General features: G+C 63.1%; 48 protein-coding genes and 1 pseudogene (1 of these 49 only partly in view). 24 read left to right on the plus strand and 25 right to left on the minus strand.

The annotated features are described in order from the left end of the window. Both HMPREF2806_RS13535 and HMPREF2806_RS03170 read left to right on the plus strand, forming a co-directional pair. Positions 1-517 (plus strand): annotated as a pseudogene (locus HMPREF2806_RS13535) (hypothetical protein); the annotation flags it as partial. A gap of 208 nt (positions 518-725) precedes the next feature. Then, on the plus strand, positions 726-1,586 hold the full coding sequence (locus tag HMPREF2806_RS03170) for a class F sortase (RefSeq protein ID WP_070516140.1): 861 nt from the start codon (positions 726-728) through the stop codon (positions 1,584-1,586). Positions 1,587-1,633: 47 nt separating this feature from the next. Here the strand turns inward: HMPREF2806_RS03170 and HMPREF2806_RS03175 are convergent, their stop codons facing one another. Together HMPREF2806_RS03175 and HMPREF2806_RS03180 are read right to left on the minus strand one after the other, a co-directional pair. Then, positions 1,634-2,461 (minus strand): PRD domain-containing protein, encoded by an 828-nt coding sequence (locus tag HMPREF2806_RS03175; protein ID WP_070516144.1) that lies wholly within the window; start codon positions 2,459-2,461, stop codon positions 1,634-1,636. Between the two features lie 115 nt (positions 2,462-2,576). Beyond that, entirely contained in the window at positions 2,577-4,682 is a 2,106-nt protein-coding gene (locus HMPREF2806_RS03180; RefSeq protein WP_070516146.1) for a glucose PTS transporter subunit IIA, read from the minus strand. A gap of 352 nt (positions 4,683-5,034) precedes the next feature. On the opposite strand from HMPREF2806_RS03180, the gene pta reads away from it, so the two are divergent. Then, positions 5,035-6,399 carry a phosphate acetyltransferase gene (gene pta / locus HMPREF2806_RS03185; RefSeq protein ID WP_070516148.1) on the plus strand — a complete coding sequence of 455 codons (1,365 nt, stop codon included), beginning with the start codon at positions 5,035-5,037 and terminating at the stop codon, positions 6,397-6,399. After that, positions 6,400-7,620, plus strand: coding sequence for an acetate kinase (locus HMPREF2806_RS03190; RefSeq protein WP_070516150.1), 1,221 nt, complete (start codon positions 6,400-6,402; stop codon positions 7,618-7,620). A gap of 40 nt (positions 7,621-7,660) precedes the next feature. Here the strand turns inward: HMPREF2806_RS03190 and HMPREF2806_RS03195 are convergent, their stop codons facing one another. Genes HMPREF2806_RS03195 through HMPREF2806_RS03205 form a run of 3 tightly spaced genes read right to left on the minus strand, consistent with a single transcriptional unit; the run spans position 7,661 to position 12,833 of the window. After that, positions 7,661-10,306, minus strand: coding sequence for a serine/threonine protein kinase (locus HMPREF2806_RS03195; RefSeq protein ID WP_070516152.1), 2,646 nt, complete (start codon positions 10,304-10,306; stop codon positions 7,661-7,663). Further along, on the minus strand, positions 10,306-11,397 hold the full coding sequence (locus HMPREF2806_RS03200; RefSeq protein WP_049154679.1) for a glutamate ABC transporter substrate-binding protein: 1,092 nt from the start codon (positions 11,395-11,397) through the stop codon (positions 10,306-10,308). Before HMPREF2806_RS03200 ends, HMPREF2806_RS03195 begins: the two co-directional genes overlap by 1 nt. Beyond that, positions 11,397-12,833 carry a hypothetical protein gene (locus tag HMPREF2806_RS03205; protein WP_070516154.1) on the minus strand — a complete coding sequence of 479 codons (1,437 nt, stop codon included), beginning with the start codon at positions 12,831-12,833 and terminating at the stop codon, positions 11,397-11,399. The genes HMPREF2806_RS03200 and HMPREF2806_RS03205 overlap by 1 nt, the downstream gene beginning before the upstream one ends. 84 nt (positions 12,834-12,917) lie before the next feature. Here HMPREF2806_RS03205 and HMPREF2806_RS03210 point away from each other — a divergent pair, with 84 nt between their 5' ends. From HMPREF2806_RS03210 to HMPREF2806_RS03235, 6 genes are read left to right on the plus strand one after another with little or no spacing between them, the layout of a single operon-like run. Continuing rightward, positions 12,918-13,406 (plus strand): NUDIX domain-containing protein, encoded by a 489-nt coding sequence (locus HMPREF2806_RS03210; RefSeq protein WP_070516156.1) that lies wholly within the window; start codon positions 12,918-12,920, stop codon positions 13,404-13,406. A 51-nt stretch (positions 13,407-13,457) separates the two neighbouring features. Next, the gene (locus tag HMPREF2806_RS03215; protein ID WP_070516158.1) at positions 13,458-14,396 is read left to right on the plus strand and encodes an ABC transporter ATP-binding protein; all 939 of its coding nucleotides are present in this window, start codon (positions 13,458-13,460) and stop codon (positions 14,394-14,396) included. Continuing rightward, positions 14,396-15,160 (plus strand): ABC transporter permease, encoded by a 765-nt coding sequence (locus HMPREF2806_RS03220; RefSeq protein ID WP_070516160.1) that lies wholly within the window; start codon positions 14,396-14,398, stop codon positions 15,158-15,160. Before HMPREF2806_RS03215 ends, HMPREF2806_RS03220 begins: the two co-directional genes overlap by 1 nt. Further along, the gene (locus HMPREF2806_RS03225) at positions 15,157-16,332 is read left to right on the plus strand and encodes a multidrug effflux MFS transporter (RefSeq protein WP_070516163.1); all 1,176 of its coding nucleotides are present in this window, start codon (positions 15,157-15,159) and stop codon (positions 16,330-16,332) included. The genes HMPREF2806_RS03220 and HMPREF2806_RS03225 overlap by 4 nt, the downstream gene beginning before the upstream one ends. Positions 16,333-16,384: 52 nt before the next feature. Continuing rightward, the gene (locus tag HMPREF2806_RS03230) at positions 16,385-17,734 is read left to right on the plus strand and encodes an AAA family ATPase (protein ID WP_070511209.1); all 1,350 of its coding nucleotides are present in this window, start codon (positions 16,385-16,387) and stop codon (positions 17,732-17,734) included. Beyond that, a complete protein-coding gene (locus tag HMPREF2806_RS03235; protein ID WP_070511170.1) occupies positions 17,734-18,198 on the plus strand; it encodes a hypothetical protein in 465 nt (154 codons plus the stop codon). The genes HMPREF2806_RS03230 and HMPREF2806_RS03235 overlap by 1 nt, the downstream gene beginning before the upstream one ends. Positions 18,199-18,245: 47 nt before the next feature. Here HMPREF2806_RS03235 and HMPREF2806_RS03240 read toward each other — a convergent pair whose 3' ends face one another. The 4 genes from HMPREF2806_RS03240 to HMPREF2806_RS03255 are packed head-to-tail and all read right to left on the minus strand — an operon-like array spanning position 18,246 to position 22,143. Beyond that, complete coding sequence (locus HMPREF2806_RS03240; protein ID WP_070516166.1) at positions 18,246-19,709, minus strand: phospholipase D-like domain-containing protein; 1,464 nt, start codon at positions 19,707-19,709, stop codon at positions 18,246-18,248. Positions 19,710-19,715: 6 nt separating this feature from the next. Continuing rightward, complete coding sequence (locus tag HMPREF2806_RS03245) at positions 19,716-20,525, minus strand: exodeoxyribonuclease III (RefSeq protein ID WP_070511166.1); 810 nt, start codon at positions 20,523-20,525, stop codon at positions 19,716-19,718. Positions 20,526-20,530: 5 nt separating this feature from the next. Continuing rightward, positions 20,531-21,529 carry an N-acetylglutamate synthase, CG3035 family gene (locus HMPREF2806_RS03250; RefSeq protein WP_070516168.1) on the minus strand — a complete coding sequence of 333 codons (999 nt, stop codon included), beginning with the start codon at positions 21,527-21,529 and terminating at the stop codon, positions 20,531-20,533. Beyond that, positions 21,529-22,143, minus strand: coding sequence for a peptide deformylase (locus HMPREF2806_RS03255; protein WP_070516170.1), 615 nt, complete (start codon positions 22,141-22,143; stop codon positions 21,529-21,531). The genes HMPREF2806_RS03250 and HMPREF2806_RS03255 overlap by 1 nt, the downstream gene beginning before the upstream one ends. Before the next feature lie 16 nt (positions 22,144-22,159). On the opposite strand from HMPREF2806_RS03255, the gene HMPREF2806_RS03260 reads away from it, so the two are divergent. The 3 genes from HMPREF2806_RS03260 to HMPREF2806_RS03270 are packed head-to-tail and all read left to right on the plus strand — an operon-like array spanning position 22,160 to position 24,390. Then, complete coding sequence (locus HMPREF2806_RS03260; protein ID WP_070511158.1) at positions 22,160-22,414, plus strand: DUF3263 domain-containing protein; 255 nt, start codon at positions 22,160-22,162, stop codon at positions 22,412-22,414. A gap of 26 nt (positions 22,415-22,440) precedes the next feature. Next, the gene (locus HMPREF2806_RS03265) at positions 22,441-23,211 is read left to right on the plus strand and encodes a LytR C-terminal domain-containing protein (RefSeq protein ID WP_118779488.1); all 771 of its coding nucleotides are present in this window, start codon (positions 22,441-22,443) and stop codon (positions 23,209-23,211) included. A 48-nt stretch (positions 23,212-23,259) separates the two neighbouring features. After that, positions 23,260-24,390 carry a glutamate--cysteine ligase gene (locus HMPREF2806_RS03270; protein WP_070516173.1) on the plus strand — a complete coding sequence of 377 codons (1,131 nt, stop codon included), beginning with the start codon at positions 23,260-23,262 and terminating at the stop codon, positions 24,388-24,390. A gap of 67 nt (positions 24,391-24,457) precedes the next feature. Here the strand turns inward: HMPREF2806_RS03270 and HMPREF2806_RS03275 are convergent, their stop codons facing one another. The 8 genes from HMPREF2806_RS03275 to HMPREF2806_RS03310 all read right to left on the minus strand — a co-directional run bounded on the left by HMPREF2806_RS03275 (position 24,458) and on the right by HMPREF2806_RS03310 (position 33,744). After that, complete coding sequence (locus HMPREF2806_RS03275) at positions 24,458-25,681, minus strand: glycosyltransferase 87 family protein (protein ID WP_070516175.1); 1,224 nt, start codon at positions 25,679-25,681, stop codon at positions 24,458-24,460. Between the two features lie 88 nt (positions 25,682-25,769). Further along, positions 25,770-26,150, minus strand: a complete 381-nt coding sequence (locus HMPREF2806_RS03280; RefSeq protein WP_070516178.1) for a monovalent cation/H(+) antiporter subunit G — start codon at positions 26,148-26,150, stop codon at positions 25,770-25,772. Further along, positions 26,147-26,419 (minus strand): monovalent cation/H+ antiporter complex subunit F, encoded by a 273-nt coding sequence (locus HMPREF2806_RS03285; protein ID WP_046647179.1) that lies wholly within the window; start codon positions 26,417-26,419, stop codon positions 26,147-26,149. The genes HMPREF2806_RS03280 and HMPREF2806_RS03285 overlap by 4 nt, the downstream gene beginning before the upstream one ends. Then, entirely contained in the window at positions 26,419-26,937 is a 519-nt protein-coding gene (locus HMPREF2806_RS03290) for a Na+/H+ antiporter subunit E (protein WP_070516180.1), read from the minus strand. The genes HMPREF2806_RS03285 and HMPREF2806_RS03290 overlap by 1 nt, the downstream gene beginning before the upstream one ends. Beyond that, positions 26,934-28,730, minus strand: a complete 1,797-nt coding sequence (locus HMPREF2806_RS03295) for a Na+/H+ antiporter subunit D (RefSeq protein WP_070516182.1) — start codon at positions 28,728-28,730, stop codon at positions 26,934-26,936. The genes HMPREF2806_RS03290 and HMPREF2806_RS03295 overlap by 4 nt, the downstream gene beginning before the upstream one ends. Then, a complete protein-coding gene (locus tag HMPREF2806_RS03300; protein ID WP_046647182.1) occupies positions 28,723-29,223 on the minus strand; it encodes a Na(+)/H(+) antiporter subunit C in 501 nt (166 codons plus the stop codon). The genes HMPREF2806_RS03295 and HMPREF2806_RS03300 overlap by 8 nt, the downstream gene beginning before the upstream one ends. Continuing rightward, entirely contained in the window at positions 29,223-32,138 is a 2,916-nt protein-coding gene (locus HMPREF2806_RS03305; protein ID WP_070516184.1) for a Na+/H+ antiporter subunit A, read from the minus strand. The genes HMPREF2806_RS03300 and HMPREF2806_RS03305 overlap by 1 nt, the downstream gene beginning before the upstream one ends. Before the next feature lie 238 nt (positions 32,139-32,376). Next, entirely contained in the window at positions 32,377-33,744 is a 1,368-nt protein-coding gene (locus tag HMPREF2806_RS03310) for a dipeptidase (protein ID WP_070516186.1), read from the minus strand. Positions 33,745-33,853: 109 nt separating this feature from the next. On the opposite strand from HMPREF2806_RS03310, the gene HMPREF2806_RS03315 reads away from it, so the two are divergent. From HMPREF2806_RS03315 to ppk2, 4 genes are all read left to right on the plus strand, one after another. Continuing rightward, positions 33,854-35,827, plus strand: coding sequence for an OPT family oligopeptide transporter (locus HMPREF2806_RS03315; RefSeq protein ID WP_070516188.1), 1,974 nt, complete (start codon positions 33,854-33,856; stop codon positions 35,825-35,827). Between the two features lie 279 nt (positions 35,828-36,106). After that, complete coding sequence (gene groL / locus HMPREF2806_RS03320; protein WP_046647185.1) at positions 36,107-37,753, plus strand: chaperonin GroEL; 1,647 nt, start codon at positions 36,107-36,109, stop codon at positions 37,751-37,753. A 495-nt stretch (positions 37,754-38,248) separates the two neighbouring features. Beyond that, complete coding sequence (locus HMPREF2806_RS03325; RefSeq protein WP_046647186.1) at positions 38,249-38,428, plus strand: PorH family porin; 180 nt, start codon at positions 38,249-38,251, stop codon at positions 38,426-38,428. A 524-nt stretch (positions 38,429-38,952) separates the two neighbouring features. Continuing rightward, on the plus strand, positions 38,953-39,852 hold the full coding sequence (ppk2, locus tag HMPREF2806_RS03330; protein ID WP_049154699.1) for a polyphosphate kinase 2: 900 nt from the start codon (positions 38,953-38,955) through the stop codon (positions 39,850-39,852). Between the two features lie 59 nt (positions 39,853-39,911). Here the strand turns inward: ppk2 and HMPREF2806_RS03335 are convergent, their stop codons facing one another. The 4 genes from HMPREF2806_RS03335 to HMPREF2806_RS03350 all read right to left on the minus strand — a co-directional run bounded on the left by HMPREF2806_RS03335 (position 39,912) and on the right by HMPREF2806_RS03350 (position 45,182). Beyond that, positions 39,912-43,877 carry a Pls/PosA family non-ribosomal peptide synthetase gene (locus HMPREF2806_RS03335; protein WP_070516190.1) on the minus strand — a complete coding sequence of 1,322 codons (3,966 nt, stop codon included), beginning with the start codon at positions 43,875-43,877 and terminating at the stop codon, positions 39,912-39,914. Next, entirely contained in the window at positions 43,878-44,354 is a 477-nt protein-coding gene (locus HMPREF2806_RS03340) for a MarR family winged helix-turn-helix transcriptional regulator (RefSeq protein ID WP_070516193.1), read from the minus strand. It lies immediately after the preceding gene. A 60-nt stretch (positions 44,355-44,414) separates the two neighbouring features. Then, a complete protein-coding gene (locus HMPREF2806_RS03345) occupies positions 44,415-44,744 on the minus strand; it encodes a type II toxin-antitoxin system HicB family antitoxin (protein WP_070516195.1) in 330 nt (109 codons plus the stop codon). Positions 44,745-44,879: 135 nt separating this feature from the next. Beyond that, entirely contained in the window at positions 44,880-45,182 is a 303-nt protein-coding gene (locus HMPREF2806_RS03350; RefSeq protein WP_010188796.1) for a rhodanese-like domain-containing protein, read from the minus strand. Between the two features lie 102 nt (positions 45,183-45,284). On the opposite strand from HMPREF2806_RS03350, the gene pabB reads away from it, so the two are divergent. Continuing rightward, positions 45,285-47,921 (plus strand): aminodeoxychorismate synthase component I, encoded by a 2,637-nt coding sequence (gene pabB / locus HMPREF2806_RS03355; protein ID WP_070516197.1) that lies wholly within the window; start codon positions 45,285-45,287, stop codon positions 47,919-47,921. A 57-nt stretch (positions 47,922-47,978) separates the two neighbouring features. On the opposite strand, the gene HMPREF2806_RS03360 is transcribed toward pabB, so the two are convergent. Together HMPREF2806_RS03360 and HMPREF2806_RS03365 are read right to left on the minus strand one after the other, a co-directional pair. After that, positions 47,979-48,635: a LuxR C-terminal-related transcriptional regulator gene (locus HMPREF2806_RS03360; protein WP_012715319.1), complete on the minus strand. Its 657-nt coding sequence runs from the start codon at positions 48,633-48,635 to the stop codon at positions 47,979-47,981. A gap of 3 nt (positions 48,636-48,638) precedes the next feature. Then, positions 48,639-49,343, minus strand: coding sequence for a sensor histidine kinase (locus HMPREF2806_RS03365; RefSeq protein ID WP_070516199.1), 705 nt, complete (start codon positions 49,341-49,343; stop codon positions 48,639-48,641). Between the two features lie 98 nt (positions 49,344-49,441). On the opposite strand from HMPREF2806_RS03365, the gene HMPREF2806_RS03370 reads away from it, so the two are divergent. The 3 genes from HMPREF2806_RS03370 to HMPREF2806_RS03380 are packed head-to-tail and all read left to right on the plus strand — an operon-like array spanning position 49,442 to position 52,451. After that, a complete protein-coding gene (locus tag HMPREF2806_RS03370; RefSeq protein ID WP_049154705.1) occupies positions 49,442-50,128 on the plus strand; it encodes an ABC transporter ATP-binding protein in 687 nt (228 codons plus the stop codon). Further along, the gene (locus HMPREF2806_RS03375) at positions 50,125-51,525 is read left to right on the plus strand and encodes an FtsX-like permease family protein (RefSeq protein ID WP_070516202.1); all 1,401 of its coding nucleotides are present in this window, start codon (positions 50,125-50,127) and stop codon (positions 51,523-51,525) included. Before HMPREF2806_RS03370 ends, HMPREF2806_RS03375 begins: the two co-directional genes overlap by 4 nt. Then, on the plus strand, positions 51,522-52,451 hold the full coding sequence (locus tag HMPREF2806_RS03380; protein WP_070516204.1) for a S41 family peptidase: 930 nt from the start codon (positions 51,522-51,524) through the stop codon (positions 52,449-52,451). The genes HMPREF2806_RS03375 and HMPREF2806_RS03380 overlap by 4 nt, the downstream gene beginning before the upstream one ends. A 78-nt stretch (positions 52,452-52,529) precedes the next feature. Here the strand turns inward: HMPREF2806_RS03380 and HMPREF2806_RS03385 are convergent, their stop codons facing one another. Further along, entirely contained in the window at positions 52,530-53,087 is a 558-nt protein-coding gene (locus HMPREF2806_RS03385; protein WP_232745242.1) for an endonuclease domain-containing protein, read from the minus strand. Positions 53,088-53,571: 484 nt separating this feature from the next. Then, the gene (locus tag HMPREF2806_RS03390) at positions 53,572-54,045 is read right to left on the minus strand and encodes an inorganic diphosphatase (protein ID WP_010188812.1); all 474 of its coding nucleotides are present in this window, start codon (positions 54,043-54,045) and stop codon (positions 53,572-53,574) included. Positions 54,046-54,114: 69 nt separating this feature from the next. On the opposite strand from HMPREF2806_RS03390, the gene dacB reads away from it, so the two are divergent. The 3 genes in view from dacB to hpt are tightly spaced (each overlapping or abutting the next) and all read left to right on the plus strand, a layout consistent with a single transcriptional unit that may run on beyond the window. Further along, on the plus strand, positions 54,115-55,401 hold the full coding sequence (gene dacB, locus HMPREF2806_RS03395; RefSeq protein ID WP_070511124.1) for a D-alanyl-D-alanine carboxypeptidase/D-alanyl-D-alanine endopeptidase: 1,287 nt from the start codon (positions 54,115-54,117) through the stop codon (positions 55,399-55,401). Then, positions 55,391-56,344: a tRNA lysidine(34) synthetase TilS gene (gene tilS / locus HMPREF2806_RS03400; protein ID WP_083306495.1), complete on the plus strand. Its 954-nt coding sequence runs from the start codon at positions 55,391-55,393 to the stop codon at positions 56,342-56,344. The genes dacB and tilS overlap by 11 nt, the downstream gene beginning before the upstream one ends. After that, on the plus strand, positions 56,334-56,877 hold the 5' portion of the coding sequence (gene hpt, locus HMPREF2806_RS03405) for a hypoxanthine phosphoribosyltransferase (RefSeq protein ID WP_049154711.1). Its footprint extends 44 nt past the window's final position; only the first 544 of its 588 coding nucleotides appear in the window; its start codon is at positions 56,334-56,336; its stop codon lies beyond the right edge, outside the window. Before tilS ends, hpt begins: the two co-directional genes overlap by 11 nt.

The raw sequence follows: 56,877 nt of genomic DNA on the forward strand, positions 1-56,877 counted from the left end.
GCCGACCAAGCCGACTGAGCCGACCAAGCCGACCAAGCCGACCGAGCCGACCGAGCCGACCAAGCCGACCAAGCCGACCAAGCCGACCAAGCCGACGAAGCCGACGGAACCGACTGAGACTCCGGATGACGGTGACGGTAAGGACAAGGACGACAACGATGGCAGCTCGAAGAAGTCTGACCTCCCGTGGTGGCTCCTGCTCATCCCGGGTCTGGGCCTCATCAAGCTCATCATCGATGGTGGCAACGGCGGTGACGGTGGACATGATGGTGGCCACGATGGCGACCACAACACTGAGGTCACCGAGGATGGCGACCGTGGCAACAACCACGGTGAGCCGACCGAGGAGACCGGTGACAACACCGGCCGCGATGACCGCGAGGTCACCGTTCTGGACGCAACTCCGCCGGAGGACTCTGGTCAGCCGCTGCCGTCCAACGCAGAGCGCGTGGAGATCAAGCACGTACCTTCCGGTGCGACGAAGCTTGACCCAGGCATGAAGGACTTCATCAAGTAGTCCAGACCGCAACACCATCCCAGCCCTCACGGGTTGGGGTTGGTAGGGGCAGAGAACAATGAGGACAATCCCCTCCAGGGCGTAAACGCTGGAGGGGATTCGTCGTCTGATTTTTAGTCTATTGTTTAGAACGAATAACTAGAGCCAATATTTTTATAAGCTAAATCTCAGAAGCTAGAACGTAGAAGCTAGGAGCGAGGAATAGAAAATGACTGATGATGGTGAAAAGAACGGTATCCCGGAGTATCCCGGTGAGTCCTCTGCACCCGAACACCGCGCCAGCGAAGCGCAGCCGGTAGGCGATGAGAAGAAGAGCAACAAGAAGCTGCTCATCGGTATTGCAGCGCTCATCGCGATTATCTTGGTTGTCGTACAGCTAGTGCTCTATGCGGGCCGCGGTGAGGACGATTCCGCGGAGACGAATGCGGCTGAGGAACAGACGTCAACCTCGCAGAGCGTTGAAGCTGAAGCGCCGACAACGAACAATGATCCCTTCGTGGATGACTCTGGCGAGCAGGAACACGAGTTAGAACCGGCGCCGGGTGAGTTTCGGGGCTTTGGCGCGATGTCCTTGGGCATTAACGATGAGTTCGCGGCCGTGGACCCGATTCAGGTCACTGATACCGGCATGCTGATTCCCCCGCACGATGTACAGCGCTTGGGCTGGTACTCCGCGTCGGCAGTGCCGGGCGAGGCTGGTCCGGTGGGCTCCAGTGTTATTACCGGCCACATCAACTACCAAGGTCAGGGCACGGGCTTCGCGGAGAAGTTCACCACCATGGAGTTGGGCCAGGAATTCACCGTCTTCATCGATGGTGAGGGGCGCCGATTCCGCGTGACCGAGGCACCGTACCGCCTGCAGAAAGGGGCGGGTTTCCCGGACGTGGTCAATGACACGCAGGGAGACAACCGCTTGGTCCTCATTACCTGTGGCGGCAAGTTCGTCGGTGGTCAGCTCGGCTACGAAGACAACATCATCACCGTGGCGGAGCCGGTGGCACCGGTGGAGGGTGCTGAGGCACCGGTAGATGGTGGCGTCGAGGCGCCTGCTGAGGCACCGGCGGCTTAAGCTGTCGCAGCGGCCTAAGCAGGTGTACTGCTTACGCCGCAGACTGTTTAGGCGGAGGCCTCCTGCAGGCGGGCGATGTGCAGCGTTAGGTAGGAGACCTCATCGGGGGTAAGAGTGCTGTCGAGGCGCAGCTCAATAAGGTTGGCCACCATCTGGGCGGTCTCGACGGCATCGGGGTAGCGCGCGGAGATGGCGGTGGCTACTTGGCGGTCGTCAGAGTCGAGCTGCTGGTGCTCCGCCATGCGTACAAACAGGTAGCGCAGGTGCGTGATGAAGCGGGCGACGGAGATGTCCTCGCTGTTGAGTTCCGTGCCGTTGTGGGAGCCGATGACTGCCAGGATCTGTTGAATCAACCCCGTCATGCGGTAGGTGCCGGAAAGGTCTCCTACCGCGAAGCCGGCGTTGACCAGGTGCAGGGTAATGGCCACGGCTTCGTCGGCAGCCAGTGGTGTGTGTAGGCCACTGTTGATGGCGGTGAGTAACTTCTGCGCGAGGCTAAAGTCCTCGGCGTAGAGGTGGCGGACCTCAGCCTCGAGGGGATAAGACACCGTGTTGCCACGGCTGACAGCGCCGTGGATGTGGTCCGCAATCGCCACGACCAGCGTGAGCTTGCTGCGTAGAGCCTCAGACATGTCCACGGAGTGCATGGCGTCGATGATCAGTTGCACGTACTCGCCGGGGATGCCGGCGATCATGGCGGCTAGGTGATCCGGGTCGCGGCCAGAGTCGGGAACGAAGACCTTCACTACCTTGGTCGGGTCAACCTCAGTGCCAGGCTTTGCCTGGAAGCCGATGCCGCGGCCGGTGACGATGACGTCCTCCGCGCCGCGCCGTGCGAGCACGACGTTGTTATTGAACACTCGCAACAGTTGCACAAGGCACCTTTCTGGTTGAGGTTAAAACGACTAAAGCCGGCCACGATGGTGGATACATCGAGCCAGCTTAGTCAGGGTGTGTTAAACGGGGGCTAAAGGTTCCCTAGCGGGTGCTTTAGCGGGTCGTGGTGATGACCGTATCGCCGGCGGAGGCGTGGTTGAGGCCAGCCGGGGTGACGGTGGACAGCGCCTTGGTGTTGGTTACGGCCAGGACGATGGTGGTGTCGTAGCCAGCTTCCTTGACCTTGTCGAAGTCAACGGTGGCCAGCAGCTCACCCTGCTTGACGGTGTCGCCCTTCTTGACGGCCGGAGCGAAACCTTCGCCCTTCATCTTCACGGTGTTGATGCCGATGTGGACGAGGACCTCCACGCCGTCTTCGGTCTTGATGCCGTAGGCGTGGCCGGACTTCATGGCGCTGACGATCGTGCCGCTTACCGGGGAGTAGACGTCGTTGCCCCCAGGGACGATGCCGACGCCATCGCCGAGCGTTCCAGCGGAGAAGACCGGGTCATCGATTTCTGCCATCGGGACGACCTTGCCGGCGGCCGGCGAGGCGATGTCGGTGGTGGTGCCAGCAGCAGGCTCAGCGGCCTGGGCCGGTGCGTCTGCCTTGGTGGCGGTTGCGGTGGCAGCGCCAGCGCCGGCGCCGGCAGTAGCGGTGCCTGCGGATGCGGGGGCGTCGGCAAGCGTGGCGTTGTTGGCGTTGTCGAGCTCGGCCTTCTCGGCGGCCTCGCGGGCGGCCTTGGCCTCAGCGCGCTCCTCCGGGGTGCGGTAGTCGGTGAAAAGGATGAGCAGGAATGCCACGAAGAATGCCACTGCGATGGAAATGGCGTACTTGGCCATCGGGGTGAAGACCGGGATGGTCAGCAGTGAGGTGAAGACGAAGGCATTCGTCGTAATACCGTTGGAGCCCAGGGTCAGCAGGGCGACGGTCAGGCCACCGGCGAAGCAGCCCACCAGCATGCGCGGGTAGATGCGCTTGTAGCGCAGGTGGATACCGTAAAGGGAAGGCTCGGAAATACCGCCCAGCAGGCCAGCCAGAAGTGCAGAGCCGGAGGTCTGGCGCATTACGGTGTCGCGGTCACGGATGGACAGGGCCAGCACACCGGCGGTAGCGCCGAAGCAGGCAAAGTTCCATGCGCCCATCGGGCCCTGGATGAAGTCGTAGCCCAAGGTCTGGATGTTGACCAGCATGAGGGCGTTGAGCGGCCAGTGCAGACCCAGCGGGACCAGGAACGGGTAGAGCATCGGGATGGCCAGAGCGAAGACGAACGGAGCGTTGTCATTGAGCCAGGACAGGCCAGCGCCAATGCCGTTACCGGCCCATACGCCGAAGGGTCCAATGATGAAGGCCGTTAGCGGGATGAGGAAAATCAGGGTCAGGAAGGGGACGAAGACCATGTGGACCGCGGATGGGATGAGCTTCTGGAAACCCTTGTAGAAGAGCGCTGCGACGGCGGCCATGATGAGCGGGACGAAGACATTTCCGCCGTAGTCCTGCAGCTGCATTGGCAGGCCGAAGATATCGATGGAGCACTGCTCAGCAGACAGCGTCTCGTTGGTCACGCATTGGACGGCTGGGTTGTCGGCGAGGCCGGTGAACTCCGGGGTGAACATCGCGAGCATGACCGCAGCGGGGACCCAGGGGTCGATGCGCAGCTTCTTGCCGGCGTTATAGGCCACCATGACGGGCAGGAAGAAGAAGACGGAACGCCACATGGCGTCGACGAAAAGCCAGGATGCGGGCTTATCCTCAGCGCGGAAGTCGACGATGCCTAGCGCATCCAGCACTGCGGCGAAGGCAATAACTAGGGAGGCGCCCAGCAGCACGCCCAGGATGGGGCGGAAGGAATCCGAGAGGTACTCGAAGAAGGTATCCATCCACGGCAGCTTGCCCTTGGCCTTGGAACGGGCAGCAGCCTTGACATCGTCGTTGGAGCGGCCGGTAGACGCGCCGGCGTTCTTCATCTGGGGGAGAGCGTTGATCTCGTCATAGACCGTGGCCACGTCGCCGCCGATGACGACCTGGTAGTTGCGGCCGCCTTGGGGCACAGCGCCCATGACCTTGGGGATAGATTCGAGTGCTTCCTTATCGGCTTTGGAGGCATCAGCCAGCTCGAAGCGCAGGCGCGTGGCACAGTGCGTGAAAGAGGTGATGTTCTCCGCTCCGCCGATGCCATCCAAGATGGCTTCGGCTGCCGAGCGAGTCTCTGTCGACATGAGAATCCTTTCGAGAGTAGGCAGGCACTGTGGCTAAAAACCACAAAAGACCTAGGCCTCAATGGTTCATAGCGAACCATCCCCACACGGCTAAGAGCGGGGAGCCTAGGTCTTGCCCGAAGTAACAATCCTGGTTAGGACCCTACTCCGAAGTGGTCACGAGGGGCAAGTTTCTGTGGGATACCGCACTCTATGGCGGTGTGGGGAGTTGTTGGCCTGCAACGTTGGGATATGAAGCCTCGCTTTGGCGGCGCGAAGGGGTGCGTTCCCGTACTGTGAAAGTGTCGTAGTGTCACTGTGTGCCCAGTTTGTGAGCCCGGGTACACGCTTTCTAAGCAGAGAAAGGTTTCTCATGACCGCCAAGTCCTCACGGAATTCCGCCTTTATTAGCGTCATCGGGCGCGGCTTCGACGGTTTGGACGTTGCTGCTGTGGCTCAGGAACTGGGGGCCACCTTCGCCCAGGTCGATGACCTGGGTACCACGCTCAGCGAGGTCCTGGAAAATGCCCCCGCGGGCAACCTGGTCCTTCAGGGCACAGGCGTTATGGATTTTGATGCCAAGGCCGCGGCCGCCCTGGGCCTGCCCTTTGTCCTGATTTCTAACGCGCCCGCCCGCGCGGAGGAGTTGGCGCTGGGCCACGCGCGCTCTGTGGGCGCTACGGTGGTCGGCGCGTTGACCGATGTTTCCTCGGTTCCCGGTGCGATTTCTTCCCTGGAGGAGATCGAGCCCTATATGTCCGCTGAGCTCTTCCAGAAGCAGCTGCTGGACCAGGCCCGCGAGGTCGGAGCGCACATTGTTTTGCCGGAGGGCGAGGATGACCGCATCCTTCAGGCTGCGGGTGAGCTCATCAAGGGCAAGGTGGCGAAGCTGACGATTCTGGGTGACGGGAACGTCGAGAAGCGCGCCCAGGAGCTCGGGATCGACCTGTCTGGTGTGGAAATCATCAACCACCTGGAATCCCCACTGGTGGAGGAGTTCGCCGCGGACTTCGCTGAGCTGCGCAAGAAGAAGGGCGTGACGCTGGAGCAGGCGCGCGAGATCATGCAGGACGTGTCCTACTTCGCCACGATGATGGTGCACAAGGGCTTGGCTGATGGCATGGTCTCCGGCGCGGCGCACACCACGGCGCACACCATTAAGCCTTCCTTCCAGATCATTAAGACCAAGCCGGAGGCTTCCGTGGTTTCCTCCATCTTCCTCATGGTGATGCCGGGCCGCTTGTGGGCCTTCGGCGACTGCGCGGTGAACCCGAACCCGACACCGGAGCAGCTCGGCGAGATCGCTATTGTCTCCGCGCAGACCGCCAAGCAGTTTGGCCTGGACCCGCGCGTGGCGTTGCTGTCCTATTCCACGGGTACTTCGGGCGCTGGCCCGGACGTGGAGAAGGTGGCGCAGGCCGTTGAGGTAGCTCGCGGTATCGATTCTTCCGTGGCGGTGGATGGTCCGCTGCAGTTCGACGCTGCCTGTGACCCAGGCGTGGCCGCCAAGAAGGCGCCTGACTCTGATGTTGCGGGTAAGGCTACGGTCTTTGTCTTCCCGGACTTGGAGGCCGGCAACATTGGCTACAAGACGGCGCAGCGCACCGGTGGTGCATTGGCGGTGGGCCCGATTCTGCAGGGCCTGAACAAGCCGGTCAATGATCTCTCGCGTGGCGCGACCGTTCCGGACATCATCAACACGGTGGCTATCACCGCGATCCAGGCAGGGGTGAAATAGATGGCGTATGTACTCGTTCTCAACTCGGGTTCCTCCTCGGTTAAGTTCCAGCTGGTGGACCCGGAAAGCTCGGCCACCGATACCCCGCTGGTTTCCGGTTTGGTGGAGCAGGTCGGTGAGCCGCAGGGTGCTGTGACCGTCAAGACGGGCGGTGAGGAATACAAGGAAGAGCTGGAGATTCCTACCCACTCCTTCGGCCTTGACCGCGCCTTCGGCATCATGCACGAGCACGGCGTGGGCCCGACGGATGTGGAGGTCATCGCCGTGGGCCACCGCGTGGTGCACGGTGGACGCCTGTTCAGCGAGCCGCAGCTCATCGTGGACCAGATCGAGTCCATGATCGAGGACCTCATCCCGCTCGCGCCGCTGCACAACCCGGCGAACCTGGACGGCATCCGCGTGGCGCGCAAGCTCCTGCCGGAGATCCCGCACGTGGCGGTCTTCGATACGGCCTTCTTCAACCACATGCCGCCGGCGGCCGCACTGTACGCCATCAACAACGATGTGGCCTCGCAGTATGACATCCGCCGTTACGGTTTCCACGGAACCTCCCACGAGTTTGTCTCGCAGCAGGTGCCGAAGCTGCTGGACATGGACCCGGGGCACGTTCATCAGATCACGCTGCACTTGGGCAACGGTGCTTCGGCGGCGGCGATTCGCAACGGCCGCCCGATTGATACCTCGATGGGCCTGACCCCGCTGGCTGGTCTGGCTATGGGCACGCGCTCGGGCGATATTGACCCTGGTATCATCTTCCACCTCTCGCGTGAGGCAGGTATGTCCATCGATGAGATTGATGACTTGCTGAACAAGCGCTCCGGTGTGAAGGGCATTGCGGGTGTCAACGACTTCCGCGTGCTGCGCGAGCGCATCAACAACGAGGACCAGGACGCCTGGCTGGCCTACAACATCTACATTCACCAGCTGCGCCGCTTCATTGGTGCCTACATGATTGCGCTGGGCCGCGTGGATGCGATCACGTTTACCGCCGGCGTGGGTGAGAACGATACTGAGGTCCGCCAGGATTCGCTGTACAACCTGGACATGTACGGCATTGACTTCGATAAGGAAGCCAACCTCGTGCGCTCGAAGGAGCCGCGCATGATTTCGACCGCGGATTCCCAGGTCAAGGTCTTCGTGGTGCCGACCAACGAGGAGCTGGCCATCGCGCAGAAGTCCGCGGAGGTGGCCGCCATGGCTCGGGAGGCGGGGCTGTACTAAGCCGGGCGTCGGCTATGCCGCCGGCCGGTAGCGCTGGCGGCTAGAACATCGTGACTGGGCGGACCTTGTTGGCCAAGTCCACCAGCGCGTAGCGGTGGCGGGCGAAGGGGGCCTGGCGGGCCAGTGCCCGAAGGGTGTCCGCCAGGCCGTAGCGCAGGCCGCGCTGGGTGAAGGGGAACTCGAAGAGATCGTTGGGGGAGGCCGCCGCGTCGAGGTCTGATTCGCGCAGGAAGGTCAGCCCGGCGGAGATGACCGCGATCTTGATCTGCAAGAAGCGCGGCTCGTTCTGCGGAATCTCCTCCAGGCGGCGGGCAGCACGCCGGATGCGGGACTCGGAGAGATCGTGGACGATGAGCTGCAGAACCGTGGTCAAGCGGGCCATGCGGTGGTGGCGCGAGGCGTTGGGGACCTTATCCAAGGTGGCTACGGCGAGCTCAACTTGGTGCTCGGCGCGCAGCTGGCGGGCCAAGCCGAAGGCGGAGGAGACAGTCGTCGGATTCGTCGCCCACACGATGCCGTAGAGGCGCAGCGAATTGAAACGCAAGTGGGCGGGGTCATCGGTGACATGGTCCCAGATGCCGGGCTGATCCTCAAAAGCGTCATTGGGCAGATCCGCGAGCGAGGTGGTGAGGTTGGCGCAGGCGCGGGCAACGGAGGCGTCGATCAGCGCGGCCTCCGAAAAACCTAGCTGCTGCAGGATGAGCTCATTGACCGCGCCGATGGCCAGCTTGGGGGCGGCCTCACCAGGCAGCACGTCGAGGACGTGGGCGAAGTGGGCTTGGGCCTCGCGGTACTTATCCAAAAGCAGCTCGGTCACGCCCGAGTACCAGTGGAAACGCCAGTCCCTCCCCAGGCGGTCTTCGATTGAATTCAGCCACTCGCGGGCCTGGCCGATGTAGCCCAAGTCAATCATGGCGCGCACTACGCCGAGTGGAATCTCCGCGGATTCCTCATACTCCGGGGCCTGCATGGCCTGGCGCAGGGTTTCCAGCGCTTCTTGTGGCTCGGTATAGGAGGAACCTTGCAGCAGTGGGGCGCCGATGTCGGAGCGGACGATCAGCGGGATGGGCAGCGCGGAAACTACCTCGGGGGCGGTGATGCGGACGGTGCGGTCGATGCCGTCGATGAGCTGGTCCGTGCGGAAGACCAGGTGCTTCGTGCCGAAGGTCGTACGCTGCGGGGAGAAGACTGAGTGCTGGGCCGGGTGCTGGATGCCATCGCGGAGCGCGATGACTTCCCGCAGCACGCCGAAGAGCTGATCGCGCAGCTCGGAAACGGAGGCGAAGCGCTGCTGTGGGTCCGGATCCGTGGCGCGCAGCAGCAGGCGGTAGAAGGAGAGGTAGCGGCGCAGCAGCGGCTCCTCCGTGGGGGAGGGCAGGCCGGGCTTGTAGACGCCATCCTCCACCGGTAGCTTCAGCGTCAGGCATGCCAGGGTGCGGCCGATGGTGTAAATATCGCTGGCCACCGAAGGGCCCTGCGTGGCAATTTCCGGGGCCTGAAAACCCTGCGTGCCGTAGATGTGGCCGAAGGCGCCGATGCCGGAGACCGCGCCCAGATCGATGAGCTTGACCTGGTCCTCGGTGACGATGATGTTGGAGGGCTTCAAGTCGTTGTAGACCACGCCGCGGGCGTGCAAGTAGTCCAGGGCGGGCAGGATTTCGAGGATATAGGCAATCGCCGTGTCGACCGGGAAGCGGTCCGTGGCCTGGTCGTTGCGGCGCTGCTTCAGTGAGGGGCCGCCGACGTACTCCATGACGATGAAGCCACCGGGCACGCGGGGGTCATCGATGAAGTTGAAAATCTTCACGATATTCGGGTGCGTGATGTCCGCGAGGAACTCGCGCTCCGCCTCCGCAGTCGCCGTCTCCTCGGCGGAGTTGGTGGATTGCATGCCTTTGAGCACCACGATGCGCCCGGAGACGAAGTGGTCGTTAGCCAGGTAAATCCAGCCCAGCCCGCCATGCGCGAGCACGCCCAAGATCTCGTACTGGCCGGCCACCATGTCACCCGGCTTGAGCTGCGGTGGGGCGGCGCGGGGCGCATCCTTGGGATCGATGAGCGCGTCGCGCGGGTTTCCTGGGACAACGAAGGGCAAGGTGGCCATGCCATCGGCCACTTCCCGATCGGTGCGCTTGGTGCTGCGGCGCTGGCGGAAGGTATCGAGCGCGCGGCGCCGCGAGGCCTGTGATGGATCCTCGGACTTGCGGCGATCACGCAGCTGTCCCAGCTCCTCGATGAGCGCGGCGATATTGTCCGAGTCGACGTATTCGCCATCGTCGGGTTGGCCCGTCGCCGTGCCGCTCGTGCCCATGCGGTTCGCGGGGGAGAGGCGGTTGCCGGTGGTGGCATCGTAGTCATCGTCATCGTCATCCGCGAAGGGATCAAAAGGCACGGCGGCGGTGCGGTCGGAGGCCTCGGCGTCGGCGGCACCGGCAGTTACTGTTCCCGCGCTGTGCGAATCTGTAGGGGAAACGCTGAGGTGGTGGTCCTCCGAATAGTCGTCATCGTCATCCGCGAAGGGATCAAAGCGCACGGCTTGGGTGGCGTCGTTGGTGGCGTCGTTAGAGACGTCGTTGGTGGCGTCGTTGGAGGCGGGGCGGTCAGCGGTAGTGGCGGCGTCGTTAGTGTCCTCGTGCTCTTCGGGCGTGAGGTGATCGAGCTCATCCTCGGTGAAGCGGTGCGACATTATTGTCCCTCCTTCTTCTCGCCGGGCTGGTCCTTGGCTGCCGAACTCGGCTGTGATTCCTCGGCAGGCGGAGTCTCGTTGAGGTACTTCGGTTCCGGGAGCACCGGCTGCTCCATGTAATTCCCCAGCCAGGTATTAAAGAGCTCCTGCCAGGTGCCGTCGCGGCGGATGCGCTCCAGCGTGGAGTTGATCTGCCGGATCAGCGGGCGCGAGTCATAGGAGGCATCGGGTTTGCGCACGGCCACGCCATAGCTCTGGCTTTCCAAGGGTTCGCCGACGATCTCGGTGTATCTATCCTGCGCCAGCATGCCGGACAGCAGCGCATCATCCACGACGATGCCATCCGTCTGGCCCAGTTGCAGAGCCATGAGGCAATCGCCCCAGGCACGGGTCTCCAGAATGTCGGAGGAGGGCGAGTGCTTGCGTATCGCGTCCACCATGGTGGATCCTTTCGCCGCGCACAACGTTAGCCCGGCGGCCTCCGCGATGGAGTGGATGCCTGAGTTCTTCAGCACCAGCAACCGCGCATCCGTCTGCATATACGGAATGGAGAAGGCGACTTCGCGCTGGCGCTCGGGGCTAATCGTCATGGTGCGGATGACCATGTCCACCGTGCGATCATTCAGTGCACGCGCGCGGTCGGAGGCCTCCACGAAGCGGAAGTCCACCTTGTTGGGATCCCCGAAGATATCGCGGGCGATTTCGCGGGCGATATCGACCTCGAATCCGCGGACCTCGCCGCTGGCGGTATCGCGGTAGCTGAGCAGGTTATTAGAGCGGTCCACACCCACGATGAGCCGGCCGCGCGCCAGGATGTTGGGCACGCGCTCCTCCGGCTTCTTATCGTCCGGGCGGTAGGAGCCGTAAACGTCCGCGGTGCTTTGCTTGGACACCTCTCCCGTGCCGGCGGGTTCGATGATGGCGTCCTCCGGCAGCGGCGGCCCCGGGGTGGAGTTGAGATCCGCGCTGGAGGGCAGGATCGGATCCGGCGTGCTGGGCGGCTCTGGCTCGCAGGCGCTGAGTGCCACGGCGGCGCTGAGCAGCAGCACGGCCGCAGTGGCGTGCTGGCGGTGGTCGGTTCGGCGGCGCATCACAGGTACTCCTGCAGGCGGGGGCGAATACCCAGCCACACGGCGATAATCGCGCCGAACGTGGCTAGGAGGACGCCGGTGGACACCATGGTCATGGCGTTGAGTCCCTGAACCAGGTAGGTGCGCATGGCGTCGCGGGCTTGGTCGATGAGCGCGGCCAGGGAGTTATCCACGGCATTGAAGGCGCTAGCGGCGGTCGGGTCACCATCCGGATCGATGGCGGTGGCTTGGTAGAGCGCGGCATCGTAGTGGCCCATGGAGAGATCCTCCATGAAAGCATCGTGCGTGGTTTCCCAATCCTCCAAGGCCTCCTTGGCACGAGGAATCAAGGAAGGATCGGAGGAGGGGAAGTCATCGTCGTCAAGCGCCTGCTCATAGTCCCGCAGGGCCCGGTCCACCGAGTACACCGTGGAGTTAAAGTGCACGGACATGTCCTGTTGGGAGGAGCGCAGGACCAGCGCCAGGGTCTCCGAGGTGCGCATCTGCTGGGCCTCAATGCGCGAGGCAGTCAGCGAGTCCCAGGGGCGCGACACCGTCTCGAAGCCTTGGTGGCCGGAGGCCCACGTGGCGAAGTTGGAGCCAGCGGCCCACACCAGCGCCAGGAACAACAGCCCCGTGGCCACCACGAAACCGCGGTTGAAGCGGCGGCGAGTCAGCCGCCACAGCCACCACTGCGCCAAGCCGAGGAAAAAGATCGCCGCGATCAGGCCCGAAAGCGGCACCCACTGCGGGCGGGTTAGGCGCTGTTGTTGCTGGGTCACCTTCGCCGAGGTCAGGGTGAACAGCTCCGCGGCGGCGGGGAGAATCTGGGTGCGCATGAGCGCCGAGGCATTGGACATGTAGGAGTTCGCCACGGCGTGGCCCGCACGGTGATTGACGCGGGCCTTTTCCACCAGGGCGGTGTAGACCGGCAGCTTGCGCTGGATAAACGTGACGAGCTCGCGCACGCGTTCATCTTCGGCGGAGGTGCCGACGATGGCCTGCGTGGCGGCGACGGAGGCGGCGTCGATGGCCTCGTTATAGCGGTCGCGGTTATCCTCCGGCTCCACGCCTGCCTGGACGAAGCCGGTGGTGGCGACGGTATCGGCCAAAGACAGGTTGGTGTAGAGGTGGTGCGCCGCGTTGGACATCGGCTCGGTGGAGGCCAGCAGTGTGTCCAGATCATCGTGGCGCGCGGCCGAGGAAGAGGACATGGAAAAGCCGGCTGCTGCGAGCGCTACGGTGAGAATTAAGGTAACCGTAAACAACTTGCCGGGAGTGGTGATGGCGAAGCTATAGAGGCGCCGGATGACGCGCGCGGGGCCGGCGAAGGAGCTCATCGCCAGCTGCGTGGGGCGGCTAAAAACCGGCGCGGAGGGCTCGGTGACGTCATCGAGCCAATGATCGCCCCATGATTCGGGGGAGTGCTCGCGCAGTTCGGTGGCCGGGCCGGTCATTCCCTTAGGATAGCGCTCTCGTGCGCCTCGCGCGATGATTTCGGGGGCGTTGGCGCGGGGAGTTTGTCGCGTATCGTGTAAGGCATGTGTGCACGCGTTAACCCAGAACTTTCCGGTGATGGCTGGTCGAAGGGCCCGGGCGGGGTGCCGGTGTGGGGCAAGTTTGGAGCAGCTGGTCTCTTCCTCGTGGCGGGGGATGAGGTACTGCTCCAGCATCGCGCGACGTGGACGAATAACGGCGGGACCTGGGGAATCCCGGGCGGGGCGCGGGATAAGCCGGAGTCGCCGGAGCAGGCCGCGCTGCGGGAGACGGAGGAGGAAACTGGAATCTCGCCGGCAGACGTCGAGGTGCTGGATGCCGTCGTCACTGCCGGGCCTTTTTCGGAAGGCTGGACCTATACCACGGTGTTGGCCCGGACGGTTTCGGGGCAGCGCTTGGCCACGACTGCCAACGAGGAATCCGCCGAGCTGCGCTGGGTGCCGTTTGGCCAGGTAGAAGAGCTGGAATTGTTGAAGCCCTTCCGGGAGGCGCTACCGGGGCTGCTGGGACGCTGGGAGGAACTCACCAGCTGATATAGAAGCTGATACAGGCGGCGGGCAGGAACCTGTGGCACTCTGTAGAGCATGATTGAAGTAGCCGGACTGACCAAACAGTACAAGTCTGTCCGCGCCGTCGATGACCTCACCTTTCAAGTAGAGCCGGGCCAAGTGACCGGCTTTCTGGGGCCCAACGGCGCTGGAAAATCAACGACGATGCGCATGATCCTGGGCTTGGACAAGCCCACCGCTGGCACCGCTTTGGTGCACGGCAAGCCCTACCGCGAGCTGAAGAACCCACTGCGGGAGGTGGGCGCGCTTCTCGACGCCAAAGCGGTCCACGCCAACCGTACCGCCGCCAACCACCTGTTGTGGATGGCGCAGGCCAACGGTATTCCTACCTCCCGCGTCGATGAGGTTCTGGGCCTAGTGGGGCTGGCTGATGTTGCTGGCAAGAAGGCCGGCGGCTTCTCCCTCGGTATGGGCCAGCGCCTCGGCCTGGCTGCCGCACTGCTGGGGGATCCGGGCGTGCTGATCCTGGACGAGCCGGTCAATGGCCTCGATCCGGAAGGTATTCGCTGGGTGCGCTCGCTCGTGCGGGCGCTGGCGGCAGAAGGCCGCACAGTGCTCATCTCCTCCCACCTGCTGGCGGAGATGGCGCAGACGGCGGACCACCTGGTGGTCATTGGCCGCGGCAGGCTCTTGGCCAATCAGCGCACCTATGACTTTGTGAAGGAAAACTCCAGCGCTTCGGTTGTGGTGCGTTCGGAGCACCTGCGCGAGTTCGGCTCGGCGCTCAAGGAGGCTGGAGTGACCTTCCGCGAGTCGGTCGATGAAGAGCAGCGCCCGACGCTGGTGATCCCTCACCAGACCACAGACTACGTGGGCAAGCTGGCCTATTCCACGGGAGTGCCGCTGACGGAATTGACCCTCCACCGCGCCTCACTGGAGGAGGCTTATGTGGCCATGACGGATCGCGCGGTGCAGTACCAAGCGGAGGCACCGCAGAAAGGGGCCCAGCTCTAATGTTTTTCAACACTGTTCACGCGGAGTGGACGAAGCTGCGCACGACTAAGTCCTTCTGGTGGACCACGGCGCTCATCTTCCTCATCGTGACCGGCTGGACGCTGCTGAACTCGCTCAACGCGGGGGAGGCGGTGCTGGGCATTAGCCCGCTGCAGCCGATGAGCCTGGCCTCCGTCCTCCTGCTCATGGGCGTGCCGATCATGATGATCCAGGGCGCGATGATGGTGACCACGGAGTACCGCTACAAGACGCAATCCCTCACCTTCTTGGCCAACCCGAATCGCTGGAGCGTGGCCTGCGCCAAACTGGTGGTGTACGGCGTGATTGCGGCTGTCATCGCCTTCTTGGGATTGGTGTACATCTTCGTGTTGGCGGATCTCACGGCAAACGAATCCGCGGCGGAGGCCTTCCAGCCTTTCTCCAGCGACGACGGCAAGCACATGCTGTGGGCCTTCCCCATCGCGGCCTTTGGCGCGGTGCTCTTCGTGCAGGGTCTGGGTCTGCTGCTGCGGCAAACCGCAGGCACGGTGGCGATTTCCCTCATCTTGTACATGGGTCTGGAAAACTTGGTGCGCCTGCTCCCGGTGGTGGGAGACAAGGTCATCCACTTCATGCCGTTTACTGCTTTCCAGAACTGGGCGTTGGACTACGTGGATGAGAACGCCCCGTGGAGCTCGATTGGCTTTGAGGCCCTCGTCTTCTTCGGCTGGGCTGGTGTGCTGTGGATCCTGGGCGTTATCGTGCTGGAGCAGCGCGACGCGTGATCCCTTTTCCGCTTCTGGCGACGTTGGCGCTGTTGTCCGCAACAGCGCCTTTCGCTACTGATATGTACTTGCCGGTGATGCCGGAGATCGTCTCCGATCTGGGCACCACCCGGGCCATGGTGCAGCTGACCATCTCGGGCTTCTTCGTCGGCATGGGCGTGGGCCAGCTCATCATGGGCCCGTTGTCCGATGTCATCGGGCGCAAGCGCCTCCTTATCGCCGGCGCCTTTCTCGCTCTGCTGGCTTCCGTATTGGCGGCGATGGCCCCGACCGCCTCGGTGCTCGTCGTGGCCCGCGTGCTGCAGGGCCTCGGCGGCGGTGCGTGCGTGGTGCTCTCCCGCGCGGTGGTCCCGGACCTCGTGCATGGTGCCGCGGCGGCGAAAGCCTATTCGCTGCTCATGGCGCTCCAAGGTATCGCTCCGGCGGTAGCCCCAGTACTGGGCGGCATCCTGGCGGAGCCGCTGGGCTGGCGCGGCATCTTCTGGGTGCTGGCGGGGCTGCATGCGGTGCAGTTGGTGCTGGCCATCGCTATCGTCCCGGAAACCGCGGGCGGCCGCTCCCGCGACGGGTTGCTGCGCACGGTGGCGGGCAATTACTGGGCGGTGCTGACTAACGCCCGGGTCTGGGGTTACCTGGTGACCATGGCCTTCGGCTTCTGTTCGATGTTTTGCTACATCTCCGCCTCGGCGTTTGTGGTGCAGGACCAGTGGGGATTCTCGCCGTTGGGCTATTCGATGGTCTTCGGCATCAACTCCGTGGGCCTCTTCGCGGCCACGTTGATTAACTCGCGCGCGATGGATTCGGTCTCCCCGGCGGTCATGCTGCGCACCGGCGTGACTGGCGTCTTCGCATGCGGGGTGCTCTTGTTGCTATCGGTGGTGCTCGGCGCCCCGGTGTGGGTCTGCCTCATTGTGCTTTTCGCTTGTGTGGCACCGACCGGCTTCATCATGGGCAATGCCACGGCATTGGCCACGGGTTTGATGCGCCCGCGCGCAGGAAGCGTGTCCGCCATCATGGGCTTTGGCCAGTCCATGCTGGCCAGCGTTATCAGCCCGCTCATGGGCTGGGGCTCGAACGCCGCGCTGACCATGGCCATCGGCATGGTGTGCTGCAGCTTCATCTCGCTGTGCGGCCTCGTGGTGTCCACGCGTCTGGCTCGTGGAGCTGCGTGAAGTTCAACAGATGTGCACAACGCAGAGAGCGTTCATGCGTATTATTGGCCGCATGGCTACCCCACGTCTCGCTGAGCTTCGCCTGAGCAAGTTCAAGTCCTTCCAAGATGCTGTATTGACTCTGCATCCAGTCACTTTTCTGACTGGCCTAAACAGTTCTGGAAAGTCGAATGCTTTGGATGGGCTGGAGGTTTTGTCCCGCTTAGCATCGGGGGCAGAACTAGGAGACGCACTTGATGGGCGCATGACCCAAACCGGCCCGATCCGAGGTGGCTCTCGTGGTTGCGCCCCGCATGGCACCGAGAGCTTTGAACTGGGCTGTACCGTTGAATCTGGGACAGATACGTACCGCTATGACGTCGAGGTTCAGGTATATCCGGAGTTGCGTGTTGTCAAAGAAAGCCTCGTGGGTACCGGATATTCCGTAAAGAGCGGCACCCGCACTAGCGATGCAGAGTTGTTTAAGACCCAGCCGGCAGCAGACAACCGAGCTGGGATCTACACGTTAATTTTTAGCGGAAAGCGTGGGGCAAACCCCACCACACTCTTGCGTGACTCTCGCCTTATCTTGGGACAGATTAAAGCGGTGCTTGCGGGAAAGAACCGTGCAGAGAATTCAGTGTTGAAAGGGGCGTCGATTGTGTCCATGGCGCTTCGATCAGTGTTTCACCTCGATCCAGTCCCCAGCCTTATGCGGGATTACGTTCCAAGGAAGAGCACGCAGCTGAAGCGTAGCGGTGAGAACCTCTCGGCGGTGCTGTGGCAGTTGCACAAGGATTCCCCCAAGACTTTCCAAGAGCTAGGGCAGCTGGCCGCTCACGTGACTGGAGTGGATTCCACACTGGACTTTATTGACTCCCCGTTGGACGAAGTCATGCTGACCCTCGTGGAACACTTCGAAGATGGAAAGCAAGAAAGAACGCCTGCTCGTGAAATGAGCGATGGCCTCCTCCGATTCCTCGCAATTGCAACGGCGCTTAAAACTGCGCCCAAGGACTTGGATATCGAACAGCCACTTGAACTTGGTGATGACGTAGAGAACCCAGTAGCTCAAATTGTCGTCGAAGAAATGGAAAACGGGCTCCACCCTTCGCAGGCGCAAAGAGTTATGCAGATGCTTAGCGAATCCGCACGCAAACATGACTCGCAGGTTCTTGTCACGACCCACAGTCCTGCCATCTTGGACCAGATTTCTGGGGAGAAAAACGGTCAGGTAGCAGTGTGCTACCGGGATAGCAGAACCGGGCAAAGCGAGCTCTCGCCTTTGGTGGAGTTACCGGATTTCGTGGAATCCATTTCCAAGCACAGCTTGGGTGCTGCGGTCACCGCTGGTGAATTAGTCGATGACACCGAAACGCAGATTAGTTTCGAGAACATGAATCGGCTTTTTGGGATCGGCTGATGCGCGTTTACTTCATCGATACCTCTGTGCTGGATAACCTGCTTGCGATTCCTCACAAATGCCAAGCTAAAGAACAAGCCAAAATCGATTTTGCGGAACGCCAAAGTGAGAACGCGAAGTTCATCCTGCCGATTACCGCGGTGATTGAAACCGGAAATCACATTGCGCAGCTTCCGCAGGGCGACGTGAGGCGCAATATTGCGGAAAAATTTTCCCAGATGCTAGAGCTGACCGCCCATCAACAAGCCCCATGGATCCTGCATGACTTTCAGTGGAACAAGGAGTTCATCACCGAGCTCGTCTCAAGGCACCGTGCGGGTCTATCAATGGTGGATATGATGACTCAGCAGGTTGGTGGCGGCGACCTTTGTATTCTGACTGAGCGCGAGCTGTATAAGCGCGCCACCGGAATTACCGCAGAAGTGTGGACGTACGATGCGGCGCTGGGTGCATATTCTGGATAGGTCATGCCCAATCAAGGGCGAGGCACATCGAGCTCGCGGGCGTGCTCCTACTGCAGCGCTGAAGTCAGGCGCATGACGTTGTCCACGTAGCGGCGCAGCACGCCGCGCTCGTTCCACTCTTCGAGGGTGAGCTCGTGGCAGACCTTCTTGTAGTTGGTGGCCAGCTGGGTGAAATCCTCGATGAGGTCGCCCTTGGCCACCAGCATGGTCGATTCATAGTTGAGGCCGAAGGAACGCATATCCATGTTGGAAGACCCGAACATACACAGCGGTTCGCGCTCCGGCAGGCCCGGGTCCGCCAGGATGAACTTGGAGTGCAGCACGAAGGGCTCGGGGAATTGGAAGATCCGCACTCCCGCCTCCAAGAGTGCCTGGTAGTAGGAGGACTGCGCGTGGTGCACCATGAACTGGTCCGCCTTCGCGGATACCAGGAGCTCCACCTCGACGTCGCGGTAGCAGGCGGTGGTCACCGCCTCCAAGAGGGACTCATCCGGGATGAAGTAGGGCGAGCAGAGGATGAGCTTTTCCTTTGCGTGGTGCACCACGGAGTTGAACATGCGCAGGTTGGGTTCCGTGGTGTAGCCGGGGCCTGAAGGAACGAGCTGCAAGTGGTTGGAATCGGCCGTCATGGCGTCGTCATAGGGCTGCATGTCCAAGGACAGCTGCTCCTCTGATTCCAGATACCAATCCACCGCGAACACCGCGGCGAGCGAGGTGACGACCGGTCCGGTCATCTCGACCATGTAGTCGATCCATGCGCGGTCCTTGGTCTTGTACTCGCGCTTGATCATGTTCATCGAGCCCAAGAAGCCCGTGTGGCCATCGATGACCACGATCTTGCGGTGATTGCGCAGGTCCGGGCGGCGGAAACGTCCCTTATGCAGCTGCAGCGGAAGCATGAGCCGCCAGTCGACGTCAATGTCAGTGAGGCGCTTGCCCAGCGTGAAGTAGCCCTTGTATTTCAGGCTGCCGATCTGGTCCAGCAGCAATTTTACCTCTACGCCGCGCTCGCGGGCGCGCGCCAGGGACTGGAAGAAAACATCGGTCACCTCATCCCAGGACTGGATGTAGATCTCAATGAGCACGTATTTCTCAGCCCGGTCCACGGCCCGCGCCATGGCCAAGATGGCCTCCTCATAGGAGGCGTGGAGGCCCTTGTTGTGCCCGATGAGGGCCGGGTGCCCGGTGAGGTTGCGGTTGAGCTGGATGAGGGATTCCACCTCCGGGGAAAGCCGGCCGGAGGGATGGTTGGGGGTGGAGGCGGTGACGTCGTTTAGCAGCGCATTGGCTTCTTGCTGGATGCGGTGGCGGCGGCGGTTGATGTAGGGCGAACCCATGAGCAAGAACAGCGGCAGCCCCACGATGGGAAGTACAAGAATGGCCAGCAGCCAGGCGGTAGAGCTGGAGGGGCGGCGGCCCTCGGGGACCACGCCGATGGCGATGATCTTGATGCCGTAGTCAATAACCAGCAGCACGAGCTGCCAGACGGAGAGATCGACGTTCACGTTCATGGCAGGCTAGCGCACCGACGCGAAATCGGGGACATCGAAATCTGCGATCAGCGGCACGTGGTCGGAAGTCTTGTCACCGGCGCGCTCCACCATGTCCACCTGGGCGCCCTGGACGAGGCGCGCTAGTGGCTCGCTGGCTAGCTGGAAGTCGATGCGCATGCCCTCGTTCTTCTGGAAGCGCAGGGACTTGTAATCAAAGTAAGTCCAGCGCTCCTCTTCGGTGAAACGGCGCGTGACCTCCTGCAGCCCGGCCTCCTGAAGCATCTGGAAAGCCGCGCGCTCGGGCTCGGTGACGTGCGTCTTGCCGCGGAAAAGAGAGATGTCCCAGACATCCTCATCCCGCGGAGCGATGTTGAAATCGCCCGTGAGCAGTAGTTTCGATTGCGCGCGGGTTTCCACATAGCGCGCCAAGGAGTAGAGAAAGTCCAGCTTGTAATCGAAGTGCCGGTCCGTAATCTCGCGCCCGTTGGGAACATAGAGGGACCAGATCTCAATCCCGCGGATGCGGGCTGAGACCGCCCGGGCCTCGCGCTTTTGCTCCTTGGCGGGGTCCTTGTGGAAACCCGGCTGAGCAGGGAAGAAGGTCTGGACCTCCTCCGGTTCTTCCTTGGATAGGATGGCCACGCCATTCCACTGGTTCAGGCCGTGGCAGGTGACGTGGTAGCCGGCCTCCTCGAAAGGCTCGCGGGGGAACTTCGCATCCGCCACCTTGGTTTCTTGCAGGCAGAGCACGTCGATGTCGTGTTTGGCCAGCAAGTCCACCGCGCGCTGGGCGCGGGTGCGGACGGAGTTGATGTTCCAGGTAGCGATGCGCATGTGGTTTAGGGTACTTGAGGCAGGCGGCGGGCGTAACGGTGGCGGTGCTGCTCTAGGAAGCCGAGCATCTCATAGAGCCGAATCCCGGCCGTGTTACCCGCCACGACCTGCAGGTAGGCTTTCTCAGCACCCTGGGCTTTGCCCCAGGCCAGCATGTGCGCGCCCAGCGCGGTGCCCAGTCCCTTACGGCGCCAACCTTCGGCGACCTCCACGGCGGAGTAGCCCAGCCACACGGTGCCGTCACCGGATTCCGTCAGCGTGCCCCGCGTAATCGCGATGGTCTCACCCGTCGGGGCGAGCAGGCGCCCAAAGCCCATCGTCCCGTCGATGCGGCTGCGCAGGTACTCCAGGGCCAACGGCGGCAGGGCCTGACCACGGAAGTGGTAGAGGTCGAGCCACTCGGAATCGGGCTGCTCGTCGATGCGGAAGCTGACGTCCCCCGGGGCAGGGAGCTCCGCCAAATCGCGCACCATCACGAGGATCTCCGGTTCGAGCTCCCACGCTTCGGGTTCTGCTGCCAGCAGCTTCTCCGCGGAGGCACCGATGCGCTCCGGAATGGCCAGGCACACGGGCAGCTCGTGGCGGGCATAAAACGCTTCGATCTCCTCCATCGGCACCGGGAGGAAACCCGCAGAAGGGCCGAGCGGGATCGCCGAGTTGGAGCGGCCGGTCACGCCGTCGCCGGCGCGCATGAGCCACTGGCCATCCGAGGTCCACGTGTGCTCCTTGCCGGGGAAGGCCGCCGCGGTGGCCACCTCGACGGCCCGGATATCGGAGTTGCGAACCGTGCGCGGCGAGAGGCGCTTAATAATCTTGAGCTGCTCCGGCGGAATCTCCACCGCGTCGAGCGAAGACGGGTAGCCGCCGACCTCTTGCGGCCGGATGAGCAGTGGATCCAGGCTGAGCACGTGGCCGATGACATCGCTGTACACGCCGTCGAAATCGCGCCGGGCCACGACGCGCTCGCCCACGGAGACGTCATCGGATCGGAAGATGCGGGACATTAGTCGTCGTGCCCGAAGGGGTCCTCGTCCTCGCCCGGCAGCCAGGTAAGCCCGGCCTCGGTCCACCCGTTGCGCTTGATGACCTTCTTGGCCTGGCGCTTGTAGCGGCCGGTGAGCACGTCGGTGTAGACGAAGCCGTCGAGGTGGCCGGTTTCGTGCTGCAGCATGCGCGCGAAGAAGCCGTAGCCCTCGATGGAGATGTCCTCGCCCTTCTCGTTCTTGCCGGTCACGCGGGCCCAGTCGGCGCGGCCGGTGGGGAAACCCTCGCCGGGGACGGAGAGGCAGCCCTCGTCCTCGGAGCCGTCGTCAGCCGGCATGGTCTCCGGGATCTCGGAGGTTTCCAGCACCGGGTTGATAACGCAGCCGCGGCGCATGCCGCCGTCGGGAAGCTCGGTGCCATTGGGACCGTCGGTGTCGGGGCAATGGTAGACAAAGAGGCGCTTGTTCACGCCGATCTGGTTAGCGGCCAGCCCAACTCCGTGCGCGGCGTCCATGGTTTCGTGCATGTCCGCGATGAGCTCCTGCAGCTCAGGAGAGTCGATGGCTTCGGTGACCGGCTCGGTGGGATTGTGGAGGACCGGGTCGCCGTGGATAACGATGGGACGAATAGTCATGGCATACAGTCTAAGCATGCACTCCCTGTCAGACCTAGACGCCGCGATTTTGGAGTTCGAGTCCCACGCCCCGCGCGATATCGGCGCCAAGGAGGAGGCCATCCGCACGCAGCTGGACATCACTCCGGTGCGCTATCACCAGCGCCTCAACGTGCTCCTGGATGACCCCGCAGCGCACGCCTCCTACCCGCTGTTGGTCACCCGCCTGCGCCGGCTTCGCGACGTCCGCGACGACGTCCGGCGCGCCGCACGCGATAATGCCCCAGACTGAGCGAATCAGATACTAAAGTTGCCAATGTGACTAATGTGAATCCGGAAAACTCTGCCTCGTCCGCTGACCACGCGCGCCACGCCGCCGATTCTGACGCGGCCGCCGCCCCGGCCGCCGCTGCCGCTCCTGCGAGCAAGCTCCCCCTGCGCGGGCTCGCCATGGTGCTCATCGCCGTTGCCGTCATGCTCGGCATGTGGGCGCTCTATGCCATGACCTCTGATGACTCCGAGGACACCGCGCAGAACGCGCCGGCAGGAAACGATGCTGTCGTATCCGGCCCCGCGACTGGCGGCGCCGAGGGCGACGGTGCTGCAGCTGGTGGCGCGGAAGGAGAGGCGGACAAGAACCGCGAGGAGTCGGATGCTGCCGGTGCTGACGCCGAGGCTGGCGCAGACGGCGATGCTGAAGCCGAGCGTGACGCTGCCCGCGACGACAACGCTGAGGAAGGTGCTGCCGCAGGTAGCCCCGACCGCGCCCAGGCGGAGATCCCCGTCAACGTCTACAACAACTCCGGTCGCGCCAACTTCGCTGCCGATGAGGCCGAGCGCCTGAAGTCCCAGCACTTCCACATCGCCGAGGTGGGCAATATCAGCGGCGACGTCCTCGTTGCACCGAAGACCACCGTCTACTTCCCTGAGGGCGATGCGGCCGCCGAGAGCCTGGCCAAAGAAGTTGCCGCCCAGTACTACGGTGCCAACGTGCCGGCGGAAGCGATTGCTCCGTACCCGGCCGAGCTGACCGGGGACTACACCAAGGGCGATGCCGTCGTGGTTGTCCTCGCGGTTCCCCAAGCCTAGGGAATAAAATCTTATTAAATTCATCCGCCCGACGGATAGGATGAATGGGTGAATATTCCGGAAGAGAACTTCGCCCGCTCGCCCGAGCCCACGCTGGGTGTTGAGTGGGAAGTTGCCCTCGTTGATCCAGCGACCTGGGATCTCGTGCCACGCGGCGCTGAACTCATCGATCGCGTGCACGCCGCTCATCCCGACATCCACCTGGAAAAGGAATTCCTCCAAAACACGGTGGAGCTGGTAACCGGGGTGTGCCGGACGGTGCCGGAGGCGATGGGGGACCTGCGGGCGTCGCTCAGCGCAGTGCGTGAGGCGGCCGACTCCTTGGGCGTGCGTCTGTGGGCCTCGGGCGGGCACCCTTTTACGGACTTTCGGCAAAACCCCGTCTCCAACAAGGAGAGCTACTCCGAAATTATCAACCGCACCCAGTATTGGGGGCAGCAGATGCTGCTGTGGGGCACCCACGTGCACGTCGGCATCAGCCACGAGGAGCGCGTGTGGCCCATCATTAATGCGCTGATGACGAAGTACCCTCATCTGCTGGCTATTTCCGCCTGCTCGCCGGGGTGGGAGGGGCTCGATACCGGCTATGCCTCCAACCGCACGATGCTCTACCAGCAGCTGCCCACCGCGGGCATGCCCTACCAGTTTGAGAACTGGGAGCAGTGGAAGTCCTACATGCGGGACCAGGCCATTTCGGGGGTTATTAATCACACGGGCTCGATGCACTTCGATGTCCGCCCGGCCTCCAAGTGGGGCACGGTGGAGGTGCGCATTTCCGACGCCGCCTCCAACCTCCGCGAGCTCTCCGCCATCGTGGCGCTGACACACTGCCTCGTGGTGCACTATGACCGCATGATCGACGCCGGCGAAACGCTGCCCACGCTGCAGCCGTGGCACGTGGCGGAGAACAAGTGGCGCGGCGCGCGCTATGGCATGGACGCGCTGGTCATCACCTCGCGCGAGACCGATGAACGCTGGATCAAGGATGAGCTGGCGGATCTCTTGGTGGAGCTGGCTCCGCTCTCGGAAGAGCTGGGCTGCGCCCGGGAGCTGCAGCTGGTGCAGGAGATCATCGATGGCGGGGCGGGCTATGAGCGCCAGCGCCGTTTGTACCAGGAGACCGGCAGCTGGCAGAAGGTGGTTGAGGCCACTGCGGATGAGATGGAGCGGCTGGCGTAAGTACCGAACGATCAATTAAGGCCCGAAAATTGGGGGTTTCAGGGGCTTAATTGATCGAAACGTCCCCCTAGCTCTCCGCCACCGCGCGCTTGCGCGGTGCGATGAAGCCCCACACGGCGTAGACCACGATGAAGGCCAAGCAGGACAGCGTCCACAGCGAGGTTGCCCACGGCTGGAAGGATTCGATTGCGTCGAGGTTGGCCGAGGACATGGTGAACCACACGGGCACCGACATGAAGGGCAGCGAGAGCACGAACAAGGCCGCCACGGAGGCAAGCCCCGCGAGCTGCTCACCGCCCTTGCCGGACACACGCGAGCTCACCGCCTGGTTAACCGAGACGAAGACCATGACGATGAAGGGGATGGTCCACACGAAGTGGTGGTACCACGAGAAGGGGGAGACCAGGCAGGTGCTCAGGCCCGTCAGAGCGAAGGCCGCCGAGCGGTTGCCGCGCAGGTAGGCGGTGCGCAGCGCCAGGCAGGTCAGCGCGAAGACCACGATGACCGCCAGGATCCACCAGATGCCACCGTCGATGCCGAGCTCGCGGAACATGAGTGAGCGCAGCGACTTCGCCCCGGGGTTGGCATGCTCGCCCACACGCGATGAGTTGAACATGGCATCGGTCCAGAACACCATCGCATCAGGCACGAAGAGGAATCCGAGCACCACCGTGACGAGGAAGGTAATCACCGCGCCCGCGGCGGCCCACCAGCGCTTCTCAAAGAGCAGGGCCAGGCCCATGTAGGCCGGGGTCAGCTTGATTCCGGCCGCCAGGCCAATGCCCACGCCCGGCAGGCGGTGCTTGATAGGCAGGAAGTCAAAGGCCACGAGCAGCATGAGGAAGACGTTGACCTGCCCGTAGTACAGCGACCCGTGCATGGTCTCATTCGCCGGGGTCAGCGCGGTAAGCAGCACCGCGATGAGGACGGCCGCCGGGGTCATCTTCACGCCCCGCTCGCGGAAGATCATGACGATGATGGCCAGCACAGCCAAGAACATGAGCGAAGGCCAGATAATGGTCAGCGCGTCCTTGCTGAAGAACGGCAGGACCTTGAACAGCAGGCCCGCAAAGGGTGGGTAAGTGAAAGGGAATTCAAAGATATAGGGGGCGTCGTACAGCAGGCCACCGGCGTTGAGATCCTCGCCAGCCATGCGGTAGATGGCGAGGTCAAAGGGGAGGATGAAGGTGAAGGCCTTGTGGCCATCGAACTGGATGATCTTGTACACCATCACCGCGATGCCCAGTGCGAGGACAACACACATCGTTGGTACGCCTTGCAGCTTCTTCACGTCGACTCTCCTCGCCTGACCACCTATTAGTGCCTTTTGCAGCCTATATTATTGTCCCAGCATTTCCCGGCAGAAAGGTACCGTGTCCTTACTTTCGGCGCATCGAACGCGCGGCCGGGCTCTCGTTGCGTGTCATCGATTCCGGGGGACCGTACAGGCCCTCGCGGCGGGCGATACGCGTGGTTCTCTGCGCGGTCACCGGGCTGGTGATCATGGCGAAGAGGACGAGCAAGACGAGGATTCCCAGGTCGCCCCTCTCGGCCACGCTGAAGTCCTCGGAGCCCGTCACCTTGATGATCGCGCCCACGATGGTGAAGATGAGCCCTGTGGTCTGTGGTTTGGCGATGGCATGCACGCGCGCCATCGTGTCCTTAAAGCGCGCCACGCCAATCGCGGCCGCCAAGATGAGGATGGAGCCGACGAGGATGAGGATGATGGAGAGGATATCGGCAATCAGTGCGTAACTCATGAATCCCTCTTCCTAAATCGGGTGACAGAGACCGTGGAGATGAAGCCGAGGAGCGCCACGACGATCATCGCGTTGGAGACCGTCGTGTCCAAAGTCCAGCAGATATAGGTGGCCAGGGCGCATTGGAACATGGCTACGAGTCCGTCCATAGCGATGAGCCGGTCGAGCGAGTTCGGGCCGATGACGATGCGCCACGTGGTGATGAGGAATGCCACCACGAGGAAGCCGGCGGCCACGGTGAGCAGGATGTTATACAGGTCCGTATCCATCAGGGGTGGCTCCTTTCAAAGATGGCAATCATATCGGCCTCGAGCTTGCGTACGGCCGCGATTTCGCGTTCCAGGTCCTCCTCGGAATCGGCGTTCAGCAGGTGGATGGTCAACATGCGGTTGGCAATGTCGATATCGGAGACCGTGCCGCCGGGCTGCAGGTTGTACAGGCTGACCGCCAGCGAGAGAACGAACTCGTTCTCCACTCTCATCGGCAGCTTCACAATCGCCGTCTTCGGCACCGGCTGCGGGCGCACCGCCAGCCAGCCGACCATGATGGAGGCCTCCATCAGCTCCACAAACCACTGCGCCATGAAGACGAGCAGTTTGCCCCAGCTCACCGAAATCCCCGCCACGGGCATGGCCGGCAGCGGCAGCGCAAAGACGATGAAGAGGCTGACGAGCAGGCCACCCACCAGGTTCGCTACGGTAACTTCGCCCATGAGCATGCACCACATGACGACGATCCACACCATGAACCATGGCCGGAAGCGGTGCTTAATACCGGAGAATCTCATCGCGACACCTCCTTTTCATCATCGTCCACGGTCGTGGGGAGTGTAGCCGTCGTGCTTGGCGACGTCCTCGTGGTCGGCGCCACCGGTTCCGGATCCGGGAGGGGCTCGCTGCGGTTCTTTCGCGAATCCGCGCCCTCCTCGTAGCGGTCAGCGGGGTCTAAGTGGCGCGTCGGGTCCTCGGCGGAATCACCCAGGACGGCATAACGGTAGATGGAATCATCCTGCGCCGAGGTGGCCGCGCGGGTGGTGACACCGGAGATGGGGCCCGCCAGGAAGGACATCGATACAGAGGCGATGACGAGCAGGGAGGTCGACGCCAGCATGCCGAAGGGCACGCGGCCGACGTCATCGCGCTCCTCCAATTCGACGTACTCGGTGACTTCTCCCAGTGGAGAAGGGCGAACCATGGCGAGGTTGCCCTCGGGCGCATCGCCGCGGTCGCGCAGGAAGCCCTTGGCCCACACGAGGATCATGACGTAGAGGGTCAGCAGGGAGGTGATCACCGCGCCGCCGATGAGGACCCAGGACAGCCAGGAACCCTCATTCGCGCCGGCTTGGAGCAGCATGATCTTGCCCAGGAATCCGGAGAAGGGCGGGATACCCCCCAGGTTCATGGCCGGGATGAAGTACAAGATCGCGATGAGCGGCGCGGTGTAGATCAGGGAGCCCAAGCGCCGCAGCGAGGAAGTGCCGGCTTGGCGCTCGATGAGGCCCACCACCAAGAACAGCGCGGTCTGCACCAAAATGTGGTGAACCGCGTAGAAGATGGCGCCCGACAAGCCCTGGGCGGTTCCGAGGGCAACGCCGAAGATCATATAGCCGATGTGGCTGACGAGCGTGAAGGACAGCAATCGCTTGATATCCGATTGGGCGATAGCGCCCAAAATGCCCACGAGCATCGTGGCCAGCGCGACCCACATGAGCAGGCCATCCAGCCCGCCATCGGTGAAGATTGAGGTGCGCGCGCGAATGATGGCGTAGACACCAACCTTGGTGAGCAGGCCCGCGAAGACCGCGGTGACGAGGGACGGTGCGGTGGGGTAGGAGTCCGGCAGCCAGGCATCCAACGGGAAGACGGCCGCCTTAATTCCGAAGGCAATGAGCAGCACGGCGAACACTGCGGAGCGGGTGCCCGCCGGGATATCCTCCATCCGGATGCCAATCTGGGCCATGTTCATCGTGCCCACCGTGGCGTAGACATAGGCCAAAGCCAGCACGAAGATGAGCGAGGAGGCCATGGAGACCATGACGTAGCCCACGCCGGCCCGCACGCGCGCGGGTGAGGCGCCGAGGGTCAGTAGCACATAGGAGGCCACGAGGAAGATTTCGAAGCCCACGTAGAGGTTGAACAAGTCACCGGCCAGGAAGGACACGTTCACGCCCATGGTCAGCAGCATGTAGGTGGGCAGGAAAGCCGCCACTGGCTCGTCCTTCGTACCGTCGCGCACGCCCTGTGCGATCGCGTACCACATGACGGAGAAGAGGACGATGGAGGAGGTAAAGAGCATGACCGTGGACAAACGGTCCGCCACCAACGTGATGCCCACCGGCGCGTCCCAGCCGCCCACCTGAAGGGTTTGAATGCCGGTGGTATCCGCGATGGCAATCAGAGCGGCATTCACCACGGCGAGCGTGAGCAGCGAGAAGAAAGCGATGCGGCGCTGCGCATTGGTATTGCGCGCAAAGAGCATCGCCAGCGCAGCAGCCAAGGCCGGGATGATGATCGGCAGGGGGATCAGGTAGCTGATATACGGCAGCAACAGATCCACTAGGGGCGAGATGGTCTCACTCATCGGTCGCCTCCTTCACGGGAGCCTCGAAGAACTCGGGGCCAAACTTATCGCCTTCCTTGGTGGTGCGGCCGGTGGTCGGGTCATTAGACGCGTCGTGGTCAGGGGCGGCTGAAGCATTGCCCGGGCGCGAGGCAATCGCCGCGATAGCGGCGTCCTCGGTGTCGTCCTCAATCACGTCCGCGGAGCGGTAGCGGTATTGGCGGTAAGCCAAGGTGAGGATGAAGCCGGTCAGCGCCATCGAAATGACGATGGCCGTGAGGATCATCGCCTGGGCCAGCGGATCGGCGATCTGATCGCCGTAGGGGAGGGAGTTCCGGCCGTCGATAGGCGGCGAGCCTGCCTGGCCGCCAGCCATGAGCATGAAGAGGTTCGCGCCGTTGCCCAGCAGCAGGATGCCGAGCAGCATTTTGGTCATCGCGCGGTCGAGCAACAGGTAGACTCCGGTGCCGCAGAGCACGCCCGCAGCGAGCAGGAGCATGAGATTGGCATCCATTAGGCGTGTCCTTTCTCTGCCGTGGCAGCGGTTTCTTTTGCTTGTGTGCGGCGCGCCAGGGAGCGTGCGCGATCGCGGGCGCGTTGCTTACGCATCTCTTCTTCCTCATCGAGCTTCGCGCCCAAGGAGGACAGCACGTAGAGCGTCAGGCCAATGACGATGAGGTAGACGCCGGCGTCGAAAATCAGCGCGGACGGCAGCGACACATCACCGATGAGCGGTATACCTACCTTCGTGTACCCAGAGGTCAGCGGCGGGTAGCCCAAGAGCATCGGGGTAATAACGGCGCTGAGGGAGAGCAGCAGGCCTACCGCCATGGTGCGGCCGCCGTCGAGAGGCAGCGCCTCTTCGAGCTCATCGCGGCCGCCAGCCAGGTAGCGCAGAATCAGCGCCAAGGCTGCCACGAGGCCGCCAGCAAAACCGCCGCCGGGGGCGTTGTGGCCGCCGAAGAAGAAGTACAGGGACAGCACCATCATCGAGGGGAAGAGAATACGGGTGCTCACGTCCACCATGAGCGAGCGGTTGAGTGCCTTCTCCGATTCCACGCCTGCAGCCAGCCAGCGGCGCCCGGTGACCTGCAAGGTCGGGCGGCGGGAGGCACGGGTAAAGCTCTGCGTGCGGAAAATCAACGAGGCAATACCCGTTGCGGCAATGACGAGCACCGTGATCTCGCCGAAGGTATCCCACGCGCGCAGGTCCACGAGCAGGACGTTGACCGTGTTGGCGCCGTGGCCAATCTCCTTGGCCAGATCCGGCATGTACTGCGAGATGGGCTCCTCGCGCCGAGCGTTGATGGCAAACATACCCACCACGGTGACGGCAAGGCCCACGCCTACCGCCAGCCAGGCGCGCAAGCGACCGGTTTTGGGATCCTGCTTCCACTCGGTATTGGCCGGCATACGGCGCAGCACCAGCATGAAGAGCACCATGATGATGGTTTCCACGAGGAGCTGCGTCAACGCCAGGTCCGGAGCGCCCTGCAGCGCAAAGATGAAGGACAAGGCGTAGCCGGTCACACCCACCAGGATGACCCCGGAGAGGCGGTTATCCAGCACCGTGGCGGCCACGGCGGCGATGATGATGATCACCGCGGCGATGGCCTGCCAGGGGTTCTCGGCCACGATCATGCGCACGTTGGTGAGATCGCCGCGGATGAGCATGACGATGGGCAGCACCATGAGCGTGGCGAAGATGACCGTGAGGTTGTATTGCAGCGAACCGCGTTGCGTGGAGGCGGTAATGCGCAGGGAGAGCTGGCGCAGGGAGTTGATGATGGCGTCGTAAGCATCGTCGGCAGAGCCCAATGCGGGGTAGGTGAATTGGGCCTTGGTGAGCGCCTGGCGCTGCCAGTGGAGGAGGGAACCCGCAGCGATAATGATCACGGAGAGCAGCAGCGGGATGGTCCAGCCATGCCACAGGGCGAGCTCGGAGGCGTCCTGCGCCCCAAAGGTGTTGTCCAAGTGCTGCGTGATGCCGTGGGAGAGCGGCAGCGGCAGCAGGCCGAAGAAGATGGTGAGCAGGGTCAGCACTGCCGGTGGGATCCACAGGAAGGGGCCGATGTGGTGCATGTTTGCTACCGCCTCAGAGGGCTCGTCCTGGCCCTTAGAGGAGAAGGCTCCCCACAAGAAGCGCAGCGCGTAGGCCATCGTCAGCGCGGAACCGACGACGACGGTGACGAGCAGCATGTTGCGCGGCATGCCGACGAGTAGTTCCTCGTGCATGATGGCCTCGAGCGTGGCTTCCTTGGACACGAAACCCAGCAGGGGCGGGATACCGGCCATGGACATCGCGGGGAGGATGGCTAGGACGTACAGCGCGGGGTTCTTCTTGCCCAGGCCCGCAAGCTTGTCGATGTCCCTGGTTCCCGTCGAATGGTCGATAGCGCCGACGATCATGAAGAGCGCGGCCTTGAAGAGGGAGTGCGCGAAGGTCAGCGCCAGTCCCGCCTGCATGGCCTCACGGGAGCCGATGGCGATGGTGGCGGTGATAAAGCCCAGCTGCGAGACGGTGCCGTAGGCCAGGATGAGCTTCAGGTCACGCTGCTTGAGCGCCATCCAGCCGCCGAGCAGCATGGTGAAAGCACCCAAGGGGAGGACCACGAGGTGCCAAGTGGGGATGTCATGCACCGAAGGGGCAAGGCGTGCGACGAGGTAGATGCCGGCCTTCACCATGGCCGCGGAGTGCAGGTAGGCCGAGACCGGGGTCGGTGCGGCCATGGCACCGGGCAGCCAGAAGTGGGCTGGGGCAATGGCGGACTTGGAGAGCGCACCACAGAGGATCAACACGATAGCCACGGTGAGGTAGGGCGTGTTGGCGAGGTCCTCGGTGGCGGCGATACTGCTGAAGGACCACGCGCCGGTCTGGCGGCCGAGGAGGGTAATGCCCACCAGCATGGCGAGACCGCCCAGGACGGTGACCATGAGCGCCTGCTGCGCTGATCGACGCGACGAGGCTCGCTCGCCGTAATAGCTCACTAAGAGGAAAGACAGCAGGGACGTGATTTCCCAGAAGACGTAGAGCAGCAGGAAATTATCGGAAATCACCAGGCCATACATGGTCGTGGCAAAGCCCACCATTTGGCTGCTGAAGAGGGCGAGGCGCCGCCGGGAGTGGTTGAAATAGCCCCAGCAATAGAGCAGGACCAGCGCGCCTACGCCCAAGATGATGAGGCTGAATAACGCGGAAAGCGCATCCATGCGGAAGCTGACATCGAGGTGCGCTGCTGGCATCCAGTTGAGGTCATAGGCCAGCTGGTTGCCGTCGCGCAGCGTGCCATCGGTCAGCCGTTGGAGCACCCAGAAGAACCCAACCGCGGGCACTATTGCCAAGAGGCCGAAGGCACGGCGGCCGAGATAGAAAATCAGGAAGGGAGCGGCGATGGTGGTTAGAACCAAGGCACAAAAGAGAGTGAGCACGAGGTTGCGGTGGCGTCCTTTCCTTGTCGGGGGACTGGGCTAAACCCACCGCACTGGCGGGCGTCTACTAGTGCTCACGATACAGTCTGAAATCCCAATTTTCACATTTTCATTTCATACAGTTATATATGCGTCTACTGTTGGCGTTCTTCCACGTCGCTAGCGGCTCAGGTTGGAGGGGTACTGCGCCGCCCGCCCGGGATACCTGGGCCACGGGGGGGGCAGCGCTGCGGTGCGCTTAGACGAAGCGCTGCAGGAAGAGCGCCTCGGCGATGGCGATCTTTTCAATCTCGGTCGGGTCGACCGATTCGTTAGCAGAGTGGATGGTGCACTGCGGCTCCTCGACGCCGAAGAGTGCGATCTCCGCGTTTGGGTGCTTCTCCTGCAACTCCACGGTCAGCGGGATGGATCCGCCCATGCCCTGGGTGATGGTCTCCCCGCCGAAGGCCTCGCCGAGGCACTCGCCGAGCAGAGCCACCGCGGGCTTTGCCGGGTCGGTCTCGAATCCCAGGTTGGCCTCCAGGATGGTGACCTCGATGTGTGCGCCCCACGGGACGTGCTTCTTCAGGTGCTCGGCCACGGCCTCCGCGGTGGCGCGGGGATCCATGGTGGCGGGGGTGCGCAGGTTGATGTTGGCTTCTGCGGTGGCGGGCACGGCATTGACGGCCTCGGCCACCGGGGTGGAAGTAAAGCCGGTGATGGTCACTGCCGGGCGGGCCCAAATCATATCCGCGATAGCGGTGGCACCGGCCGGGTCCTGCGCGCCCATGACCTCGGTGCCCTCGAGCATTTGCGCGTCGGCGCGGAAGTTCTCCTCGCTGTAGGCGGTGTCCTGGCCCTCGGCCAGCGGCCAGGTGCCTTCGCAATCGACGCCGTCGATAGTCGTGCGGCCATACTCATCCGTCAGGGAATCCAGCGCGCGCATGAGCGCCTTGACGGCGTCGGGAGCCGCGCCGCCGAACTGGCCGGAGTGCACGGCCGAGTGGAGGGTGGAGACCTTGACGTTGATCTGCGAGCCGCCGCGCAGGGAGGTCGTCAGCGTCGGGACACCTACCTTGGCGTTGCCGGCATCGGCGATGAGAATCGCGTCGGCCGCGAAGAGCTCAGGGCGCTCCTCGATGAGTGCGGACAGGCCCTCGCCGCCGCGTTCCTCGGAGCCCTCAATAAGCACGGTGAGGTTGAGGTCGGTTCCACCGTTGGCGTCGAGCGCGCGCAGGGCTGCCAGGTGCATGGCGACGTTGCCCTTGCAGTCAGCCGCACCGCGGCCGTACCAGCGGCCATCGCGCTCAGTCAGGGTGAAGGGATCCGACTCCCACGCGTCGGGGTTTCCGGCAGGAACCACGTCGTAGTGCGAGTACAGCAGCACCGTCTTCGCGTCCTCCTTGCCGGGGCGCTTGGCGACGATCGCCGTGGAACCGTCAGCGGTAGTGATGGCCTCGGGGGTGAAGTTGGCGTCGACAAGCGCGGCGTGGACCCACTCCGCCGCCTTCGCGGTCTGGTCCTCTAGACCCGGCTCATTGTGGACGGAATTGAAGGAGACGAGCTCCTTGAGCTGGTTGAAAATAGTGTCGCGGTCATTGTTCACAAACTCAGAAATCTTGGTCATGCACTCCAACCTACTCGGATCCTCAACTCGGCCTACCGGCCGCTAGGTAGTAACATATGCACGGTTCTAGTCCATATTGTTTATAAGTTCTTTTTAGAAAGGACCTGACATGGCGTCTACCACCGCCGAAGGTTCCCAGTCCACGCTCCGCGAGCTCACGCTGCGCGGCATCATCATTGGTGGGCTCATCACTCTTATCTTTACCGCCGCCAACGTGTATCTGGGCCTCAAGGTGGGCCTGACGTTCGCTACGTCCATTCCCGCCGCCGTGATCTCCATGGCGGTGCTGCGCCGTTTTGCCGGGCACAACATCAAGGAAAACAACATCGTGCAGACCATCGCCTCTGCGGCCGGCACGTTGTCCGCGATCATCTTCGTGCTCCCGGGCTTGGTCATGGTGGGCTACTGGCAGGGCTTTTCCTTTATCGATACCGCCGCGGTCTGCGCCATCGGCGGTGTGCTCGGCGTGATGTACTCCATTCCGTTGCGCCGTGCGCTGGTGACGGGCTCGGACCTGCCCTATCCGGAAGGCGTGGCCGCGGCGGAGGTCCTCAAGGTGGGCGATAGCACCGGTGAGGAGGGCGAGGCCGCCCACGAAGAGAACACGAAGGGCCTGCACGTCATCCTTTTTGGCGGCATCCTTTCTGCCGTCATGGCACTGCTGGCGGCTATGAAGGCAGCCGCCTCCGAGGTGGCCACCTACTTCAAGCTGGGCCCGGGCGCGACGACGCTGGGTAGCTCCCTCTCGCTGGCGCTGGTCGGCGTGGGCCACCTCGTGGGCTTGGCCGTGGGTATTGCGATGCTCGTCGGCGTGGTCATCTCCTACCTCATCCTGCTGCCCATCCTCACCGGTGGTGAGGGGCTGGGTGATCCGGCCACGCTCATGGACACTGTTGATTCCGTCTTCTCCGGCCGGATTCGTTTCATCGGCGTGGGCACCATGGCTATCGCCGCGATCTGGACGCTGATCAAGATCACCGGCCCGATTGCCAAGGGCATGGCTGAGTCCTTCGCCTCCTCCCGTGACCGCAAGGGCGGGCAGCAGGTAGCGGTGGAGGAGCGCGATATTCCGGCGCCCTATGTCATTGGCACCATCCTGGTCCTGATGATTCCGATTGGTCTGCTGCTGTGGAACTTCGTGCGCGGCACCGATATTCACGACCACATGGCCGTCCTCATCACGGTCTCCGTACTCTTCACCTTGCTCGTGGGCCTGATCATCGCGTCGGTGTGTGGCTACATGGCTGGCCTCATCGGTGCCTCCAACTCGCCGATTTCCTCCATCGGCATCATCGCGGTCATCGCTGCCGCGCTGATCATTGCCGCCGTGACCCGCGGGACGGACGCGGAGCCGCTGTCGCTGGTGGCCTACACGCTGTTTACTGCGGCCATTGTTTTCGGTATCGCGACTATTTCCAATGACAACCTGCAGGACCTCAAGACCGGTCAGCTGGTCGGTGCGACGCCGTGGAAGCAGCAGGTAGCGCTCATTATCGGTGTCCTCTTCGGCTCCCTGGTGATTCCGCCGATTCTGCAGGTCATGCTCACCGGCTTCGGCTTCCAGGGCATGGAAGGCGCTGGTGAGGACGCACTGGCTGCACCGCAGGCCGCGCTGATGTCTTCGGTAGCCTCCGGTATTTTCGATAACTCCCTGCCGTGGGATCTCATCGGTCTGGGCGCGGCTATTGGTGCCGTCATCATCATCGTGGACGAGTGCCTGCGCCACTTCACCGACAAGTACTCCCTGTCCCCGCTGGCCGTGGGCATGGGCATGTACCTGCCGGCAGCCATCACCATTGTGGTGCCGATCGGCGCTTTCTTGGGCTACTTCTACAACCGGTGGGCGGCCCGCCAGTCCAAGCCGGACTTTGCTAAGCGCATGGGCACGCTGCTGGCCACCGGCCTCATCGTGGGTGAGTCCCTCTTCGGCGTGGTCAATGCGGGCATCATCGCGGCATCAGGCGGCGATTCCCCGCTGGAGATCTTCGAGGGCGGCACGGCAGCCAAGTTCGTGGGTGTCATCCTCTTCGTTGCCGGCATTGCCGCGGCGTATAAGTGGACAGCGAAGAAGGCTGCGGCTTAAGAGCGACAGGGACTTCGTTGTGACGGGCGGTTCGATCTAGCGGGCGGTTCGTTTTCGTGGGCGGTGCTTTCGCACCGCCCGTTCGTGTTGAATCTTGCAGTCGGTAGGTCTGAGTGCCAGAATGGTCGCTAGCACTTCCACATGGCAAGTGCCAGAAATGAATCAAAATCATCTATGTGGTTGGGGCTGGAGAACACTCGCCAGCCGTGCCGTCGCGGGCGTCCGTCATAGATCCAGACGTGAGTGTCGTCCTCAACAAAGCTTAAGGAGCACAAACACATGGCAAAGATCATTGCCTTCGATGAAGAGGCACGTCGCGGCCTCGAGCGTGGTCTCAACACGCTTGCCGACGCCGTCAAGGTCACCCTCGGCCCCAAGGGCCGCAACGTCGTCCTGGAGAAGTCCTGGGGCGCCCCGACCATTACTAACGACGGTGTCTCCATCGCGCGCGAGATCGAGCTCGAGGACCCGTACGAGAAGATCGGCGCAGAGCTGGTCAAGGAAGTAGCCAAGAAGACTGATGACGTTGCCGGTGACGGCACCACCACCGCTACCGTTCTGGCCCAGGCTCTCGTGCGTGAGGGCCTGCGCAACGTAGCTGCTGGTTCCAACCCGATGGGCATTAAGCGTGGCATTGAGGCCGCCACCAAGAAGGTTGTTGACTCCCTGCTCTCCTCCGCGAAGGAAGTAGAGACCCAGGAAGAGATCGCCACCACCGCTGGCATCTCCGCCGCTGACCCGGCAATCGGCGAGAAGATCGCCGAGGCTATGTACACCGTGGGCAACGGCTCCGTAAACAAGGACTCCGTTATTACCGTTGAGGAGTCCAACACCTTCGGCGTTGACCTTGAGGTCACCGAAGGCATGCGCTTCGACAAGGGCTACATCTCTGGCTACTTCGCTACCGACATGGAGCGCCAGGAGGCTGTCCTCGAGGATCCGTACATCCTGCTGGTTTCCTCCAAGGTCTCCAACATCAAGGACCTCGTTCCGCTGCTGGAGAAGGTCATGCAGACCGGCAAGCCGCTGCTGATTATCGCTGAGGATGTTGAGGGCGAGGCCCTGTCCACCCTCGTAGTCAACAAGATCCGCGGCACCTTCAAGTCCGTTGCCGTGAAGGCTCCGGGCTTCGGCGACCGCCGCAAGGCCACCCTGCAGGACATGGCTATCCTCACCGGCGGCCAGGTCATCTCCGAGGAGGTCGGCCTGTCCCTGGAGACCGCTGAGATCGAGTACCTCGGCCAGGCACGCAAGGTTGTCGTGACCAAGGACGAGACCACCATCGTTCAGGGCGCTGGCTCCCAGGAGCAGATCGACGGTCGCATCAAGCAGATCCGCGCCGAGATCGAGAACTCCGATTCTGACTACGACCGCGAGAAGCTGCAGGAGCGCCTAGCCAAGCTGGCCGGCGGCGTGGCAGTCCTCAAGGTTGGTGCCGCGACCGAGGTTGAGCTCAAGGAGCGCAAGCACCGCATCGAGGACGCCGTGCGCAACGCTAAGGCAGCTGTCGAAGAGGGCATCGTCGCCGGTGGTGGCGTGGCTCTGCTGCAGGCAGCCGATGTCCTGGATTCCCTCTCTGACCTCACCGGTGACGAGGCAACCGGCGTCAAGATCGTCCGCGAAGCCCTGTCTGCTCCGCTGAAGCAGATTGCTCAGAACGCAGGCCTGGAGCCGGGCGTTGTTGCCGACAAGGTTGCGTCCCTGCCGGCTGGCCAGGGCCTCAATGCGGCTACTGGCGAGTACGTGGACCTCATGGCCGCTGGCATCAATGACCCGGTCAAGGTCACCCGTTCCGCACTGCAGAACGCTGCGTCCATCGCGGCCCTGTTCCTGACCACCGAGGCAGTTGTGGCTGATAAGCCGGAGCCGGCCGGTGCAGGCGCGGGCATGCCGGATCCTGACGCAATGGGCGGCATGGGCTTCTAGTGCCTAGCTCCCTGGGCTGAAGCGTCTCGTCGCCGCAGCCCGTAGCAAAACGAACGCTCCCCACGGTCAACCGTGGGGAGCGTTCTCTGTTCTGAGACCTTTTTGTGTCCTTATGTCACCCCGGATGGGGGTAGACGAGCGTGTTCTTGCGGAAAATATCTCGCGCTTTTACTTTGTTTGTCAGGCCTATGAATCGCTAGTGAAGCGGCTAGCGTTACGTTCTGCAGAAAATTTCTTGGAGCCTCGCGCCTGATGCTGTTTATTTCCGCAGTTAGAGGCGTTGTTACTGGTTAGGTTAAGGTCGGGTGAATAAATAACGCTCGTTGCATGCTTGATCCGCAATAATCTTCACCCGAAAAATTAACTAGCCTAAACGCTTGCAAAGTCGGGGAGGTGTGCCAAAATAGTTTCCTGTGACGCCCGTTGAGGGTGTCTGCAAAACCGCAAACCCCCTCCGGGCACTTCTGAGTCCGGACTTCACAAAAGGAGACCATAATGGATCTTTCTTTCGTTGCTGATCAGCTGGGCAACTTCGCTGACTTCGCTTCCGGCATCAAGAACCTCTTCCAGGGCTTCGCTAAGGCTTTCGACATCATCGCTGGTGCTGCTACCGCTGACTCCGTTGAGGTAACCCCGGACACCTCCAAGCTGGACGCCCTGTCCTCCACGAAGTAATCTTGTGCCCTTCTGAAGGGCGCACTTAATACACACACTTTCAATCCCAAGGAGATTTTAAAATGGAAACCCTGTCTTCCACCGGCATCTTCGGCCTCATCCTGCCGCTTCTCTACGCTCTGGGCGACGCTGCTTCCGGCGCCAAGAAGCTGATCGGCCTGCTCTAAGCAGCACGCTGCTCACGCAGAACTAAGCGTTAACCCCGCTGACCCACTTTGGGCAGCGGGGTTTCTCATTTCCAGAACCCTGGGCCGGCTAGCGCAGTGGCGCGGTACGTTTTCGCAAACATGCCCTTGGGATCATGCGGTTTCCGGACCTTGCACGCGAAAACGTACCATCGCGTAAGCGGGGCAGGTACGGATCGATCATTTAAGGCCCCAGAACTTCGATTCTTGGGGCACTATTTGTGAGAAACGTACATTCTGGGCGGCTGCTGCCGCCCGTTTGCCACTACGGGGGTAAATTGGGCGGCGGCAACCAGTTTTATCGCGCCGGATGCCTGTTTCATAGATAGAATTATTGGCATGGCTGACATTAAAGACGACGAACTCCCCGAGATCGACCTTGCGCAGACCGACGGCTACGTCGTCGATGACTCCGATGAAGACGATCCCTCGCTCATCATGCCGGATGGCTCGCCGGTTGAGACTTGGCGCGAGAACTACCCATACGAAGAGCGCATGACGCGCGATGAGTACGAGTCCATCAAGCGCTCCCTGCAGATCGAGCTGTTGAAGTGGCAGAACTGGACCAAGGAAACCGGCCAGCGCCACATTATCCTCTTTGAGGGCCGCGATGCTGCAGGTAAGGGCGGCACTATCAAGCGTTTCAACGAGCACCTCAACCCGCGTGGTGCCCGCACCGTAGCGCTGGAGAAGCCGTCCCCGCGCGAATCCACGTCGTGGTACTTCCAGCGCTATATTCAGCACTTCCCGTGCGGTGGTGAAATCGTCTTCTTTGACCGCTCCTGGTACAACCGCTCCGGCGTGGAGCGCGTCATGGGCTTCTGTACGGAATCCCAGCACGCAGAGTTCCTGCGCGAGGTTCCGATGCTGGAGAACATGATTCTCGGCTCCGGCATTTCGCTGACTAAGTTGTGGTTCTCCGTGACCCGCAAGGAGCAGCGCACCCGCTTCGCCATCCGCCAGATCGACCCGGTCCGTCAGTGGAAGCTTTCGCCCATGGACTTGGCCTCTCTGGATAAGTGGGATGATTACACCCGCGCCAAGGAGGAGCAGTTCCGTTACACCGATACTGAAGAGTCTCCGTGGATCACCATCAAGTCCAACGACAAGAAGCGCGCCCGCATTAACGCGATGCGCTACGTGCTCTCCAAGTTTGAGTACACCAACAAGGACCACGAGCTCGTTGACCAGGTGGACGACAAGATCGTCAAGCGTGGTCGCGACCAGATCGGTGACTAGTCTCGACGCATAAAGAAAGGAGGCGGCAGGAAATCCTGCCGCCTCCTTTCTTTGCCTATCTAGTGCTTCCAGGGCTCAATCGGGTTGCCCTGCCACTCGGAGTTGCTCGGAACCTGGTCGCCGCGCATGACCAGCGAGCCGGGGCCAACGGTTGCCACGCTGCCGATGACCGAGGCCGGCAGCGCCACCGAATGCGAGCCCAGGGTAGCGCCGGCCTTGATGGTGACGGTATCTAGGCTCATGACGCGGTCCTGGAAGAGGTGCGTTTGCACCACGGTGCCGGGGCCGACGGAAGCGCCTTCGCCCACAAAACACAGGTCCGTTTCCGGGAACCAGTAGGAGTCGATCCACGCGCCGCGGCCAATCGTCACGCCCAGCGCGCGCAGGCCCTGGTTGATTTCACCCATGCCATAGGCGTGGGTGAAGAACCACGGGGCGGCAACCGCCTCCACAAAGGTGTCCTGCAGCTCGTTGAGCCACACGAAGGCGGACCACAGTGGGTGGTCGCCAGCTGTCTGCGTGCCCACGCAGATCCACTTGACCGCCACGGTGATCACCATCGCGATAGCGCCGGCCACCATGAGGACGACACCGCCGAGGGCCCAGGCGGCGGCGATGCCGAGGGCGTCGGCCAGCGCGTAGAGTGATGCCAACGTGCCCGCCAGCAGCATGGCCGAGGTCATCGGCGCCAGCAGGCGCATGGTCTCAATCGCACCACGCGCGGCCTTGACCCCAAAGCCCGGGTTGTAGGTGAGGGACTCGCCCTCCACACCGTCCACGTGGGCCTCCACGCGGCGCATGCGCTCCGGCGGGGAACCCCACCAGTTGGCGCCGGACTTGGTCTTCTTCGGCGTCGAGGACAGCACCGCCACCAGCGAGTTCTTCGACAGCTTACGGCCCGGGCCAGTGATTCCGGAGTTGCCCACGAAGGAACGCTTGCCCACCTTGGTCTCACCCGTGAGCATCCAACCGCCGCCGAGCTCATAGCCGCCGATCATGGTGTCATCCGCCAAGAAGGCGCCGTCCTTGACCTCGGTGAGCTTGGGCACCATGACGGCCGTGGAAATCTCCACGTCCTTGCCAATCGTTGCACCCAGCGAACGCAGCCACGCCGGGGTGAGCTGCGAGGCGTAGATGGGGAAGAGCTGCGTGCGGGCCTCGTCCATAAGGCGCTCGATGGCCCACAGGCGCCAGCCCTTGGCGGAGCGCACCGGTGCCACACCGGGCTTGATACCCAGCGAGAGGATGCGCACGCCCAGCCAGGTTTGCAGCATGAAGGTGGCAAACGCCGCCAGGGCACCGAGCGGAGCGAAGAAGATAGAGCCGACGTAAGGGGAACCGTCGGTCACCGCGATGAGGGCAACGACCACGGCAGCGCCCACGGCCAGCGCCACGATGGGCTGGAAGGCCAGCAAGATAGAGGTAGCGCCGTAGATGGCTACCCACCACGGGCGGCGCTTCGGGGCATGCGACGGGAAGCGGTGCTTGGAGCGGCCCACCTTCTTGGCAGGAGAGCCGGACCAACGCTGGCCGTCCTTGATCTTCTTGCGCCCAGTGACGGTGGAGCCAGCCTCGACGTGGGCATCCTTGCCCACGACGGTGCCTGGGAGCAGCGTCGAGCGCGCGCCCACGCGAGCGCCTTCCTTGACCTCAATGGCGCCGACGTGCAGGATATCGCCGTCGAGCCAGTAGCCGGAGAGATCGACCTCGGGCTCAATCGCGGCGTGCTTGCCCAAGGTCAGCAGACCCGTCACAGGCGGCAGCGAGTGCAGGTCCACTCCGCGGCCCATCTTCACTCCCAGCGCGCGGGCATAGTTGTTGACCCACGTAGCGCCCGCGATCGAGCGCGAACCAGAAGCATCCGCCCAGCGCTCCGCTGCCCAAATACGCAGGTGCGTGGAGCCCCCGCGCGGGTACTCGCCGGGCTTAATACCGGTGGTGATCAGCCGCGCGCCGAAACCACCGATGGGGATGCGGCCGATGGGGGTGACAAAGATGACGAGGAGAAGGATGACCAGCCACCACGGGGTGGTCATGGCCCACTCCACACCCAGCAGGTTCGCCAGGTTTGAGCCCAGCAGCAGCCAGGCCAGCCACGTCGTGGCGGCCAGCGTCATGATGGGCAGCTGGATGAGTGTTTGCGCGATGCGCGTGCCAGCGCCGACGGGCTTGACCTCGCGGGCAGGCCCGGCGTCTTCGACGGACTCGGCACCAGCAAGCTGCTCCGCCAGGGATCCTAGGCGCGGGTGGTCGTACAGATCGCGCACGGCCACGGTGGGGAAGCGCTCGCGGATGCGGCCGACCAAGGTCGCCGCGGCCAGCGAGGTGCCGCCGAGGGAGAAGAAGTCTGCGTTGACGTCCTCGACGGACACCCCCAGGGTGTCCACCCACAGCTCCGCCAGCCACTGCTCGGTGGGGTTGAGGCCGTCTGCCTCCACGCCCACTCCCGGCAGCGGCCACGGCAGGGCCTTCTTATCCACCTTGCCGGAGGTGCGAATCGGCAGCTCATCCATGACGCAGATGCGCGGGACGAGCGCTGCCGGCATGGTCTCCGCTAGGCGGGCGTGTGCCGCTTCGTGGTCGAACCCGGCATCCGGGTCATCCAGGGAGACGTAGCCGACGAGCACGGACTCTCCGCCCGGCGTCTTCTGCACGGCCACGGCGGAGTTATACACGTTCGGCAAGGCGGCGACGTTGGCCTCCACCTCACCGAGCTCGATGCGGCGGCCACCAATCTTGACCTGGTCATCGACGCGGCCCACAAAATACAGGCCGTCCTCTTCCAGGCGCACGTGGTCGCCGGTGCGGTAGGCGCGCTCCCAACCCAGGGACTCCAGCGGCGCGTACTTCTCCGCATCCTTCACCGGGTCCAGGTAGGCGGCCAGGCCCACACCACCGATGACGAGCTCGCCCACCTCACCGATGTTCACGGGGACGCCGTGCTTGTCGACGACCACCAGATCCCAACCCTTCAGCGGCAACCCAATCGATACGGGCCTGCCTGGCAGCAGGCGCTGCGCGCAGGCCACGACGGTGGCCTCGGTGGGGCCGTAGGTATTCCACATCTCGCGGTCCTCGGTGGCCAGGCGGTCCGTGAGCTCCTGGGAGCAGGCTTCGCCGCCGACGATGAGGAGGCGGATGTTGTCCAGGGCCTCGGCGGGCCAGAGGCCGGCCAAGGTGGGCACGGTGGAGACCACCGTGATGTCGCGGCGGATGAGCCAGGGGCCTAAGTCCATGCCGGAGCGCACCAGGGAGCGCGGGGCCGGGACCAGGCAGGCGCCGTGGCCCCAGGCCAGCCACATTTCCTCGCAGGAGGCGTCGAAGGCCACGGACAGGCCGGCTAGGACGCGGTCGTCCGGGCCGAGGGGGCCGTGCGGGCTATCCGCCAAAAAGAGGGCAGCTTCGGCGTCCACGAAGGCGGCCGCGGAACGGTGGCTCACGGCCACGCCTTTGGGCTTGCCCGTCGAGCCGGAGGTGAAGATGATCCACGCCGTGTCTTCGGGGTGCGGTTCGTCGAACGCTGTGTCGTCTGCGTTGTCCGCCGTGTCGTTTCTGCCGTGTTCCCGCAGCATGCGGAAGCCCTCATCGGTGAAGACACCGTCGATGTCGGCTTCGCCGAAGACCATCTCGGCGCGCTCATCGGGGTCGTCGGCGTCGACCGGCACGTAGGCCGCGCCGGCGGCGAGTGTGGCCAGGATGGCCAGGTAGAGCTCGCGCTTGCCGGAGGTCATGCGGATGCCGATGCGGTCTCCGCGACGCACGCCGCTGGCGTGGAGCTCGGTGGCCCATGCGGAGACGTCGGCAAGCAGCTCGGCGTAGGTGAGGATTTCACCGTCGTCGAGGGCCGCGGCCTCGGGGTAGTGCTCGGCGGTGGTTTGAACGATATCCCAGAGGGTGCGCGCGGGTGCGGCCTCGGAGCCTAGGAGATAGTGCGCGGGAACCTTGGGCGTTGCTGGGTTCTCGGGCTTGTCCGCCTGGAGGGCGTGGCGGCCCCCAGTACTGGGAAGATTATCGGGCTCCGTCATTTAAGCATCACTGCCTTCAGCATCAGCAGGCGCGTCCGCCGCGATGATGGCGGTGGCCAGCTTACGCAGGTGCTTGAGCTGCTTATTGGTGGACTCGTCGAGGGCCTCGTCCTCTGCTTTGGCTACCAAAACGGCGAGCTCCTTATGGGCCTTCACGCCTTTCTTGGTGGAGGCAATGATTTGGCGGCGGCGGTCTTTGGCATCGCGCTCGCGCTTGACCCAGTTGCGAGACTCCAGGGAATCCAGCAAACGCACCATGTCGGAGGCGTCAATGGCCAAGGTTTCTGACAGCGCGGACTGGGAGGATGCGGCCTCCGCAACCAGGCAGGTGAGAACCCAGTACTCGCGCAGGGTGGTGCGCTTCGTTTGCAATGCGGCCTCGACGCCTTCGCGGGTGCGGCGGCGGAGGCGCTCCAGCTGGAAGGAGGGGGACTCGAGGAGCGAGGTGGGAATCGATACGGAGTTAAAGGTAGGCATGCCGACGATACTACGCGCCTACCGTAGCAAACTTAAATCATGGGTTATGGCCCATTAGTTTCAGGCTGAGGCTAGCTTCTGCATAATAAGTGTGTTGAGAGAAACGCCTTCCCGTTCTGCTTCGATGGTCAGGTCTCGGTGAAGTGACTGAGGTATGCGGAGGTTGAACTTCCCCGAGTAGCTTCGCTGTCCGAATGGTTCCGGGATGTGTTCATTGTTGCGTTGCATATCTTCTAGGGTTTCTTCGACGACGCTGCGCAACTCGGACTCAGCGGTGGCTGCAGTGGAGTCGAGCCATGACAAGGAGGGGAACTCTAGGACGGTGGCAACGAACTCTCCATCCTCTTCGGACCACGCGGTTTGGTAGGTGTATTTGTCTGCGAGGTTCATGGTCTGCTCCTAGAAATGGAAGTCACACACAAGTTGCAGCTCTGAGAAGCGGACGTTTGTCCGTGAGGTCCGCATCTTTGTGAGGATCTTTTCTATCTTGGAAACCACACCTGTATGGTACCGCAAATGGTACCACTAGTGGTTTGGGTAAACCATAGGGCAGCCTTGTGCTTTCCAACCATCCGTGCCGCCCTCGACGTTGATGACGTCCCAGCCCTTTGCCTGCTCGAGGTACTGGCAGACCTGCATGCTGCGCCCGCCTGCATGGCAGATGACGTAGATATCGCGGTCCGGGTCAATCTCGTCGAGACGCTCGACTAGGTCTCCCATCGGGATGTGCGTGGCGCCCTGGGCGTGCTCGGTGTTCCACTCGTGGTCCTCGCGGACGTCGATGAGCTGGGCGTTCTCGGGTACTTCGGTGGGTTGTACGTTCTGCATGCGCACCAGCTTACGCGGGCGCGGTTGTGAGGCTGGTGGGGCACTGTAGCGTGAGTAGCACTTTCGGCCCCGGCGCTCCCTTATGCCACACTTATTCAGGTGATGAACTCCAGCACTGTCGCGCTTATCCCCGGAGACCCCTCGGGTCGCTTCTTTGGCTCTCGAGTGCTGGTGGTGGATAACTTTGACTCCTTCACCTTCAACATCGTGGACTACCTGGTGCGGTTAGGCGCTGAGGTTGGGGTCACCCCCAATACCCAGCCCGTGCCGCTGACCGGCTACAACGCGGTGGTTCTCTCACCGGGGCCGGGAACTCCAGAGTGTGCGGCGGACATCGGCTTTTGCGCCGAGGTTCTAGAGCGTGCCACGGTGCCGGTGCTGGGGGTGTGCCTGGGCTTCCAGGCGATGGCCCAGCACCTCGGCGCACGGATCGCTCCGGCCCCAGAGCCTGTGCACGGGCGGGTGAGCACCATACATTGCTCCGAGGATCCGCTCTATGTCGGGATTCCCACCTGTCACGATGTGGTGCGCTATCACTCATTGGTGGTAGATAAGCTGCCTTCCGGTATGAAGGAACTCGCGCATACGACAGATGGCCTCATCATGGCTGGCCGCAGCGAAGAACGCCGCTGGTGGGGCGTGCAGTACCACCCGGAGTCGATTTGTAGCGAACACGGTCTCCGGCTCTTCGAGAACTTCCTGGCTATCGCTTGTCCCGAAGCAAACGAGGTGGCATCTCCTGACGTCAAAATCGACACCCCCTCAGTTGCGCCCCTGCCACCACTGCACGTGGAGGAGCGCCTACTCGCCATCGACCCCCTCGACGTCTTCGATGTCCTAGGCGGCAAAGGGGCGCTGCTAGAGTTCGAGGGCACTTCGATCATTGCACCGTTGGGAGAAATGGTGGGAATGGAAGCACTAGCGGAGCCCCCTCGCTTTTCCCGCCCCGCGGGGTGCCTCGGCGTTCCAGGTGTGTTCGGCTATCTGGGTTACGAGGCCCTCGGCGGCTTGTCCACACGCCACCCTCATGGTCTCTTCCGCGCGCCAGGCGTGGTGGCCATCCAAGGGCAACGAGTGCAACTGATTTGCGAGAAATCCTCGGCCTCCTGGCTGGCACAGACCTGGCGGCTCATTGAAGGACTCGCCGACAGACCTGTTCAACAACGGCGCCTCGATGCCAGCACGATTGGCCCGCTGAACTGTCGTGATACCGCCTCCAGTTATAAGGAAAAGATCCGCCGCGCTCAAGAGCTCATCAGTGCGGGTGAGACCTACGAAGTCTGCCTCACTACCAGCCTCGAGGCGGCAGCCGAACTCGATCCGCTGGCCCTCTACCAGCGCCTTCGGCAGCAGGTGCCCGCGCCGATGCGTTCGTTGTTGGTGCTCCCTGAGCTCGCAGTGGCTAGCGCCTCCCCGGAACGCTTCCTTAAAGTGTCTGGCGGCGTCGTCTGCTCGGAGCCGATCAAAGGCACCCGCCCACGTGGCCACAACCCCACCGCCGATGAACAGCTGCGGGCGGACCTGGCCAGTAACCCGAAGGATCACGCGGAAAACCTCATGATCGTTGACCTAGTGCGCAACGATCTCACCCGTGTGGGGATTCCAGGCACCGTGCATGCCGAAGAACTCTTCGCGGTTCGCAGCTTTGCCACCGTGCACCAGTTGGTCTCCACCGTTTCTGCTCGGTTGTGCCCGGATGCCTCGCTTATCGACGTCCTCCGCTCCACCTTTCCCGGTGGCTCTATGACCGGTGCGCCGAAAGTCCGCACCATGGAGATCATCCGTGAGCTCGAGGCCGCACCGCGTGGGGTGTACTCCGGTGCGATTGGCTATCTCGGCTGCGATGGCAGCGCTGATTTCGCCATGACTATCCGCAGCATCGTTCTGCATTCCGGGAAGCTACACTATGGCGTCGGCGGAGCGGTTCTGGTGCTCTCCGACCCGGATGCCGAGTGGCAGGAGGTCGTGGATAAGTCCACCCCGCTGCTCAAACTCTGTGAGCAGTCTTTCCCTGGTGATCACTGCTACCGCTTCGAAGCCGGTGGCCTTCTTCCCGTCCCATCGATTCCCGAGCCCTTGCTCATCGACTCCTTCCGCCTTGAAGAGGGCCAGGTGCGCGGTTTCGATCTGCACCGCGAGCGTTTCATCGCGGGCGCACAAGCCCTGGGGCTGGATTCCCCGACATCGTTTCTGGAAGCAGTCCAGGAACACCTGCCCAACCGAGGCCGGTGGTTCCCGTGTCTGGAGGCTGGCCCCAGCGGTTTCGCACTTCGGTTGCGCCCTCTTCCTACTCAGCGGAAAACCACCCGTTTGCACAGCGCTACGGCAACAGTGGAATATCCGCATGTCAAGGGGCCGAATCTGGTGCTGTTCTCAGAGCTTCGTGAGCAGGACGATACCTTGCTCATCTCCGACGAGGGCGTGGTCTGCGAAACCACCACCGCAGCGCTCATCGCCTGGGATGGCGACACGATGCTCACGATGGACGCGCCTCGGCTGCGTTCGGTCACTGAGTCTCTGCTGGTTGCTGCGGTGGGAGAAGAGGGGAGCGTCGAAAAGCGCAAGCTCGGCCTGTCCGATCTTGCCGGCCTAGAGTTGTGGACCCTCAACGCCTTGCACGGGATTACCCCGGTGGTGGAGCTCGACGGGAAGCCGCAGCCGGCACCCGACGCCGCACGCCTTGAGCACTGGCGCAGCGTGCTAGATAGTATGTGCGCTACAATTCCGCGAACCCAATGAGCACGATCCCGCTCTATCTCAACGCCTCATAGCAGCATTCGATGCTCGCCTTGGGCTTTAGCGGTGCGCGGAGAGGTACTCCAGAATGGCTTTCACGCGGCGGTTGTCCTCGCTGGGGTCGAGACGCAGCTTGGTGAAGATGTTGGAAACGTGCTTGGCCACCGCGGCGGAAGACAAAACGAGCTCGGCGGCGATGTCCTTGTTGGACTTTCCGCGGGACATCAACTCGAGGACCTCGCGCTCGCGCGGGGTGAGCTCGCCCAGGCCGCTGCGCCCAGAGCTCATGAGAGCCTGCGCCACGGTGGGGTCGATGACGGTGCCGCCCTGGGCCACCACGTCCAGGCTCGAGAGGAAGTCCCGTACCTCGGAGACGCGGTCCTTCAACAGGTAGCCGGTGCCGGCATCGGGGGAGTCGAAGAGTTCCACCGCATATGCGGGGGCCACATACTGGGAGAGCACCATGACGGGCAGACCCGGGTATGCATTTCTCAAGTTTACGGCGGCTTTCAAGCCGTCATCGCCCATACCTGGCGGCATGCGCACGTCCGTGATGACGATGTCCGGAAGCTCATCGCGCAGCTTATCCACCACGGCCTCCAAAGCTGGAGCAGAATCCGCCTGGCCCACAATTGAATGCCCGCGGCGCTCCAGAAGGCCGGCGAGGCCCTCGCGCAGAATGGCGGAGTCATCCGCCACCACGATTCTCAAACTCATTTCTTAAACTCCTGACTGTCCGCGATCGAGAAGAAGTGGAATCGAGCATGCCAGCCTCGTGGGCCCGCCCGGGGGAGAGCTCAGCGTCATCTCCCCGCCAAAGGCGGCGAGGCGCTCGGCCATCCCCGCCAAGCCGTGACCTTGTACAACCTGCGCGCCACCCGGGCCCTCATCCACCACGGTGATGCGCAGCGAATCATCCGCGATCACTAAAACAGACACCGGCGCGCCGGGCGCGTGCTTGGCCGCGTTGGTCAAAGCCTCCGTGCCGAAGAAGTAGCCGCAGGCCAGCACGGAGGCGGAAAGCTTGGGCAAAGGATGCGGGGCGAAGACACTGACGTGGGGGCCGTGGGAGGAGGAGACGTCGGCAAGCGCGGCGACCAAACCGTGATCCTGCAGCACCTGTGGGTGGATGCCGTGCACCGTGGCGCGCAGGGAGTGCAGGCCGCGGTCCACGTCCTGCTTGGCAGCGGTGAGAAGCTCGGCAATTTCAGAGGGGGCGTCGAGAAGAGCCTCCCCCAACTTCATGCTCGCGGCCACGAGGTATTGCTGCGCGCCGTCGTGCAAGTCGCGCTCGATGCGGGCGCGCTCCACCTCATAGGCGTCCGCGATGGCGCGGCGCGAGGCCGTGAGCTGTGCAATCTTCTGCGCCTGCTGTTGCTCATGGTTGGTGGGCTGGGGTTTTCTTCGGAACACGGCTTTCAGCATAACGGGCGCTACCGACTACAGGGGTAGTGCTGGCACTACCTTAAAGAGCAACGCTAGGACTGTTCTTTATGAGGGCCCGAGACGGTGAAATGAGAGACATGGCACAGACACTTTCCCTGACAGACATCACCAAGGATTTCGGCGGCGGCCCGGTGCTCGCCGGAATCTCCCTCGACATTGAACCGGGCGAGCTCGTGGCGGTCATGGGGCCGTCTGGTTCCGGCAAGTCCACGCTGTTGCACTGCATGTCCGGCGTGCTGACCCCCACGCACGGCAGCGTGCGCTACGGGGATGACGAGCTCTCCGCGCTTGGCGACGGCCCCCGCTCCCGCCTCCGCCTGCGCAACTTCGGCTTCGTCTTCCAAGATGGCCAGTTGCTTCCGGAGCTGAGCAACGTGGACAACGTGGCGCTGCCCGCGATGCTCAACGGGGTCTCGCGCGGTGCTGCGCGCAAGCGCGCGATGCAGCTGCTGGACCAGCTGGGCTTGGGTGGTTTGGCGGAGCGCCGCCCGGCGCAGGTTTCTGGTGGTCAGGCGCAGCGCGTGACCATTGCGCGTGCGCTGGTGGCTTCCCCGGGCGTGGTCTTCGCCGATGAGCCGACCGGTGCGCTGGATCAGTCCACGGGCCACGAGGTCATGCAGATGCTGACCACCATCGTGCGACAGTCGGGCGCCAGCCTGGTCATGGTCACGCACGACCCGAAGGTGGCCGACTGGATGCAGCGCCGCGTGGAGATTCGCGATGGCATCATCCACGACGACCGCCGCCTCGAGGTGATCCGATGAACACCACGACTTTAGTCTTTGACCTGCAGCGCGAATCGATTCGCGCGCGCTCCGGAACGGGAATCGTCTCGCTTCTGGCAATTGTGAGCCTGACCATTGGTTCCGCCATCGCCTTCCTGGTTGCGGGCGGTACCTGGATGTTCTGGGAGCGCGCTCAGCACGTTGAGGATGCCGCGCCCGCTCTGCAGGAGGCCTTCGGCAACGAGATGGAGGCCTTCCTCTATCCCTGGTTCGCCCTGGCCCTGCTGGCCTGCGCCTTCATTCTTCCGGCGTTGTTTAACCTCACAGCCCAAGCCGCCGTCCTCGGTGCGTCCGGTAGGGAGCAGCGCCTGGCGACCCTGCGCCTTCTGGGATTGAGCTCCCGCCAGGTGGAGCGCATGGCCATCGTGGAGACCGGTCTGCAAGCCATCCTCGGCATCGTGCTCGGTGGGCTTATCAGCCTGCTCATCGCGCCGGTCTTTACGCAGGTGGATTTCCAGATGCGTTCTATTGCTGTATCCGAGATTCTCCTCCCGTGGTGGGGCTACCTCGCTGTGGCCGGCGTGCTCTTCCTGCTGGCCATCGGCGCCGCACTCGTCGGCATGCAGCGCGTGCGCGTGAGCCCGCTGGGCGTCGCCAAGCGCCAGATGCCCGCGGCCTACCGCTGGTGGCGCGTCATCGCCTTCCTCATCATCGCGGGTATCGGTGGTGTGCTGCTTTCCGGCAAGGCGGGCCCGCCTACCGCCATGGTCATCGTGGTCATGTTCGGCATGGTGATGAGCATCAACCTCATTTCTCCCTTCATCCTGCAGCTCGGCGCGTACATCATGTCCCTCTTCCCTGGAAACGCGCACTTCGTGGCCTGCCAGCGCGTGGCGGGCAATGCGCGCCCGGCATGGAAGCGGAGTGCTGCCATCGGGTTCTTCGGCTACCTAGCCGGATTCCTCGTTGCCGCGCCCCTAGGCTCTGATGCCTTGGCCATGGTTCTCAATGAGGACCCGGGGATGAACGTGGTGTTCAAGGACATCTCCACAGGCGTCTTATTAACCCTCATCTTCGGCTTCACGCTGACCACCATGTCCATCATCCTGGGGCAGGTCTCCGGCATCTTTGAGGACAAGGAACTCATCCGCTCCCTGGATCTTATGGGCGTGCCGCGCGGCTTCCAGTTCCGCTCCGGCGCCCTGACCATCATGGGGCCAGTAGTCGGCTTGAGCTTCTTCGGCTTCCTCTTTGGTGGCAGTATCGCCGCGCTGATGTTCTTCTCCAGCGTCGAGCAAAGCGACGTCGATGTTCTCGGCCGCATGCTCATGGCCTTTGGTTTCCTGGCCATCGGCTGGCTGGTCACGCTGCTTGCCATTGTCCTTGTTGAACCCCTGCGCGGCTACGTGCTGCGGACTGGAGGTCGAAAAGAATGAAAACGGTACTGAAAATCTTCGGCGGACTCTTTCTCGTTGCTCTTGTTGCTGTGGCCACAGCCGTGTATTTCTTCGGCCCCTCCTATGGCGGGGCGCTGCTGGGCAAGCCCTACTTCCTCTTCAATGCCAGCGAGAAGCGCATCAACACTGCGATGGTGGATACTGCCGCGATCTCCGGAATCTATGGCGAGAGCGAAGAATTCCAGCGTGCCCGCGAGGCCTTCAAAGCGGACCCCACGAACGCTGAGCTCCTCGATGCCGCCATCAACGCTGCCGGTGGCAAGCACTCCAAAGTCTTTAGCACCGAAAAGGAAAAGGCCGCCGAAAGCGCTGAGCCTTCGGTTGACTTCAACGATGGCGTCTTGCGCGCTACCGTGCCCTCCATCGGCCGCCACGATGACGGCCAAGCCTACGCCGACACTTTGGCCCACGGTCTGACCTCTCACCCGGAGGCCTGTGCTGCCGTGGTGGATCTGCGCGGCAATGACGGCGGGGACATGGGCCCGATGTACGCGGGCTTAAGCCCCCTTCTGCCGGATGGCACCGCCCTCTCCTTCGTCAGCCGAATGACTACTTCTGACGTGGTCATCGACGGTAATTCCGTTACCGGCGGTGGCACGCCCACCACCACGTCGGGCGGCAAGCTGAACATTCCCGTCGCCGTGCTCACCGACGACGAGACCGCCTCCTCCGCCGAAGCCACCCTCCTGGCCTTCCGCGGGCTGGACAACACACGGACCTTTGGCAAGCCGACCGCCGGCTACGCCTCCGCCAACGTGGTCCTGGACTATCCGGACGGCCGCTCGCTCATGCTCACCACGGCCAAGGACAAGGCGCGCACGGGCGAGGAGTTCGCCGAGGATCCCATCGCTCCCGATGCACCCGAATCCGAGCTCGACGGATGGCTTGCTTCCCGCTGCAGTTAGTTAGCTGCAGTGTTAGTAAGCCGCAGCGTTAGCCAGCCCGGTTCGTTGTCGGCACGTTGCTGCTGTTCAGCCGCAACGCTAGCCTGCCCAACGCTCGCGCTCCCACCGCCAGTAGTGGTGCCACTTCCAGGGCGGGGCGACGAACTCGCCCCGCCCTTTGATAACTGCGAGGACCTGGTGAACAGCGACGTCAAGGTGGTGCTCAATCGTGGCGGCGGTGAAGTGGAGGGGCCGATAGCCGCGCTGGACGGCGTCGTTCAGCTTTTGGCGGTCGATTTCGAAACGTTGTCGGTTCTCGCCTTTGTGATAGGCGTAGCCGTCCACCTCGATGGCCACCTTGTGCTCCTCGAGCACCAAGTCCCAGCGGTAGGGCCCAATCCGCACGTTGTTGCGGACTTTGGCGTGGGGCTCAAGGCCCCGGGTGAGGTCGCGCTCCGGCTTGCTATCCGCCCCGACGATGGCCTTTTCCAACACCTCACGCGTGTGCTTGGGCAGGCGGCGAAAGTCCAGCTGTTCGGTCTCGATGCGCGAGCGCCCGTGCGGCCCGGCGAAGAAGGCCTCGATGAAGGCCACGGCATCCTCCTGCGCCATCGCCTCAATACATTGCAGCGGGCTGCAGACGTTCACCCCGTTCATGCTGCCCAGCGCCTTAGGCCGTGCCCGCCGGCTGCGAAAATACGTGCTCGATGCCATCGTTCCTGCGCGCAGAAAATAAAGTGGGTAGGTCAGCTCTTGGCCAAGATATTGCTGAGCTGCGGAATAGCCGTCCAAGGCTGAGTCCGGCCAACGCCGTGAGACGACTTCAGCGAGCTCGCGCGGCGTTGGCACCGCAGATAAGTACAGACCGCGACAAATCTTGATTGCTCGGCCGTTAGCAGCGCGGCGAGTCCCCGCGCGTCCCTCGAAAATCTCCATGTGCCCCCGATGAGTACGGTTCTAACAATTAAGCCCCCAGAAACCGCTGTTTTCGGCCCCCTATTTGATCGAATCGTACGTCACGAATGAGGAGTTGTCGCGGTGACAAAGAAAAAGGACGTTTCGATCAACTAAGGCCTCTCAAACCCTTGGTTTTGGGCCCCTATTTGATCGAAACGTCCCTCAACGTGCGGACCGTGGCGGCTTACTTGAAGCGAGCCTTAGCCTCTTCGAGGATCTTCTCTGCCTCAGCCTTGTCTCCCCAGCCGGAGCCGGTAACTTCCTTGTTCGGCTCCAGGTCCTTGTAGCGGGTGAAGAAGTGCTCGATCTCGTCCTTGATGTGCTGCTCTACATCGTTGATGTCCTGGTAGCGCTCCCAGCGCGGGTCATCGACGACGGCGAGCAGCTTGTCGTCGCCACCGGCCTCGTCGGTCATCTTGAACACGCCGAGGACGCGAGCCTCAACGACAACGCCCGGGAAGACCGGCTCCGGGAGGATGACCAGCGCGTCCAACGGGTCACCGTCCTCACCCAGGGTGTGGTCGATGAAGCCGTAGTCAGCCGGGTAGGCCATCGGGGTGAACAGGTAGCGGTCGAGGTGGACCTTGCCGGTCTCGTGATCGATCTCGTACTTGTTGCGGGAGCCCTTTGGGATCTCGATGGTTACTTCAACGCTCACGGCTGAATCCTCCATAACTAATAGGTTGGCATGTGCTCCGCTTAGTCTACCGCGCTAGTCTAAAGGGCGATGAAAGCTAAGCATGTCTGGTGGAGTACTGCGGCCCTCGTCACGGCGGGAGCCGTGGCGGCGACGGCCGCCTTGGGCGTAGAAATCCAGCGCACCTACGATCACCTGGACCACGGCCAGCCCTATAAACAGGAAGAACCCACAACACTGGTCCAGCCCGTCGAGCCCGGTGATATCGACGCCGCCGCGCTCAAAGCCAGGTTGGATGAGCTAGGCAAGGACAAGGCTCTAGCCACTTTCGGCGGGCAGATCATCGACACCACCACCCAGGACGTGCTGTGGGAGCGCGAGCCCGCAAAGCCGCTGACCCCGGCCTCCGCCACCAAGGTCCTCACCCTCGCCGCGGCTACGCTCAAGCTCGACGAAGAAGAGCGCCTGACCACCGAAGTGGTCGCAGGTGAGCACGAGGGCGAGATCGTTATCAAGGCCGCCGGCGATGTCTGGCTGACGGACGAGCGCCTCGATGAGCTGGCGGAACAGATTCAGCAGAAGATGGATACCGTCACGCGGGTCTCCATCGACACGTCCATCTGGGCCGGGCCCGACCAGGCACCGGGCTGGGATGATGACAATATTGACGGCGGTTTCGTCGCCCCCATCCAGCCGGCCATGCTCTACGGTGGGCGCATTGGGGAGAAGACCGGCGACGTTCCGCGCTCCCACGAGCCGGCCCTCGACGTCGCCCGCGCGTTGGCCTCCCGCCTGGGAACCGACAAGGCGGACACGAGCTCAGCGCCCGAGAACACCGAGGTCATCGCAGCTACAGAATCTGAGCCGTTGGCTTTGCGCGCCCAGGAAGCGGTGAAGGATTCCGATAACGTCATGGCGGAGGCCATCGCCCGCGAGCTGGCCGTCAGCCAGGGCGCGGAAGCAAGTTTCGAGGGCGCCACGAAAACCATGCTCGACGTGCTTAAAGGCCACGGCATCGACATCAGCGACATCACCCTCAAAGACGGTTCCGGCCTGTCCCGCGATAACCGCATCCCCGCCGACGTACTCGCCCACATCATGGACCAGGCCGTAGCCACCGAGGAGCTGCGCCCGCTGTTGGGCTACCTGCCCCTCGCCGGCGGTGAGGGCACGCTCTACCAGCGCTACCCCGATTCGCCGGCCCGCGGGTACGTTCGCGCCAAAACCGGCACCCTCACGGGAACCTCCGCGCTGACCGGCACCGCCCAGGGCCAGTCGGGTCGCGTGTACGCCTTCGCCTTCTTAGTCAACGACGGCGAAGTCACCTCCGCCCGCCAAGCCCAAGATGCTCTCGCCGCTGCCCTCCATGACTTCTAAGAAACCTTTTTGGCCGCGCAGAAGCCCCAACTTTTTGGCGTGCCGCGTCGCCGCCCGCGCCGTGGTCGGTGAGCAGCCACGCGCCATCGCCGTGGGCTTGTCCGGCGGGGCCGATTCCTTGGCGCTGACCGCCGCTCTCGTGGCCGAAGGACACGAGGTGACAGCGCTCTGCGTCGACCACGGCTTACAGGAAGGCTCGGCCGCGCAGGCGCGCCGGGCTGCCGAGCAGGCCCGCGCCTTGGGGGCGGGGGCGGAGGTGTTGCGGGTGGACGTCGGCAAGCAAGGCTCCGTGGAGGCCGAAGCCCGCGCCGCCCGGTACCGTGCCTTCGCGCCCTGGGGTGAGGTGGCGGTGGCGCATACCGCTGATGACCAGGCCGAAACCCTGCTGCTGGGTGCCCTGCGGGGGAAGGTCGCGGGCATGCGCGAGCGCTCCGAGGTGGAGGGCGTGCGCGTTGTGCGCCCCCTGCTGAGCGTGCGCCGCGCCCAGACCGAGGCCGCCTGCGCGGAGCTGGGGCTGGAGGTCTGGCAGGACCCCCAGAACCAGGACCGAGCCTTCCGCCGCGTGGCCCTGCGCCGCGAGCTCCTCCCGCGGCTGCAGGAGATCGTGGGCGGTGACCCCGTCCCGGCCTTAGCCCAGGCAGCCCACGACGCCGCGCTTGACGACGTCCTCCTCAGCACCCACCCCACCACCGACTGCGCCGAGCTGGCCGTTCTCCCAGAACCGAAGCGCCGCCGGGCGATCGCTGCGTGGCTGCGCGAGGAGGGAATAGAGGTTACGCGCGAGGCGGTGCGCGGCATCGATGCCCTGTGCACGCAGTGGCATGGCCAAGGCCCCGTCGCCGTCCGTGGGGAAAAGAAAGGTACAAGGTTGGAAGTCGCACGCGTTGGTGGCAAACTGTCACTATTGCCTCGGTCAGCAAAGGAGCGCTCACGTGCACGATAACCATGATTTAGCCGTCCCCGCCCATCCTTATGGAGAGGACATCAAAAACGTTCTCATCACCGAAGACGATCTTCAGGCGCGCATCCAAGAGATGGCGGATCGCGTGTCCAAGAAATACAGCAATGCCGACGATGACCTCATCTTGGTCTGCGTGCTCAAGGGCGCGGTCTTCTTCCTGACGGATTTCGCCCGCAAGCTGGCTATCCCGTCCCAGCTGGAGTTCATGGCGGTCTCCTCTTACGGCAACTCGGCCTCCTCCTCGGGGGTTGTGCGCATTCTGAAGGACTTGGACCGCGATATCGAGGGCCGCGATGTGGTCATCGTGGAGGACATCATTGATTCCGGCCTGACTTTGTCGTGGCTTATCCGTAACCTGCAGGGCCGCCAGCCACGATCCCTTGAGGTGGTCACCCTGTTGCGCAAGCCAGAGGTGGTTAAGGCAGAGCTTGACCTGTTCGATGTAGGCTTCGATATCCCCAACGAGTTTGTCGTGGGGTATGGCCTGGATTTTGCCGAGCGCTACCGTGACCTGC

The sequence above is a fragment of the Corynebacterium sp. HMSC076G08 genome (genome assembly GCF_001811515.1).
GTDB lineage: Bacteria > Actinomycetota > Actinomycetes > Mycobacteriales > Mycobacteriaceae > Corynebacterium > Corynebacterium hiratae.

Coding starts and splice junctions, on each gene's coding strand:
- HMPREF2806_RS03170 (WP_070516140.1), top strand. CDS start 726: ATGACTGATGATGGTGAAAAGAACGGTATCCCGGAGTATCCCGGTGAG.
- HMPREF2806_RS03180 (WP_070516146.1), bottom strand. CDS start 4,682: ATGTCGACAGAGACTCGCTCGGCAGCCGAAGCCATCTTGGATGGCATC.
- pta (WP_070516148.1), top strand. CDS start 5,035: ATGACCGCCAAGTCCTCACGGAATTCCGCCTTTATTAGCGTCATCGGG.
- HMPREF2806_RS03190 (WP_070516150.1), top strand. CDS start 6,400: ATGGCGTATGTACTCGTTCTCAACTCGGGTTCCTCCTCGGTTAAGTTC.
- HMPREF2806_RS03195 (WP_070516152.1), bottom strand. CDS start 10,306: ATGTCGCACCGCTTCACCGAGGATGAGCTCGATCACCTCACGCCCGAA.
- HMPREF2806_RS03200 (WP_049154679.1), bottom strand. CDS start 11,397: ATGCGCCGCCGAACCGACCACCGCCAGCACGCCACTGCGGCCGTGCTG.
- HMPREF2806_RS03205 (WP_070516154.1), bottom strand. CDS start 12,833: ATGACCGGCCCGGCCACCGAACTGCGCGAGCACTCCCCCGAATCATGG.
- HMPREF2806_RS03210 (WP_070516156.1), top strand. CDS start 12,918: ATGTGTGCACGCGTTAACCCAGAACTTTCCGGTGATGGCTGGTCGAAG.
- HMPREF2806_RS03215 (WP_070516158.1), top strand. CDS start 13,458: ATGATTGAAGTAGCCGGACTGACCAAACAGTACAAGTCTGTCCGCGCC.
- HMPREF2806_RS03220 (WP_070516160.1), top strand. CDS start 14,396: ATGTTTTTCAACACTGTTCACGCGGAGTGGACGAAGCTGCGCACGACT.
- HMPREF2806_RS03230 (WP_070511209.1), top strand. CDS start 16,385: ATGGCTACCCCACGTCTCGCTGAGCTTCGCCTGAGCAAGTTCAAGTCC.
- HMPREF2806_RS03235 (WP_070511170.1), top strand. CDS start 17,734: ATGCGCGTTTACTTCATCGATACCTCTGTGCTGGATAACCTGCTTGCG.
- HMPREF2806_RS03240 (WP_070516166.1), bottom strand. CDS start 19,709: ATGAACGTGAACGTCGATCTCTCCGTCTGGCAGCTCGTGCTGCTGGTT.
- HMPREF2806_RS03245 (WP_070511166.1), bottom strand. CDS start 20,525: ATGCGCATCGCTACCTGGAACATCAACTCCGTCCGCACCCGCGCCCAG.
- HMPREF2806_RS03250 (WP_070516168.1), bottom strand. CDS start 21,529: ATGTCCCGCATCTTCCGATCCGATGACGTCTCCGTGGGCGAGCGCGTC.
- HMPREF2806_RS03255 (WP_070516170.1), bottom strand. CDS start 22,143: ATGACTATTCGTCCCATCGTTATCCACGGCGACCCGGTCCTCCACAAT.
- HMPREF2806_RS03260 (WP_070511158.1), top strand. CDS start 22,160: ATGCACTCCCTGTCAGACCTAGACGCCGCGATTTTGGAGTTCGAGTCC.
- HMPREF2806_RS03280 (WP_070516178.1), bottom strand. CDS start 26,150: ATGAGTTACGCACTGATTGCCGATATCCTCTCCATCATCCTCATCCTC.
- HMPREF2806_RS03285 (WP_046647179.1), bottom strand. CDS start 26,419: ATGGATACGGACCTGTATAACATCCTGCTCACCGTGGCCGCCGGCTTC.
- HMPREF2806_RS03290 (WP_070516180.1), bottom strand. CDS start 26,937: ATGAGATTCTCCGGTATTAAGCACCGCTTCCGGCCATGGTTCATGGTG.
- HMPREF2806_RS03295 (WP_070516182.1), bottom strand. CDS start 28,730: ATGAGTGAGACCATCTCGCCCCTAGTGGATCTGTTGCTGCCGTATATC.
- HMPREF2806_RS03300 (WP_046647182.1), bottom strand. CDS start 29,223: ATGGATGCCAATCTCATGCTCCTGCTCGCTGCGGGCGTGCTCTGCGGC.
- HMPREF2806_RS03310 (WP_070516186.1), bottom strand. CDS start 33,744: ATGACCAAGATTTCTGAGTTTGTGAACAATGACCGCGACACTATTTTC.
- HMPREF2806_RS03315 (WP_070516188.1), top strand. CDS start 33,854: ATGGCGTCTACCACCGCCGAAGGTTCCCAGTCCACGCTCCGCGAGCTC.
- groL (WP_046647185.1), top strand. CDS start 36,107: ATGGCAAAGATCATTGCCTTCGATGAAGAGGCACGTCGCGGCCTCGAG.
- HMPREF2806_RS03325 (WP_046647186.1), top strand. CDS start 38,249: ATGGATCTTTCTTTCGTTGCTGATCAGCTGGGCAACTTCGCTGACTTC.
- ppk2 (WP_049154699.1), top strand. CDS start 38,953: ATGGCTGACATTAAAGACGACGAACTCCCCGAGATCGACCTTGCGCAG.
- HMPREF2806_RS03335 (WP_070516190.1), bottom strand. CDS start 43,877: ATGACGGAGCCCGATAATCTTCCCAGTACTGGGGGCCGCCACGCCCTC.
- HMPREF2806_RS03340 (WP_070516193.1), bottom strand. CDS start 44,354: ATGCCTACCTTTAACTCCGTATCGATTCCCACCTCGCTCCTCGAGTCC.
- HMPREF2806_RS03345 (WP_070516195.1), bottom strand. CDS start 44,744: ATGAACCTCGCAGACAAATACACCTACCAAACCGCGTGGTCCGAAGAG.
- HMPREF2806_RS03350 (WP_010188796.1), bottom strand. CDS start 45,182: ATGCAGAACGTACAACCCACCGAAGTACCCGAGAACGCCCAGCTCATC.
- pabB (WP_070516197.1), top strand. CDS start 45,285: ATGAACTCCAGCACTGTCGCGCTTATCCCCGGAGACCCCTCGGGTCGC.
- HMPREF2806_RS03360 (WP_012715319.1), bottom strand. CDS start 48,635: ATGAGTTTGAGAATCGTGGTGGCGGATGACTCCGCCATTCTGCGCGAG.
- HMPREF2806_RS03365 (WP_070516199.1), bottom strand. CDS start 49,343: ATGCTGAAAGCCGTGTTCCGAAGAAAACCCCAGCCCACCAACCATGAG.
- HMPREF2806_RS03370 (WP_049154705.1), top strand. CDS start 49,442: ATGGCACAGACACTTTCCCTGACAGACATCACCAAGGATTTCGGCGGC.
- HMPREF2806_RS03375 (WP_070516202.1), top strand. CDS start 50,125: ATGAACACCACGACTTTAGTCTTTGACCTGCAGCGCGAATCGATTCGC.
- HMPREF2806_RS03380 (WP_070516204.1), top strand. CDS start 51,522: ATGAAAACGGTACTGAAAATCTTCGGCGGACTCTTTCTCGTTGCTCTT.
- HMPREF2806_RS03385 (WP_232745242.1), bottom strand. CDS start 53,087: ATGAACGGGGTGAACGTCTGCAGCCCGCTGCAATGTATTGAGGCGATG.
- dacB (WP_070511124.1), top strand. CDS start 54,115: ATGAAAGCTAAGCATGTCTGGTGGAGTACTGCGGCCCTCGTCACGGCG.
- tilS (WP_083306495.1), top strand. CDS start 55,391: ATGACTTCTAAGAAACCTTTTTGGCCGCGCAGAAGCCCCAACTTTTTG.